Raw genomic sequence first — 57289 nt, 5'->3', positions numbered from 1 at the left:
GTCCTGATAAATTAACTGCCGCCACAATAGCGAAGGCCCCTCATCCTGTGGGGAAAAAGGCATGAACTGCCACCAGCAGGGAATGAAATGCATTAATGGCGGAACGAATGACATTGCAAAACATTCATTCCGCGAATTTCAGGAAAAAAGTTAGTGTGCGCTATCTCACAGAAATGCGCCATTACTGAGATTTAACAATAACCGCGTCGTTTCAAACGCGTAACAATATCGGTCAAAAGTTGGCGCTGACGCCCATCAAATAGAGCGTATTTTCCCCGGATGGGACATTGTCCGCCTGCGACAGCGTCGCCCATGCCGCAACATGGGATCCCAACCGCATATCGGCGCCCAGGGTGACATCACTCCAGCCGCCCTCTCTGGCGCGGGTCGTCGGCGACCAGGCATCGCTGGTAAGCGACTGGTTATAGCTCACCTGAGCCCAGGGATGCACGCCCCACAGCGACTGATAATCCATGCGCCAGCCGAGCGTGTTGACATACCCCGTCTCGACAGCGCTTCTCGTCACTGGCGCGGTGACGTCACTGCGCAGGCTGGCCACCGGCCCGGAGGTCATGCCATTTGCCAGCAGATAATTCCAGCCAACGCTCTGACCACGGCTGCTGTCCGGTGGCGCCAGCGCCTGGTTTAATGCCAGCCCGCCAGGCGTCTCTGAGGACTTCATCCGCTCAGCGAGAATATCTTCGTAACGTGGTTGGTGATCGCTATCCCATGTATAGCGTTCCGGCGTATTACTTTTTGTATCGATAGCGATATATTCCTGTTGCCAGGCATTCGCTCCAGAGACACACGTCATCCAGACGGATACGCTCGCCGGGAACAAGAAGCCCCGGAGGCCATTGCATTTCTTTATTATCATTAATGCGACTCCAGAAAAGAGCCGAATCGGCAATATTGCTGTGTTTTTTTTGGGGATACGATTTCCCTGTATTAACTATTATCTTTATCTTTCAGCCGTCAAGCCGGGGCGTCCACTTTTTTAGCGCAGAGGGAGAAATAGCTATGCAACGTTGCGGATGGGTGAGTCAGGATCCGTTATATATCGAATATCACGATACCGAATGGGGTGTGGCGCAAAAAGAGGGCCGCCAGCTGTTTGAAATGATCTGCCTGGAGGGCCAGCAGGCCGGTTTGTCATGGATCACGGTGTTAAAAAAACGGCAGAACTACCGTCAGGCTTTTCACCAGTTCGACCCGGTGCGCGTGGCAGCGATGGGGGAAGACGATGTCGAGCAGTTGCTGCAGAATGCCGGCATCATTCGCCATCGGGGAAAAATCCAGGCCATTATCGGCAACGCCCGCGCCTATCTGGCGATGGAAGAAAATGGCGAGTCGTTCACTGATTTTGTCTGGTCCTTCGTCAACAATGAGCCGCAGGTGACCTGCGCCGCGACGCTGGCGGAGATCCCCACCACGACGCCGGCCTCCGATGCGCTGTCGAAGGCATTGAAAAAACGCGGCTTTAAATTTGTCGGCTCGACAATCTGTTATTCCTTTATGCAGGCCTGTGGGCTGGTCAACGACCATATCACCGGCTGCTTCTGTCACCCTGGAGGTCAGGATGATCCGCAAGTGGGACACTAAAGATACCGCGCCGCTGCTGGCCCTGTGGCTGGACAGAACGATTCATGCCCATCCTTTTATCAGCGAAAGTTACTGGCGCGACAGCGTCGCGGTGGTACGGGATGTCTATCTTCCCGCCGCCAGCACCTGGGTCTGGGAACGCGATGGGGAATTAAAAGGCTTTGTTAGCGTGCTGGACTCCCGCTTCGTCGGCGCGCTGTTTGTCGCGCCGGACGCCATCCGCCAGGGCATTGGCCGGGCGCTGCTGGATGAAGTCAAACAGCACTACGCCTGGCTGAGTCTCGAGGTTTACCAGAAGAACGAATCGGCGGTCAGTTTCTACCATGCGCAGGGCTTCCGGATTGAAGACTGCGCATGGCAGGACGACACTCAGCACCCGACGTGGATTATGCGTTGGCCGGCGGATCAAATGCTGTAAGCGGCAGCGTCGGGCCGGTATATTTCTCCAGCCACGCCAGGGCGGTGTTCCCGGCACAGCCGTTGCCCAGCCGGGACGTCGGGATATCTTTGGTTAAGACATTCACCGCCCCGTTTTTGCAGATGCCCACCCGCGGATCCAGGTCGGGCCATGCCCCTTCATGCAGGCAAATCACCCCCGGGCGGATCCCCTCCGTCACCACCGCGCCGGCCAGCACCTGACCGCGGGCGTTCCACACCCGCACCAGATCGCCATCGGCAATCCCCCGGGCCCGGGCATCCTGCGGATGAATAGTCACCGGTTCGCGTCCGGCGACAGCATAGCGTTCGCGCAGCGTGGTGTGGTTCAGTTGACTGTGCAGACGGTGGGCCGGATGGGCCGACAGCAGCTGCAGCTGCCCCGCCTCAGCGTTGCCATGCCACTCGTCGGGCTCCAGCCACATCGGGTGCGGCGGGCAATCGGCGTAGCCAAAGGCGGCGATGGTCGGCGAGTGGATCTCAATTTTACCGCTCGCCGTTTTCAGCGGATTAGCCTGCGGATCGGCGCGGAAGGCGGCGAAGCGCGCAAAACGGGCATTCTCCGGCTCCTCTGGCATCTCAATCAGCTGGTTAGCCTGCCAGAATTCGGCAAACGGCGGCAGCGTCACCTGCTGGTGAGCCCCGCGCTGGGCGGCGATCTGATAGAAGGTCTCCAGCCACTGCAAATCACTCTTCCCTTCGGTGAAGCGCTCGCGGCCGCCCACCTCCCAGCGTTCGCTGAGGTCGGCAAAGACCGCGAAATCGTCGCGCGCTTCATCTCGCGGGGCGACCACCTGCTTCATCGGCACCAGATGCTGATTGCTGTAATCTCCAGTCATGGTCAGATCGTTGCGCTCAAACGAGGTGGTCGCCGGCAGGACGATATCGGCATGGCGCGCGGCGGCGGTCCAGAAGCATTCGGAGATGACGATCAGCTCCGGCTTCTGCCAGGCCTGAATCAGGCGGTTGGTGTCCTGATGATGAGTAAAGTTGGCCCCGCCGGCCCACCAGATAAAGCGAATATCGGGGAAGCGACGCGCCATGCCGTTGTGCTGATACTCTGCCCCCGGATTCTCCAGCGCCTCGACGATCCGCGCGACCGGGATCTTCTCCACCGCGTCCACGCCCCCGGCGACGCTTCCCTGCATCGAGCCCAGTACCGCCGCGCGGCGCGTCGGGTTGCCGCCGTTGGCGAAATGATAGGAAAGACCAAACCCGCCTCCCGGGGTGCCAATCTGCCCCAGCATGGCGGCCAAGGTGACCAGCATCCAGTGCTTCTGCTCGCCATACTGCTGGCGCTGCATGCCCCAGCCAGACATCAGCATGGTGGTATTTTCATGGAAAATTTTCGCCAGTTCACGGATCTTATCCGCTTTCACGCCGCAGATCGCCGCCGCCCAGTCAGCGGTTTTCGCTACGCCGTCGCTTTCGCCGGTCAGATAGCGGGCAAAAATATCGTAGCCGCTGGTGCAGCGGGTAAGAAACGCATCATCCTGCCAGCTATTCTCCACCAGCGTATGGGCGATCCCCAGCATCAGCGCGACATCGGTGCCCATATGCGGGGCGATCCATTCCATCGAATCGCCAAAGAAATCGACGGTTTCCGATCGCATCGGATCGATGCAGATCAGGCGCTTACCGCTCTGGCGCAGCCGGTCGAACCACGGGATCCCCTGCTCGTCGGAGGCGTTCCAGGCAATTTTCAGGGTGTTCAGCGGGTTGGCGCTCCACAGCACCACCACTTCGCTGTGCTCGAGCACCAGCGGCCAGCTGGTCTGCTGCTGATATACCTCATTCCCGCCCACGACGTAAGGCATGATCGCCTGCGCCGCGCCAGTGGAGTAATCGCCAAGATGGCCGGTATAGCCGCCCGCCAGGCTCATGTAGCGCTGCAGCAGGGTGGCCGCCTTATGCAGGACGCCGTTAGAGCGCCAGCCGTAGGAGCCGGCGAAAATCGACTGCGGACCGTAGCTTTCGCGGATCCGCCGATGCTGGGCGTCAATTAAATCCAGCGCCTGATCCCAGCTCACCCGCACGAATTCATCCTGACCGCGGACCCCCTGGGGCTTGTCCGGTGAAGCAAGGAAGCCTTTGCGCACCATCGGATAGCGCACGCGGGTTTTGCTGTGGACCTGATCGCGCACCGCCGTTTGCAGCGAGTTGGCAAACGGTGTCGCCAGCGCGCCGCGGGAAGAGAGGACGTTTTCACCGTCCGTTTCCACCAGCATCGGTCCCCAGTGGGCGGCGGTTAAGATGGTTTTGGTTGCAGATGAGGTTGGCAAGGGCGGCTCCTGGTCAGCGAATGCAGGTGTCATGACGGCGTGATGGGCAACCGTTCAATGTTATTTACAAAATGAGATGGTATCCGGGGAATTTTCTACGTAATCACGCGTCATAATCAACCGTCACGTTCGCTGTGACAAAGAATAAAAAGGATTAAGGACATTAAATGAAAAAACGCGTACTTATGATTGCGGCGCTGGTCAGCGGCACTCTGGCCATTTCTGGCTGCACCACCAACCCCTATACCGGTGAACGTGAAGCAGGTAAATCCGGTATTGGCGCAGGTATTGGCTCCTTAGTGGGCGCTGGCGTCGGCGCGCTCTCCTCTTCCAAACATGACCGCGGCAAAGGCGCGCTGATTGGCGCAGCGGCCGGCGCGGCGCTCGGCGGCGGCATTGGTTACTACATGGACGTGCAGGAAGCGAAGCTGCGCGACAAAATGCAGGGAACCGGGGTCAGCGTGACGCGAAATGGCGACAATATCGTGCTGAACATGCCGAATAACGTCACCTTCGACAGCAATAGCGCCAACCTGAAGCCGGCCGGCGCCAACACCCTGACCGGCGTGGCCATGGTGCTGAAAGAGTACGAGAAAACCGCTGTTAACGTCGTCGGCTACACCGACAGCACCGGCAGCAAGGATCTGAATATGCGTCTGTCGCAACAGCGTGCAGACAGCGTCGCCAGCGCGCTGATCACTCAGGGCGTGGCGGCCAATCGCATTCGCACCACCGGCATGGGGCCGGCGAATCCTATCGCCAGCAACAGCACGGCGGAAGGCAAAGCGCAGAACCGTCGCGTGGAAATTACCCTCAGCCCGCTACAGTAAGCGCATCCTCATGACGCCCGGCAGCCGCTCTGCCGGGCAAAATGCTTGATATCGCTATTTTTCGCGCTAAGGTGTTGGCAGATTTTCAGCAAAGGAAGCCACCATGGCGAAAGCGGCGCGTGCAACTATCAGCGATGTGGCGAAAGCCGCAAAGACCGGCAAAACCAGCATTTCACGTTATCTTAACGGCGAGAAGCATCTGCTTTCCGACGATCTGTTATCACGTATTGAAAAAGCCATTGCCGAACTCGACTACCGCCCCAGCCTGATGGCCCGCGGCCTCAAACACGGCCGAACCCGCCTTATTGGCCTGATCATCGCCGATATCACCAACCCCTACTCGGTCAATGTCATGAGCGGCATTGAAGCGGCCTGCCGGGAAAAAGGCTTCACCCTGCTGGTGTGTAATACCAATAACGAGCTGGATCAGGAACTGCACTACCTGGACCTGCTGCGCAGCTACCAGGTGGAAGGCATCGTGGTCAACGCAGTCGGTATGCGGGAGGATGGCCTGAACCGCCTGCAGCAGTCGGCCCTGCCGATGGTGCTGATTGACCGTAAAATCCCCGACTTCGCCTGCGATGTGGTCGGGCTTGATAACGCCCAGGCCGCCACCACCGCCACCGAACACCTGGTGGAGAAAGGGTTTGAGGCCATCCTGTTTCTCAGCGAACCGCTGGGCTCGGTGAATACCCGCCGCGAGCGTCTGAGCGCTTTTCGCGCTACCCTCACTCGTCACCACGGCGTGGTGGCTGAAAACGCCGAAGTGCAGCTCAACGACGGCGCGATGATGGACAACGTCCTGCGCCAGTTCCATGCTCGCCACCGCGGGATGCGCAAAGCGGTCATCTCCGCCAACGGCGCCCTGACGCTGCAGGTGGCCCGCGCTCTGAAGCGCGTCGGCCTGATCTGGGGGAGCGATATCGGCCTGCTGGGCTTCGACGAACTGGAGTGGGCGGAGCTGGCTGGCGTCGGTATTACCACCCTCAAACAGCCGACGTGGCAGATCGGCTACGCCGCGGTCGAACAGGTGATTCGGCGCATTGCCGGCACTAACGACCCCATCCGCGAGCGGGTCTTCTCCGGCGAGCTTATCGTCCGCGGATCAACCTCCCGTTAACGATCCTTCGTGATGCCGATCATAAATTAAACATCTCGCCCTTTCTTATGGAACCGATACCATCTAGCGTATTAAGGAGATTAAGCAACAAACGCCGGGAGTAAGAGCGCGATGGCCAGAAAAATTATTGTCGTTACCGCTGCGTATGGTAATGACCATGTTAAATCCTTAGGCGGCCAGGCCGCTGTCCTGCCGTTCATCGCCGACGCCGGTGCGGACGGTGTCGAAATCCGCCGCGAGCTGTGCAGCGCGGAAGAGCTCAACGCTCTGCCGTCGCTGGCGGCCACCATTGAGCGCCACGGCCTGCTGGCCTGCTACTCCGCGCCGCAGGCGCTGTTCGCCGATAACGGCGAGCTCAACCCGGAACTCCCGGCGCTGCTCGCGGAAGCGCAAACCCTTAACGCCCTGTGGCTAAAGCTCTCCCTTGGCCATTTCCTTCACAATCAGCAGTTGGATGAGCTGCGCGAGATCCTCCGCGATAGCGGCATGGCGTTGGTGGTAGAGAATGACCAGACCGACTGCGGCCAGCTGGCGCCGATGCAGCGCTTCAAAGCCGCCTGCCGGGTCCATCAGTTGCCGGTCACCTTAACGTTTGATATGGGCAACTGGCTGTGGGTCGGCGACTCGCCGGAAGAGGCGGCACGCCACCTTGCGCCGGCGGTCAGCTATATTCATGTGAAAGCGGCGGAGCCTCATCATGAGAAATTCCGCGCGGTACCGCCGGATCAGGCCGCCGATCGCTGGCTGGCCCTGCTCGATAATCTTCCTGCCGACGCGCCGCGTGGAATCGAGTTCCCGCTGACTGGCCATGACCTGACGGCCGTGACCCGCCGCTACGTCAACCTGTTACGCGAGGATTAAGCCGTGGAAAATTTAGATGTCATCACCATCGGCGAAGCCATGGCCATGTTTGTCGCCACCGAAACCGGCGATCTGGCCGAGGTGGAGCATTTCATGAAGCGTGTCGCCGGCGCCGAACTGAACGTTGCCACCGGCCTGGCGCGCCTGGGTCTGAAGGTCGGCTGGGTCAGCCGCGTCGGCAACGACAGCTTTGGCCGCTTCGTACTGCAATCGCTGGCGAAAGAGGGGATCGATAGCCACGCTGTCGCCATCGACAACCGCTTCGCTACCGGTTTCCAGATGAAATCGAAAGTCGAAAATGGAACCGATCCCATTGTGGAGTATTTCCGCAAAGGCTCTGCCGCCAGCCATCTGTCGCCGGACGATTTTCGCGCCGACTACTTCACCAGCGCCCGCCATCTGCACCTGAGCGGCGTGGCCGCCGCGCTCTCTGAAAGCTCATATGCGCTGCTGGAGCATGCGGCGAAGGTGATGAAAGCCGAGGGAAAAACCCTCTCTTTCGACCCTAATCTGCGCCCGGTGCTGTGGAAAAGCGAAGCCGAGATGGTGGAGAAACTCAACCGTCTCGCCTTCCAGGCTGACTGGGTTTTGCCAGGCTTAAAAGAGGGCGTGATTCTCACCGGCCAGCAGACCCCGGAAGGGATCGCCGATTTTTATCTCTCCCGCGGCGTCAAGGCGGTAGTCATTAAAACCGGCTGCGACGGCGCCTGGTTCAAGAGCGCCAGCGGCGAACAGGGAACGGTTGATGCCATTAAAGTCGAAAACGTCGTCGATACCGTCGGCGCCGGCGACGGCTTTGCCGTCGGGGTGATTAGCGCCCTGCTGGAAGGCAAAACCCTGCTTCAGGCGGTGAACCGTGGCAATAAAATCGGTTCGCTGGCGATTCAGGTCCAGGGCGACAGCGAGGGGCTCCCCACCCGCGATGCGCTGGGCGAATAACATTTATACGCAACAATAACAGCCGTCCTGTACCCTACCTGCAGCGCGGCACAGCAGCGTCCGTTTCGACGGACGGATGTCACCTCATTGACAGAGGCAAGCCTATGAATAGCTCAACAAATGCAACGAAACGCTGGTGGTACATCATGCCTATCGTGTTTATCACGTATAGCCTGGCGTACCTCGACCGTGCCAACTTCAGCTTCGCCTCCGCGGCAGGCATTACCGAAGACCTGGGCATCACCAAGGGGATCTCCTCCCTGCTGGGGGCCCTGTTCTTCCTCGGCTACTTCTTCTTCCAGATCCCCGGCGCTATCTATGCGGAGCGCCGCAGCGTTCGCAAACTGATCTTTATCTGCCTGATCCTCTGGGGCGGCTGCGCCTCGCTGACCGGTGTTGTGCATAATATCCCGGCGCTGGCGGCCATTCGCTTTATCCTCGGCGTCGTCGAAGCGGCGGTGATGCCGGCGATGCTGATCTATATCAGCAACTGGTTCACCAAATCAGAGCGCTCTCGCGCCAACACCTTCCTGATCCTCGGTAACCCGGTGACGGTCCTGTGGATGTCGGTGGTCTCCGGCTACCTGATCCAGGCCTTCGGCTGGCGGGAAATGTTCATCATCGAAGGGGTGCCGGCAGTGATCTGGGCCTTCTGCTGGTGGGTGCTGGTAAAAGACAAACCGTCGCAGGTTAACTGGCTGGCGGAGAATGAAAAAGCCGCGCTGCAGGAACAACTGGATCGTGAACAGCAGGGCATCAAAGCGGTGCGTAACTATGGCGAAGCCTTCCGCTCCCGCAACGTGATCCTGCTCTGCGCGCAGTACTTTGCCTGGAGTATCGGCGTGTACGGTTTTGTACTGTGGCTGCCGTCGATTATCCGCAGCGGCGGTGAAAATATGGGGATGGTGGAAGTGGGCTGGCTCTCTTCGGTTCCGTACCTGGCGGCCACTATCGCCATGATCGTGGTCTCCTGGGCCTCCGATAAAATGCAGAACCGTAAGCTGTTCGTCTGGCCGCTGCTGCTGATTGGCGGACTGGCCTTCATCGGCTCCTGGGCGGTCGGCGCCAACCACTTCTGGGTGTCTTATACCCTGCTGGTGGTGGCCGGTGCGGCAATGTATGCGCCTTACGGCCCCTTCTTCGCCATTATTCCGGAAATGCTGCCGCGTAACGTCGCCGGAGGCGCCATGGCGCTGATCAACAGTATGGGCGCTCTGGGCTCCTTCTGCGGCTCGTGGTTTGTCGGCTACCTGAACGGTGCCACCGGCAGCCCCGCAGCCTCCTATATTTTTATGGGGGTGGCGCTTTTCGCCTCAGTATTGCTGACTTTGATTGTTAAGCCTGCTAATAATCAAAGCATTCCGCTTGGCGCTCACCACGCCTGAACTATTTCTACTACGGAGATTCGCATGAAGCCGTCTGTCATTCTCTATAAAACGCTTCCCGACGACCTGCTACAGCGCCTGGAGGAGCACTTTTCCGTCACTCAGGTAAAAAACCTGCGGCCGGAGACCGTTTCGCAGCATGCAGAGGCCTTCGCCCAGGCTGAAGGCCTCCTGGGCTCCAGCGAAAAGGTTGACGCCGCGCTGCTGGAGAAGATGCCGAAGCTGCGTGCGACCTCTACCGTTTCCGTTGGCTATGACAACTTTGACGTCGAGGCGCTGAACGCTCGCCGGGTGCTGCTGATGCATACCCCGACCGTACTGACCGAGACCGTCGCCGATACGGTCATGGCGCTGGTGCTGAGCACCGCGCGCCGGGTAGTGGAAGTGGCGGAGCGCGTCAAAGCGGGCGAGTGGACGAAGAGCATTGGCCCGGACTGGTTCGGCTGCGACGTGCACCATAAAACCTTAGGTATCGTCGGCATGGGCCGCATCGGTATGGCGCTGGCGCAGCGCGCCCACTTCGGGTTCGGCATGCCGATCCTGTATAACGCGCGCCGCCAGCATCCGCAGGCGGAAGAGCGCTTCAACGCCCGCTATTGCGATCTCGATACCCTGCTGCAGGAAGCCGATTTCGTCTGCTTGATCCTGCCCCTGAGCGAAGAGACCCACCATCTGTTCGGTCAGGCGCAGTTTGCCAAAATGAAATCTTCCGCCATCTTCATTAACGCCGGACGTGGCCCGGTGGTGGACGAGCAGGCGCTGATCGCTGCTCTGCAGGCGGGTGAAATTCATGCTGCCGGCCTTGATGTCTTCGAACACGAACCGCTGGCAAAAGACTCGCCGCTGTTAACCCTACCAAACGTTGTCGCGCTGCCGCATATCGGCTCTGCCACCCATGAGACGCGCTACAACATGGCGGCCTGCGCGGTGGACAACCTGATCGATGCCCTGAACGGTAATGTAGAGAAAAACTGCGTTAATCCGCAGGTCAAATAAGCCATAAAAAAACCCGGGTAGCGGCGGCAATCGCCCTCCCCGGGTTCTTTTTGCATCTTATCCATCATCCTGCTCGTTCGCCGCAGCCAACGTCAGCCAGATGAGACATTAACGGGTGGCGTTCACCGCTGCCGTCCATGCCTGATTAAACGCCTGATGCTGCGCCGCCAGCGGCCCAATCAGCGCATTGTACTGGCTGGCCTGCTGCGAGGTGGGGAACTGAATGCCGTTGGCCACAAAGCTCACCTGGGTCCCCTGCTGAGCGACAAAATCCCCCACCTGAACCAGCTGCTGGGTAAAGATTTGCGCGGCCGGGATCAGCGGCTGCAGCGCGTCAGCTGGCGCGGTCACGACCTTGGCGTAAACCTGATCGAAGACCGGCTTAAGATCGTCAGCCTGCTTCAGAGCGCTATGCGCGGCATCGGCCTGCATTTTCGCATTCTGCAGCTGCTGGCTGAGCACGCCCAGCGCGCCGTTCGCCTGACGCAGCGGCTCACGCTGGGTCATATAGTCCTGCGGGACGCGGATAGCATTGACGCTGTCCACCACCGGGCGCAGACCAGCGTCCATCGCCTGGCTCACCTGCTGCGAGTAACCGTAGATCACCGCGTAGTCAGAGACAAAAGGCCCAAACTGTTTTTTCTGATCGGCGGTCAGCGTCGGCAGACGTTCACCGCTACGCATCGCCGTATTCTGCAGGAAGTCGATAAACGCTTTGCGCTGATCGCCTTCTTTATCAAAACACCCACTCAGGCTAACCACCATCAATAAGGCCGCCATAGCCGCAAACCAGCGAGAGCAGGACTTTCCTGTCGCCATTTTTTTACTCCTTTCAGCCAAAAAAAGCGCACAACGACACACACGTGCCAGACGCTGACAAGGATAGTCCAGCTCGGCCTCGCAGGATACCCTTTACTGCTAATCTTACGCAGGAAAAACGCCATTTCGCACGCCATCGTCGCGGTGTAGAACGTCTGTTATACACATCACAAATATAGTCATCACATTCTGCGAGCGAAGTTTATATAACCATCTGATTTTTATGGCACTAAAAAAGTTTCCGTACGACGTGGCGTCCTAAAACGGACGATAATCGCACGCTTTGGCGCGCGCCTGCATTGCCTGCCCCCCACTTCAATGATTTGATGAATGAGCGATTAACGGCGATACGTTCGATTATCGCACAAATCAAACTCAATGACGCGAGGACGACGATAAAAACAGACCTCTGTCCCTCGCTCAGTCTGCCAGGAAAGCCGTATGACTAAGACAACCATCGACATTCAGGCCTTTATCAACGAGCACCCCTTCACCCGCTACCAGTGGATGATCCTTGCGCTCTGCTTTATCACCGTCGCGATGGACGGATTCGACACCGCGATCATCGGATTTATCGCCTCCGACCTGGTACAGGAATGGGGCGTGGAAAAATCGGCGCTCGGCCCGGTGATGAGCGCCGCGCTGGTGGGCCTGGCGGTCGGCGCCTTAACCGCGGGGCCGCTGGCTGACCGCATCGGCCGCAAAAAAGTGCTGATTATGTCGATCGTGGTGTTCGGCGGATTCAGCCTGCTTACCGCCTTCGCCACCAGCCTTAATCAGCTGACGCTGCTGCGTTTCCTGACCGGTCTCGGGCTCGGCGCGGCGATGCCGAATGCGGCCACCCTGATGAGCGAATATGCGCCGGAGCGCCGTCGGGCGCTGCTGGTGAACCTGATGTTCGTCGGCTTTCCGATGGGATCATCGCTGGGTGGCTTTTTATCCGCCTGGATGATCCCGCACTATGGCTGGCAGAGTGTGCTGGTGCTGGGCGGCGTGATGCCCCTCCTGCTGGCCGTAGCGTTAATTTTTCTGCTGCCGGAGTCTGCCCGCTATCTGGTGGTGAAGCAGCAGCCGGCGCAGCGCATTGCCGCCATCCTGAAACGCATCGCGCCGCTGCCGGAGGCGGTGGAATTTGAGCTGCGCGAAGCAGGCCAGGTGAAAGAGAAATCGGCCATCGGCGTCATTTTCTCCCCACGCTACGCGGTGGGTACCGTGATGTTGTGCCTGACCTACTTTATGGGCCTGCTGATTTTCTACCTCCTGACCAGCTGGCTGCCGCTGCTGATCCGCGAAACCGGCGCCTCGATGAGTCAGGCCTCCATCATCACCGCCCTGTTCCCGCTGGGCGGCGGGATTGGCGTACTGATCCTTGGCGCCCTGATGGACAAGATCAATCCCAACAAGGTGGTGGCCGTCGGCTGGTTGCTGACCGGCGTTTGCGTCTGCCTGGTGGGTTTCTCCACCAGCAGCCTGGTGCTGATGGGGGTGATGGTGTTTATCGCCGGTAGTATTATGAATGGCGCGCAGTCGTCGATGCCCGCGCTGGCGGCAGGCTTCTACCCGACGCAGGGGCGCGCCACCGGCGTCGCCTGGATGCTGGGTATCGGCCGCTTCGGCGGGATCCTCGGCGCGTTCAGCGGCGCCTTCCTGATGCAGGCGCAGCTCTCCTTTGAAACCATCTTCACTCTGCTGGCCATCCCGGCGTTCCTGTCAGCCCTCGCGCTGCTGATCAAATACCGGGTCAGTAAATCCGCGCCGGCGACGAAAGACGACGCGAGAGGTCTGCAGAAAGCCTGATTGTTAAGCCGGCGGCCCGCGCCGGCTTTGCCGCTTTTTTCTTATCCGTTTACAAAAATTTTCGAAGCCATCTCATCGCGTTAGTAATCATTCTCTTAGGCTCCACTGCCGTTTGGCTGCCGGGGACGATTCGATAGCCTGTTGGCAAATAATCACGGACGTTACCATCCGCTGCACGATTTTCTGACTATTCTTAAAGAGCTTTATAAAAAATCTCTTCCGCTGTGTGATAAAAGGAGTTCTCAATGGAATATAAAGATCCCGTGTTTGAACTGCTGAGCAGCCTGGAACACATCGTATTTAAGGATGATAATCAGAAACTTACCTCAAACCGTAAGTCCACTGTGTTTAGTGAATTTGAGCAGCTGCGTAAAGGCACTGGACTTAAGATTGACGACTTTGCCAACGTCATGGGCGTGAGCGTCGCCATGGTAAGAGAGTGGGAGTCGAGACGGGTTAGACCGTCTCCCACCGAGCTGAAATTGATGCGCCTGATTCAGGCCAATCCACAGCTTTCACGACAGTTACTCGATTAATCCAGCGCGCAGCGGCATGGGTCAGTAAGGGGGCTTTTGCCGCTGCACCGTAAAAAAAAGTTTGCTATCAGGTGCTGAACGTGCGTTAATGCTCGCAGGTTTGATGTACAGACCACAGAGCAGTCGAATAGAGCAGTCCTTCTAAGGTTATCCAAAGATACCCCCGTAGTGAACTTTCCCTTTATCGCTTTAAATCTGTAGTCCAGACCGCTACGCCGCAAGGCTCACTTATTTTTTTAAAGGTAATTCACTATGTCCGGTAAAATGACTGGTATCGTAAAATGGTTCAACGCTGACAAAGGCTTCGGCTTCATCACTCCTGACGATGGCTCTAAAGACGTGTTCGTACACTTCTCTGCTATCCAGAACGATGGCTACAAATCCCTGGACGAAGGTCAGAAAGTTTCCTTCACCATCGAAAGCGGCGCTAAAGGCCCGGCAGCTGGCAACGTAACTTCTCTGTAAGTTCAAGCCGCTAAGAATCGAGAATCCCTGCCTGATGGCGGGGATTTTTTTTATCTGTCGCCAACAGCCGCCAGCATACGATGGCGGCTGTTGGGCATTCAGAGCAGGGAAAAGTGCCAGCCCGTCTCCCGCCACGCCAGGCTATGGGCCAGCTTCAGACCGTGTAAAAAAGCCTCATCATGTGACACCACCAGCATCGCGCCTGGAAACGCCGCCAGCGCGCTTTCAATAGCCTGTGTCGATGCTAAATCGAGATGGTTGGTCGGCTCATCCAGCAAAAGCAGCTGAGCGGGATCGCGTCGCCAGAGCACGCACGCCAGGGCCGCTTTCAGACGCTCGCCGCCGCTGAGCGTCGCCAGCGGCAGAGTGACCTTATCCGCGCCAAGCTGGAGCTGCGCCAGACGGGTGCGCAGAAGGCCCTCATCCAGCGGGGTATCGTCCAGGCTCAGGTGCGCCATGACCGATAACGACAGATCCAGCTGCGTCAGATGTTGATCCAGATAAGCCGCGCTCACCGACAGCCGGACATCGCCTGAGACGGCCTGCTCCAGCCCCAGCAGCGTTTTCAGCAAAGTGGTTTTGCCACAGCCGTTCGGTCCCTTTAGCGCAATACGCATCGGACCATCCATACGCCAGTCCAGCGGCGCAGCGGGTGAATGGGCGAGCTGCAATGCTTCCACCACCAGAACCTGCTTGCCGGCGGCCACTTCGCTACCCGGCAGGGTGAACATCACCGGATTGTCGTCTTCTACCCGCTCCCGTGCCTGCTGCACGGCGGCATTCAGACTGCTGTTCTGTTCACGATGCTGACGGCGCAGCGTTCCCGGGCGCTCTTTTGCCGCACCTTTGTACTTCACACGTTCAAACGAGGCGATATTTAGCGTATCAACGGTCCGCAGCGTCTGAGCCGAGCGCCGCTGGGCGGCGTCATGCTCCTTTTGCATTCGCGCGCGGGTGCGCCGTCGCTCGGTCACAGCATGCTCCAGCGCCGCGCGCGCAGCCTGCTGCTCCGCCATACGCTGGCGCTGATATTCATCATAGTTGCCGCCGTAGCTGTGCAGCGCCGTCGGCGTCAGCTCAATAATCCTCGGCATCCGCGTCAGTAACTCGCGGTCGTGGCTGGCGATCAGAGCCCCACCCTGCCAGCTTTCCAGTTGGTGATAGAGCCACTCCCGCCCCTGGCGGTCCAGATGGTTGGTGGGCTCATCCAGCAGCAGATAATCGGCGCCGGAGACAAAGGCGCCGCACAGCAGAGCCTTCATCCGCTCGCCGCCGCTGAGTGAAAAAGCGGGACGATCGGCAGAGAACGGCGGGAGATCGGCTTCACGGAAAGCTAAACTCAGGCGATCGGGGAGATCCCAGTGGCCATCCAATAGATCGAAATCGGCAGCCAGCACTTGACCCTGTTCAAGGCGAGACAAGGCATCAAATATCGGCGCATAGCCCAGCAGCGTAGCGAGGGTGGTCTCCGGCGTAAGCGTCGGCTGCTGCGCCCCCCAGGCAATAGAAGCCCCGCGCTCGATATAGCCTTCGGCGGGGGAATCCAGACCGGCCAGCAGACGTAGCAGACGCGTCTTACCGACGCCGTTACGGCCGACCAGGCCGCAAAGCGACGATTCCAGCGATAAATTCAGCGGACCAAAAAGCGTATCTCCCGTCGCAAACTGACAGGTGACCTGATGTAAAACAAAAGCGGGGATATGGGCGCAATGAGCCATAAGCACTCCTGAATGAAATCAATACTCCCCTACCCGCAACATCTGCGAGGTAAGGCGTGAAATTCATCAGTCGTGTTTGTTCATTTGTGGGGCGCGCTCCGGTGAGACGAGGAATTCGTCGGGACATAGGATAGCCACACTCCGGTATGCGTTGCAAGCCTGTTTTATTCAACGATCGTGTAAAAATAAAAAGGCCTCCTGATATCAGGAGGCAAATGATTTATTTGGTGAACAATGAAAGGGTGCATTGAGAATGCCTGACACTGCAAGCATGGTGGGGATAGATCCCCACCAGATGCTCTTACTGTTTAATATCACAGGCTAAGAATGCCACCAGCTCAATATTTCCCTGCCTGAGCTGTAATTCACATAGCGAATCACGAACCATCCAGGTCAATAATAAAATAGTGAAGCAAATCACTACTAAGCCAAACAACAGATACTTTTGCGGCATTCCTCGCCTCCAGTGTTGATTTTCAACAAGTAAGAGGCTACTCTTATGGTGTTCATGCATAGGGGAGCCTCACTTTGATTACTATCAGGTGGGGCTTTTCTCTGTCTGTCTCCCGCTGAATACCTGAGACACACAGTCTCAAGCACCCGCCGCCATTCTAGCGTAAATACCTCACGGAATTATGTTTATATATTCCTAAAACATTTCTTATCGATGAATGTAAATAATGAAGATATCAATAGCAGAATTATTAACGGTTCATCTATTTATATTTCACGTATAAAAAAACCTGCCCTGAGGCAGGTCTTTTATTATTACCGATACGCTTACTGCAGCAAAGAAATATCCGCGACCTGCAGGAACAGTTCACGCAGTTTGGACAGCAGCGTCAGACGGTTGATGCGAACATCTTTGTCTTCAGCGTTAACCATCACGTTCTCGAAGAATTCATCCACCGGCTCGCGCAGCGCAGCCAGCTCGATCAACGCATCCTGATAACGGCCTGCGGCGAAATACGGCTGCAGTTTGTCGCGCAGCACCACCAGATTGCCCGCCAGCTTGATTTCCGCCGCTTCTTTCAGCACTGAAGCGTGAACGATGTCGTTCAGCGTCTCGTCGGATTTCGCGAGGATGTTGGAGACACGTTTGTTTGCCGCCGCCAGCGCGGAGGACTCTTCCAGGGTACGGAAGTGCGATACGGCTTTCATGCGCGCATCAAAATCCGCCGGGCGGGTTGGACGACGCGCCAGTACCGCCTGGATCGTGTCGACGCCGTAACCTTCGTCCTGATACCAGGCGCGGAAGCGGCCCAGCATAAAGTCGATCACATCATCAACCACGTTGGCGTTGGTCAGCTTCTCACCGTACAGACGCACCGCTTCTTCGGTCAGCGTTTGCAGATCGAGATTCAGGTTCTTCTCAACGATGATACGCAGCACGCCCAGCGCGGCGCGGCGCAGCGCAAACGGGTCTTTATCGCCTTTCGGATGCTGCCCGATACCAAAGATACCCGCCAGGGTGTCCATCTTATCGGCAATCGCCACCGCGCAGGCAACCGGGTTAGACGGCAGCGCGTCGCCGGCAAAGCGTGGTTGATACTGCTCGTTCAGCGCTACGGCCACGTCTTCCGCTTCGCCGTCATGGCGCGCGTAGTGCATCCCCATCACGCCCTGGGTGTCGGTGAACTCGAAGACCATGTTGGTCATCAGGTCGCACTTGGACAGCAGGCCCGCGCGGGTCGCATGGTTCACATCAGCGCCAATCTGCCCGGCAATCCAGCCCGCCAGCGCCTGGATGCGATCGGTCTTGTCGCGCAGGGTCCCAAGTTGCTGTTGGAACAGCACGGTTTCCAGACGCGGCAGGTTATCTTCCAGACGTTTTTTACGGTCGGTGTTGAAGAAGAATTCAGCATCGGCCAGACGCGGACGAACCACCTTCTCGTTACCGGAGATGATCTGCTGCGGATCTTTGGACTCGATGTTGGCTACGAAGATAAAGTTCGGCAGCAGTTTGCCGGCGTTGTCGTAGACCGGGAAGTACTTCTGGTCGCCCTTCATGGTGTAAACCAGCGCTTCGGACGGCACCGCGAGGAATTTTTCTTCGAACTTCGCCGTCAGCACCACCGGCCATTCCACCAGCGAGGTGACTTCTTCCAGCAGGCTTTCGCTCAGATCGGCTTGACCGCCAATCTTACGCGCCGCTTCTTCCGCATCGGCTTTGATTTTGGCTTTACGCTGTTCGTAATCGGCGATGACTTTACCGCGCTCCAGCAGGATCTGCGGGTACTGGTCGGCATGATCGATAGTGAACTCCGGCTCACCCATAAAGCGATGCCCGCGAATCACGCGATCGGACGGAATACCGAGGATAGTAGCCGGGATCACTTTGTCACCCAGCAGCAAAGTCACCGTGTGAACCGGACGCACGAAGTGGACGTCAGACGCGCCCCAGCGCATCAGTTTCGGGATCGGCAGCTTCGCCAGCGAGCTGGCAATCATGTTCGGCAGCAGCGCTTCAGTGCTTTCGCCCTTTACATGGGCGCGATACAGCAGCCACTCGCCTTTGTCGGTGGTCAGACGTTCGGCCTGATCGACGGTGATACCGCAGCCGCGCGCCCAGCCTTCGGCCGCTTTGCTTGGCTTGCCTTCGGCATCGAACGCCTGGGCAATAGCCGGGCCGCGTTTTTCCACTTCGCGATCGGCTTGCGCCGCCGCCAGGTTGGCTACCTTCAGCGCCAGACGACGCGGGGCGGCAAACCATTCTACTTTACCGTGCGCGAGGCCAGCGTTATCCAGCTCCGCGGTCACGTTCGCAGCAAAAGATTCCGCCAGGCTGCGCAGCGCTTTTGGTGGCAGCTCTTCAGTGCCGATTTCCACCAGAAAAGTATTCTCAGACATGGCCGCCTCTTATTTATTCTTGTTGCACATCGGGAAGCCGAGCGCTTCACGGGAAGCGTAGTACGCTTCCGCCACTGCTTTAGTCAGGGTGCGAATGCGCAGAATATAGCGCTGACGCTCGGTGACGGAGATGGCTTTACGCGCATCCAGCAGGTTAAAGCTGTGAGCCGCTTTCAAAATACGCTCATAGGCCGGCAGCGGCAGCGGGGTCTCCAGCGCCAGCAGCTGCTGGGCCTCTTTCTCATACTGCTCAAAGCAGGAGAACAGGAAGTCGACGTCGGCGTATTCGAAGTTATAGGTGGACTGCTCCACTTCATTCTGGTGGAACACGTCGCCGTAAGTGGTTTTACCCAGTGGGCCATCGCTCCAGACCAGGTCATAAACGCTGTCCACGCCCTGGATGTACATCGCCAGACGCTCCAGACCGTAGGTGATCTCGCCGGTCACCGGCTTACACTCGAGGCCGCCCACCCGCTGGAAGTAGGTGAACTGCGTCACTTCCATGCCGTTGAGCCACACTTCCCAACCCAGACCCCAGGCGCCCAGCGTCGGGTTTTCCCAGTTGTCTTCGACAAAACGAATATCGTGAATGGTCGGGTCCATACCCAGCTCTTTCAGCGATCCGAGGTACAGCTCCTGAATGTTGTCCGGAGAGGGCTTAATCACCACCTGGAACTGATAGTAGTGCTGTAAACGGTTCGGGTTTTCGCCATAGCGGCCATCGGTTGGACGACGGGAAGGCTGCACGTAGGCGGTCGCCATTGGCTCCGGCCCTAACGCGCGCAGGCAGGTCATCGGGTGAGAGGTGCCGGCGCCGACTTCCATGTCCAGTGGTTGAACAATGGTGCAGCCCTGACGAGCCCAGTAATCCTGTAAGGTCAGGATCAGGCCCTGGAAGGTCCTGGTATCAAACTTTTGCATATGATTTCGTGCTGGATACGTGTGGATTTAAAGGAAGGAGTCAGTATACCCGCTGGCTGCGAGATATACAGTACGAAACGGCGTTGTTTCAGGAAAACGGACGAAATTTACGCCAGCCGGGGTCGATTCAGCGCATCGAAAGATGCATAAACTGGCCGTCCGGGTCAAAGGAACAGATGAAACGCTCATTCTTGCCGGTCCGCCCCGAAAGCTCATAGCTCGCCTGGAATTGTTCAAAATGGTTCACGTCAACGAGCTGCGTTTGCGTGTTGTAGCGAATAGCGGCCTGATCCTTGCAAAGCTGGGCCATATTGAGCGTCGTTTGCGGAGTAATGCGTGCGCGCTGCGCTTTTTGCGCCGGGGGAGAAATGGTCTCGCTGCAGCCCGCGAGGAGCAGCACCAGCATAATGGAAACAACACCTTTCACCACGTACTCCTCCACCGCCTTGTTAGCAAGTTGTTATCGTAAAGATTCAGTATTACAGGTATTTTGCGAATATCATAAAACCGCGACAAGTCTGTGACCGAAAACTCAGACTAATCTATTGCGACACCGGGACATAAGGCGGGTCAGACCTTATTTCGCCAGCAGACTTTGAGGGACTGATGCAAGAAAAGATACACTGGATCACCAACCTGCGCGGTATCGCCTGCATGATGGTGGTGATGATCCACAGTACCAGTTGGTATATCACTCATCCGCATGCCATCACCCTTATGGAATGGGACATCGCCAATCTGCTCAATTCCGCCTCCCGCGTCAGCGTGCCGCTGTTTTTTATGATCTCGGGATACCTGTTTTTTGGCGAGCGCAGCGCCCAGCCGCGCCATTTCTGGCGAATTGGTTTGTGCATTGCGTTCTATAGCGCGCTGTCTCTGCTGTATATCGCGCTGTTTACCCATATCAACGTCGAGCTATCGTTAAAGAATTTGCTGCAGAAGCCCGTCTTCTACCACCTGTGGTTTTTCTTTGCTATCGCCGTCATCTACCTGCTCTCGCCGCTGATTCAGGTTAAGTCCGTCAGTGGCAAAATGCTGCTGGTGCTGATGGCGATCCTCGGTATTCTGGCCAACCCCAATATGGTCAGCGTCAAAGCCGCCGGGATTGAGTGGCTGCCAGTCAACCTCTATATCAACGGCGATACCTTTTATTACGTGCTCTACGGCGTGCTGGGCAGAGCCATTGGCACCCTGGACACCAATAAAAAATGGCTGACCCCGTTCTGCGCCGCGCTGTTCATCGCCGCCGTGTGGGTTATCTCCCGCGGCACGCTGCATGAGCTGCGCTGGCGCGGAGACTTTGGCGACACCTGGTATCTCTACTGCGGGCCGGCGGTGTTCGTTTGCGCGGTCGCCCTGCTGACGCTGGCCAAAAACTGGCTTAACGCACGTCCCCTGCCCGGTATCGCCTGCATTGCGCGACATTCACTGGGGATCTACGGTTTCCATGCCCTGATAGTGCATGCGCTGCGCGCCAGCCATCTGGAGCTGTCCCGCTGGCCGCTGCTGGACATTGTGTGGATATTTAGCGCCGCCCTGCTCGGCAGCCTGCTGCTGTCAGGCCTGGTGCAGCGGATTGATAGCCGCCGGCTGGTCAGCTAACGGTCCGCCACCCGGAGGGGCCCGACTTACGACTCAGGCCCCTCTTCCGTCACGCTGAGAGGTTCCCGTAAGCGCGTCGGGTCCCAGGCATCACGCACGTTTTTCTGCACCGCAACAGCGCCAAACAGGCTCAAAAAGTACGCCAGCCCATAGAACCCTTTCTCGCTGAGCAGCAGAGTGGCATTCCACAGTCCGATAACCAGCAGACCTACAGCGATAACGAAGACCACCAGGCAGGTGGTGTAGTACAGCGCGGTGGTCGGAATGGCTTCATACTTATCGCGCACCGTCTTTTGATAAGATGCCGCGGCAAACAGCCCCAGTACCAGGACAGCAAAATAATAGCCTTTCTCATTCAACTGCATATCGGCATTCCACAGCCCCACCAGATAGGTGACGATGCCGCCGATCAGGGCAATCCAGGAGATCAAATGAAACGCCGGAGAATACGTCGCGTGCTTGTTTTCCATCACTTTTTACCTTTTACGCGCCTCGGAGCGGCGCTTATTCCGTTTTTTGCATCGCCCGGGCGACGCGGGTCCGTTCGGGGGTTGCCGATGCGCCATATAAGCAGACAAACCACGCCGCGATATAGACGGCTTTTTCATGCCAGTCTGCCGGCACATACCAGGCGCCAACCAGCAGCAGGCCGACCGATAGCAGCAGCACCAGCCGACATAAGGCAATAAAGCCGTCGTCCTGTTCCTGCCACTGGCTGGCGCGCTGATGGGCGAGGACGGCAAACATCCCCATCACCAGTACGCCGAGAAAATAACCTTTACCGCTAAACAACGGGCAGGTTCGCCAGATACCGAGCAGATAAACCAGCGATCCTGCTGCCATCATCACCCTGGCAATGTTGCGTTTTGTGTTCATCTCACCTCCCTGGTCGACAGGGGCTGATTATGACCGACTCCCCCGGCGATGCCGCAGGTTACGCACCGGAAAGCGGAGATTTCGGAATAAACAAATACGCTTTTTTGGATGGATGTAGCCGGGACATTCAGGGAGGGAATCCGCCCGGCGCTGCCGGACGGACTGAGGCTAAGACATCAGCGGTTTCAGCTGCTGATAAATCTGGCGGAAGGTTTCCCGCTGTGGCGCATAGTGGGCCACACGGCGATCGTCCGGGCGATGCGCTTGTTCAAGCGGCAGCGGCTTCAGCAGCCCGGCGCGGTCTGCCTCGTCGTGCACCGCCAGCTGCGCCAGCCGGGCCGCCCCCAGCGCCGGGCCGACATCGCCCCCGGTACGGTAATCGAGCTGCAGGCCGCTAATATCCGCCAGCATTTGCCGCCAGTAAGCGCTGCGCGCCCCGCCGCCGATAAGCGTGATGCTCTGCGGCTTGATGCCGCAGGCGTGTACCACGTCCATGCCATCCGCCAGCGCATAGCCCACGCCCTCCAGCACCGCCCGCGCCAGCTCTGCCGGCCCATGCTGATGCGTCAGGCCAAAAAAGACGCCCTTGGCCTGCGGGTTGTTGTGCGGCGTGCGTTCGCCCGACAGATAGGGCAGGAACCACACCGGACCGGCGCTTTCATCCGCCGTCTGCGCCGCCGCGATCAGCGCCGGCACGCTGGCCAGGCCGGTTAATTTCGCCGCCCAGTCCAGGCAGGAGGCCGCGCTGAGCATCACCGACATCAGATGCCAGCGGCCCGGCAGCGCATGGCAGAAGCTGTGCACCGCGCTTTCGGGTTTGCTGAGGAACCCTTCGCTGACGGCGAAGTAGACGCCTGAGGTGCCCAGCGACAGCATTGCCTGGCCGGCGTCGGCCATTCCGACCCCGACCGCGCCTGCGGCGTTGTCGCCGCCGCCGCCCACCACCAGCGCCTGCGGCATATTCCACGCCTGCGCCACCTCAGGTCGCAGTTGCCCGGTGACGTCGCTGCCTTCAAACAGCGCCGGCATCGCATCCCGACTGAGATCGCAGGCGGCGAGCATCTCATCGCTCCAGTCACGCCGGGCGACGTCCAGCCACATCGTACCGGCGGCGTCAGACATGTCGCTGGCAAGCTCGCCGGTCATGCGCAGGCGCAGATAGTCCTTCGGCAGCAGCACTTTATCGACCTGGTTGAACACCGCCGCCTCGTGGCGCTGCACCCAGAGTAACTTCGGCGCCGTAAAGCCCGGCATCATCAGGTTGCCGGTGATCTGCCGGGAAGCGCTGACTTTTTCCTCCAGCAGCTGGCACTCTTCGGCGCAGCGGCCGTCATTCCATAAAATGGCCGGACGCAGCACCTGTAACGATTTATCCAGCAACGTGGCGCCGTGCATCTGCCCGGCGATGCCCAGCGCCTTCACGTCGCGCAGGCTATGCTGCGCGCCCAGGGCTTTCATCGCCGTGTCTGTCGCCAGCCACCACTGTTCGGGATCTTGTTCCGACCACAGCGGATGCGGACGCGAGACGGTGAGTTTTTCGGTATGCGATGCCACTACCTCACCCTGCTCATTCAGCAGAATGGCTTTGACGCCCGATGTTCCCAGATCGATGCCGATATACATACTACCTCTCCTTAAACGCGCGCCACGGCTAAGCGTGGCGCGAACAGAGCATCCTGGTTGCGACGCCGGTCATGCCGGGCGCCGCCGCATGATTACTTATCAAACAGATAATGGTTGACCAGGTTTTCCAGTTGTTCCTGCTGGCCGCTGCGATGCTGCGGCGCCAGCTGATGCTGAGTGGCATACCGGGCAATGTCGCTGAGGGTCATCTGCCCGTTAAGGATCTGCTGCCCCAGCTCACCGTTCCAGCCGGCGTAGCGTCTGGCCACGCGTTTATCCAGCTCACCGTCCTCAATCATCCGCGCCGCAACTTTCAGCGACAGCGCCATGGTATCCATCGCGCCAATATGACCATAGAACAGGTCGTATTTGTCGGTGCTCTGCCGGCGCACTTTCGCATCAAAGTTGAGGCCGCCGGTGGTGAAGCCGCCCGCTTTAAGAATTTCATACATCACCAGCGCATTCTCTTCGACGCTGTTCGGGAACTGGTCGGTATCCCAGCCCAGCTGCGGATCGCCGCGGTTGGCGTCGACGGAGCCGAACAGCCCCAGCGCAATGGCCGTCGCAATTTCATGATGGAACGAATGGCCGGCGAGCGTGGCATGGTTAGCTTCAATATTCAGTTTAATCTCTTTTTCCAGACCAAACTGTTTGAGGAAGCCGTAAACGGTAGAGGCATCATAGTCATACTGATGCTTGGTCGGTTCCTGCGGTTTGGGCTCAATCAGCAGCGTGCCTTTAAAGCCAATTTTATGCTTATGCTCCACCACCAGTTGCATGAAGCGGCCAATCTGTTCACGCTCCTGACGCAGGTCGGTATTCAGCAGGGTTTCATAGCCCTCGCGACCGCCCCACAGCACATAGTTTTCGCCTCCCAACTGATGAGTGGCATTCATCGCGGTGACCACCTGGGTGGCCGCCCAGCTAAACACTTCCGGATCCGGGTTGGTGGCCGCGCCAGCGCCGTAGCGCGGGTTGGTAAAGCAGTTTGCGGTCCCCCACAGAAGCTTCACGCCGCTCTGCTGCTGTTTCTCTGCCAGCACCTCGACCATGCGGGCGAAGTTATTGCTGTACTCCTGCAGCGAGGCGCCTTCCGGCGAGACATCGACATCGTGGAAACAGTAGTAAGGCACGTTGAGTTTGTGGAAGAATTCAAACGCCACATCGGCTTTACGTTTGGCCATCTCCAGGGCGTCGCCAGGCTGCTGCCATGGACGGTCGAAGGAGCCCACGCCAAACATATCGGCGCCATTCCAGCAGAAGGTATGCCAGTAACAGGCCGCAAAACGCAGATGATCTTCCATCCGTTTGCCCAGCACCAGTTCATCCGGGTTGTAGTGACGGAAAGCCAGCGGGTTAGTGGATTTCGGGCCTTCGTAACGAACGCGATCGAGTTGATCGAAATAGGTCTGCATAGAGAACTCCATATTCAGAGATGCGGCGAATAACCAATCAGATACCCTAAATAATTCGAGTTGCAGGAAGGCGGCAAGAGCGTGAACCTCCAGGCGCTGGTACCAGCAAGAGGTCGGAGCAACGAATGTCACCAACCCACCTACAACTTGAAGTATGACGGGTTTAAGCCAATATAGAATTTCACTTTCCATCTCCTCAATTACGTTATTTCACACCGCCATTGAGAGAATCCACAAACGTGCGCCAGCTCGCAAAAAATAATATTCTTCCCTCTTCTCCGCGCCTTGTCGGGGAAGTCCAGTGCAATAATAAGTGTGTGCATGAATAAAATACGATCGCCGTCATAATTTGCACATTAAACGAAATTTCATAACGGCAAAATAAGAACCGGTAATTGCCAGCCCTGCTTTCCGCGTTAAGAATCTGTAACGTATCCGCAACCTCATGTATCAAACATTATTTTCCGTTCGTCTTACCTACCCTTACAAAAAAGGTATCATTATTATGAAGATAAAGAACCTTTGCCTTACACTTTGCGCCAGCTCCCTCCTGCTCGCCAGCATGGCGGGGATGGCGAAAGAAGTGAAGATTGGCATGGCCATCGACGATCTGCGTCTGGAGCGCTGGCAGAAAGACCGTGATATTTTCGTCAATAAAGCGGAATCCTTAGGCGCCAAAGTTTTTGTCCAGTCCGCCAACGGTAATGAAGAAACGCAGATGTCGCAAATTGAAAATATGATCAACCGCGGCGTCGATGTGTTAGTCATTATTCCTTATAACGGTCAGGTACTCAGCAACGTGATTAAAGAAGCCAAGCAGGAAGGTATTAAAGTCCTGGCCTATGACCGTATGATTAATAATGCTGATATTGATTTCTATATTTCTTTCGACAATGAAAAAGTCGGTGAAATGCAGGCGCAAAGTCTGGTCGACAAAGTGCCGCAGGGTAATTATTTCCTGATGGGCGGCTCGCCGGTGGATAATAACGCCAAACTGTTCCGCGCCGGGCAGATGAAGGTCCTCAAACCGTATGTGGATGAAGGCAAAATTAAGATTGTCGGCGATCAGTGGGTTGACGGCTGGCTGCCGGAGAACGCGCTGAAAATAATGGAAAACGCGCTGACGGCGAATAATAACAAGATCGATGCCGTGGTCGCCTCCAATGATGCCACCGCCGGCGGCGCCATCCAGGCCTTAACCGCCCAGGGGCTGGCCGGTAAAGTGGCGATCTCCGGTCAGGATGCTGACCTGGCGGGTGTGAAGCGCATTATTTCCGGTACCCAGACGATGACCGTCTATAAACCGATTACCACCCTGGCCACCAACGCCGCCGAAATCGCCGTTGAGCTGGGTAACGATAAGCAGCCGAAGGCCGATACCACGCTGAATAACGGCTTAAAAGACGTCCCTTCGCGCCTGTTAACGCCCATTGAGGTGAATAAAGAGAATATCGACGCCACGGTGATTAAAGACGGTTTCCATAAAAAGAGTGAACTGTAATGGCTGACGCCCCGCTCCGGGGCGTCATTTTCATCCCGCCGGATATCACTTTTGCGGAGTCTTTATGGCCTGGCTACTCGAAATGAAGAACATCACCAAAACCTTCGGCGCCGTTAAAGCCGTGGATAACGTCAGCCTGCGTCTTAACGCGGGTGAGGTGGTCTCGTTATGCGGTGAAAATGGGTCGGGGAAATCGACGCTGATGAAGGTGTTGTGCGGTATCTATCCGCACGGAAGCTATGAGGGCGAGATTATTTTTGCCGGCGAAACGCTGCAGGCAAACCATATTCGCGATACCGAACGCAAAGGCATCGCCATTATTCACCAGGAGCTGGCGCTGGTGAAACATCTCACCGTGCTGGAGAATATTTTCCTCGGCGCCGAGATCTCCCGCCACGGTCTGCTGGATTATGAAACCATGACGCTGCGCTGTCAGAAGCTGTTGGCGCAGGTCAATCTGCCCATTTCGCCCGACACCCGCGTCGGCGACCTCGGCCTTGGCCAGCAGCAGCTGGTGGAGATCGCCAAGGCGCTGAATAAACAGGTTCGTCTGCTGATCCTCGACGAACCGACCGCTTCCTTAACCGAACAAGAGACCGCGACGCTGCTGACGATCATTCGCGATCTGCAAAACCACGGTATCGCCTGCATTTATATTTCTCACAAGCTCAATGAGGTCAAAGCGATCTCCGACACGATCTGCGTGATCCGCGATGGCCAGCACATCGGCACCCGCGACGCCAGCGGCATGAGCGAAGACGATATCATCACCATGATGGTCGGCCGCGAGCTCACCGCGCTCTATCCCAGCGAGCCGCACGCCCACGGCGAGGAGATCCTGCGGGTCGAACATTTAACCGCCTGGCACCCGGTAAACCGCCATATTAAACGCGTCAATGACGTCTCGTTTTCCCTGCGTCGCGGGGAAATCCTCGGCATCGCCGGGTTGGTCGGCGCCGGACGTACCGAGGCGGTACAGTGCCTGTTCGGCGTCTGGCCGGGGCGCTGGCAAGGGGAGATCTTTATTGATGGCCAGCCGGTGAGCATTTCTAACTGCCAGCAGGCCATTGCCCACGGCATCGCCATGGTGCCGGAAGACCGCAAAAAAGACGGCATCGTGCCGGTGATGGCGGTGGGCAAAAACATTACCCTGGCGGCGCTCAACCAGTTCACCGGCGCGATGAGCAGCCTGGACGACGCCGCCGAGCAGCACTGCATTCAGCAGTCCATTCAGCGTTTGAAAATTAAAACCTCCTCGCCGGAACTGGCGATTGGCCGCCTGAGCGGCGGCAACCAGCAAAAGGCGATACTCGCGCGCTGTCTGCTGCTCAATCCGCGCATTCTGATCCTCGACGAACCCACCCGTGGCATCGATATCGGGGCGAAGTATGAAATTTATAAACTGATTAACCAGCTGGTGCAGCAGGGCATCGCGGTCATTGTCATTTCATCAGAACTGCCCGAGGTGCTCGGTCTCAGCGATCGGGTGCTGGTCATGCACGAAGGCAGACTAAAAGCCAATTTGGTTAATCAACATCTGACCCAGGAACAGGTGATGGAAGCCGCGCTGAGGAGCGAACGCCATGTCGAAGAACACGTCGTCTGAAATCAAACTCACCCCAACTGCCCCCGCCGCCTTGCCGGCGCTGAAGGGGCTGAATCTCCAGGTCTTTGTGATGATCGCCGCCATCGTCGTCATTATGCTGTTTTTCACCTGGGTTACCGATGGCGCCTACCTGAGCGCACGCAATATCTCCAACCTGCTGCGCCAGACGGCCATCACCGGCATCCTCGCCGTTGGCATGGTGTTTGTGATTATTTCGGCAGAAATCGACCTGTCCGTCGGCTCGATGATGGGGCTGCTGGGCGGCGCCGCGGCAATCTTTGACGTCTGGCTCGGCTGGCCGCTGCCGCTCACCATCCTGGTGACCCTGGTGATGGGCCTGCTGCTCGGGGCGTGGAACGGATGGTGGGTGGCCTATCGCAAGGTTCCCTCGTTTATCGTCACCCTCGCCGGGATGCTGGCGTTTCGCGGCATTCTGATCGGCATCACCAACGGGACCACCGTCTCGCCCACCAGCCCGGCGATGGCGCAGATCGGCCAAAGCTATCTGCCAGACGGTATTGGGTTTGGCATCGGCGTTGTCGGCATGGCGGCGTTTATCGTCTGGCAGTGGAGCGGGCGGATGCGCCGTCAGGCGTTAGGTCTGGCGACCTCGTCCTCCACCGCCGCCGTCGGCCGTCAGGCCATTACCGCGGTGATTGTGCTGGGCGCAATCTGGCTGCTCAATGACTATCGCGGCGTGCCCACCCCGGTGCTGATCCTCGCTGCCCTGCTGCTGGCAGGCCTGTTTATGGCCACCCGCACCGCCTTTGGTCGTCGCATCTATGCCATCGGCGGCAACCTGGAGGCGGCCCGCCTCTCAGGGATCAACGTCGAGCGAACCAAGCTGGCGGTGTTTGCCATTAACGGCCTGATGGTCGCCATTGCCGGGCTGATCCTCAGCTCGCGCCTCGGCGCCGGGTCGCCCTCGGCGGGCAATATCGCCGAACTGGACGCCATCGCCGCCTGCGTCATCGGCGGCACCAGCCTGGCGGGCGGCATCGGCAGCGTCGCCGGAGCGGTAATGGGGGCGTTTATTATGTCAGCCCTGGATAACGGCATGAGCATGATGGACGTCGCCACCTTCTGGCAATATATCGTTAAAGGCGCCATTTTGCTGCTGGCGGTGTGGATGGACTCCGCCACCAAGCGGCGCGCGTGAGGAGAGACTCTCTGAAGAATGTCTGAATTCTTTGCGCTACCGCCAAACTTCGCCACAAGGCGCTTGAAATATCTCGGGCATTAGCCGGTAGTGTATACCCAACATCATTCGGGTTGCAGACGACGCCCCCGGGCCGCGTGCCGGCGTACGTGGCCCGGGTGAGTGAGGAAGCCAGGCCATCGGCAACATCAAGAATGAAGGGGTATGACCGGGGTTAGAGCAGGAACATTATCTATGTTTGAAAAGCGTCACCGTATTACGCTGTTATTCAATGCCAACAAAGCTTATGACCGCCAGGTGGTTGAGGGCGTCGGCGAGTATCTGCAAGCCTCCCAGCTGGAGTGGGATATCTTTATTGAAGAGGATTTTCGGGCACGAATCGAAAACATCAAAGAGTGGTTGGGCGATGGCGTTATCGCCGACTATGACGATCCCGAAATTGAAAAGCTGCTGGCCGATGTCCACGTGCCCATCGTCGGCGTCGGCGGCTCTTATCATCAGCCAGAGCAGTACCCGCCGGTCCACTATATTGCCACGGACAACGCCGCGCTGGTGGAAAGCGCCTTTCTTCATTTGAAGGAAAAAGGGGTGCACCGCTTCGCGTTTTACGGACTCCCCACCTCCAGCGGTAAACGCTGGGCGGTAGAGCGCGAGTATGCCTTCTGCCAGCTGGTCGCGAAGGAGAAGTATCGCGGCGTGGTCTACCAGGGGCTGGAGACGGCGCCGGAAAACTGGCAGCACGCGCAAAACCGGCTCGCCGACTGGCTGCAAACCCTGCCGCCGCAAACCGGCATCATCGCCGTCACCGACGCCCGCGCCCGCCACGTCCTGCAGGCCTGCGAGCTGCTGCATATCCCGGTGCCGGAGAAACTGTGCGTTATTGGCATCGATAACGAGGAGCTGACCCGCTATCTCTCTCGCGTCGCCCTCTCCTCCGTCGCCCAGGGCACCCGCCAGATGGGTTATCAGGCGGCAAAATTACTCCACCGGCTGCTGAATAACGAGGTGCTCCCGCTGCAGCGCCAGCTGATCCCGCCGATGCGCGTCGTTGAGCGACGCTCCACCGACTACCGGTCATTGAACGATCCCTCCGTGATTCAGGCGATGCATTACATTCGCAACAATGCCTGCAAAGGCATCAAGGTGGAACAGGTGCTCGACGCCGTGGGCATCTCTCGCTCCAATCTGGAGAAACGCTTCAAAGAGGAAGTCGGGGAGACCATCCACACGGTGATCCACAGCGAGAAACTGGAAAAGGCGCGCAGCCTGCTGGTGTCCACCAGCCTGTCGATCAATGAGATTTCACAGATGTGCGGCTACCCATCGCTGCAATATTTTTATTCGGTGTTTAAGAAGGAGTACGACGTGACGCCGAAGGAGTACCGTGACCGGCACAGCGAGGTGATGCTGTAGGGCAAAAAAATGCCCGGCGACAAGGCCGGGCATCCGGATTACAGATGGGCGGCGATGAGCCGCTGATTGTCCTGATACATCGCGAAGAGATAGTTGTTGTAGCTCGACCCTTTGGTCGAATAACCCTTCAGCTTATGAATCATGGTACTGGCCGTCACTTCCTGATCCGCCTTGCGCAGCTGCAGGCGCGATTTGCGGAATGAAGAATAAGCCGGGTGGGTGTTCAGGTTGGTGACATAAGCCTGCACCGACTGCTCCACTGATTCGAACTGCGAGTAGCCTTTCATCGCCCCGCGGCAGCGACCAGCGCCGCACTTCATGCCAAACAGGTTGTTGTTCTCACGCGCCAGCTTGGAGGTACCCCAGCCACTTTCCGCCGCCGCCATGGTCGCTACCATGCTGTTCGGAATAATGTCGACACGCTCAAGCAGCGCGTTCCAGGGCACATGACGCGTATTGCCTGACCACTTCACCTTATAACGGGCAGCGATATCTTTCAGGCGCGCCTTCTCAGTCGGCGACCAGCGAGCATCGTACTGCTTGGAAACAAGCCAGTTACGATCCGCAGTAATCGCCTGATTCTGCTTGGTAATATAAGGCATGACCGTCCGGAGAAACGCTTTTTTCCTTGGTGTTCCGGAAGGGTATTTTCGCAAGTCAGGAAGTGAACTGCTCTTTACACTATTGCGAGAATACTCTTGTTTACTGCTTACCTTAGTACTACTGATCTTCTTAACCGTTGGGGCTTTATGACTCTTTGTTGCTGTGTGCGTTGTTGCCAACACACTACCTGAAAATACACAGGTTAGTAACATAAGTATGGCGGCCCCATATCGTCGTATGGGATTCGATATCATCAGGTCTCCTGGTCGGATATATGCATTCCAACACCTTGTTTTTCACAAAAAAACGATAGCTGAATCGCTAATAGTATCAAAAATACGCAATGAGAGCATCAACAGAAATAGTCCAATTCCGAATTGGTGTCATCTGAAATCGGTTTCTGCGCCGCATCGCCAGTGCGAAAATGCTAGCTTCGTCTCATTTTTAGCCTATTTTTTGAGCGGTGTCACTCACCCCTTTTCATCCTCCTGGTAAAACGCCGGCCAGGAGGAGTTCACCCGTGCGGCAACAAGGCACACTAGATAAAAACCGCTCACAGGATCCCGCAATGAAACTCGCTGCGCTTGCCACGTTATTCGTGCCTGGGATGGCCTTTGCCGCCTGGACTACTACCGACTTCCCTGCCTTTACCGAAGAAGGGACGGGCCGATTCATCAGCCAGAAAGTGGTTGAGAAGGGTACACGTCCTCTGCAGCTAAATTTTGACCAGCAGTGCTGGCAGCCTTCCGGCGGCATTAAGCTCAACCAGATGCTGTCCATGGAGCCCTGCCGTGGCACCCCGCCGCAATGGCGTATCTTCCGCCAGGGGTTGTATACCCTGGAGGTGGATACCCGCTCCGGCACACCGACAATGATGATTTCGCTGGAGGAAAAAGAGGCCAGCGCCGCGGCGCCGCAGATCCGTCAGTGTCCGAAGTGGGATGGAAAACCGCTGACCATCGACGTCAGCAAAACTTTCGCCGAGGGCAGCAAGGTCCGCGATTTCTACAGCGGCAATGTCGCGACCGTCAGCGGCGGCAAAATCACCCTGCAGCCCGCCTTCGGCAGCAATGGCCTGCTGCTGCTCGAGCGTGCCGAGACCGCCGCCCCGGCGCCGTTTGACTGGCACAACGCCACTGTCTACTTCGTCCTGACCGATCGCTTTGTAAACGGCAACCCGGCCAACGACAACAGCTATGGCCGTCATAAAGACGGCATGCAGGAGATCGGCACCTTCCACGGCGGCGACCTGCAGGGATTAACCAGCAAGCTGGATTATCTGCAGCAGATGGGGGTTAACGCCCTGTGGATCAGCTCCCCGCTTGAGCAGATCCACGGCTGGGTCGGCGGCGGCACGAAGGGCGATTTCCCGCACTACGCCTACCACGGCTACTACACCCAGGACTGGTCGAAACTGGACGCCAACATGGGGACCGAAGCGGATCTCCGCCGACTGGTGGATGAAGCGCATAAGCGCGGCATACGCATCCTGTTTGACGTGGTGATGAACCATACCGGTTACGCCACCCTGGCCGACATGCAGGAGTTCCAGTTCGGCGCCCTGTATCTGCAAGGCGATGAGCTGAAAAAAACCCTCGGCGAGCGCTGGACGGACTGGAAACCGGGCGCGGGCCAGACCTGGCACAGCTTTAACGACTATATCAACTTCAGCGACAAAGCCGGCTGGGAGAAATGGTGGGGCAAGAAGTGGATCCGCACCGATATCGGCGATTATGACAACCCAGGCTATGACGATCTCACCATGTCGCTGGCCTTCCTGCCGGACCTGAAAACCGAATCGAAGGAAGCCTCAGGCCTGCCGAACTTCTATAGCCATAAACCGGACACCGCAGCGAAAGCGATCCCGGGCTATACGCCGCGCGACTATCTGACACACTGGCTGAGCCAGTGGGTACGTGACTACGGCATCGATGGCTTCCGCGTCGATACCGCCAAACATGTGGAGATGGACGCCTGGCAGCAGTTAAAAACCCAGGCCACCGCCGCGCTGGCGGAGTGGAAGAAAGCCAATCCGGATAAAGCGCTGGATGCGGCGCCGTTCTGGATGACCGGCGAAGCCTGGGGACATGTAGTGATGCAGAGCGATTATTATCGCCACGGTTTTGATGCGATGATCAATTTCGACTACCAGGACCAGGCGGCGAAAGCGGCGACCTGTATGGCCAATATTGACCTCACCTGGCAGCAAATGGCGGACAAGCTGCAGAGCTTTAACGTCCTGAGCTACCTCTCCTCGCACGATACGCGGCTGTTCCGCGAAGGCGGCACCACCGCGGCGGAGCTACTGCTGCTGGCCCCTGGCGCCGTGCAGATTTTCTATGGCGACGAATCATCGCGCCCGTTCGGCCCCACCGGCTCGGACCCGCTGCAGGGTACCCGCTCGGAGATGAACTGGCAGGATGTCAACGGCAAGGCGGCCCGCAGCGTTACCCACTGGCAGAAGATCGGCCAGTTCCGCGCTCGCCATCCGGCAATCGGCATGGGCAAACAGACAACGCTGTCGATGTCGCGTGGTTACGGGTTCGTGCGTGAGAGCGGTGAAGACAAAGTGATGGTCATCTGGGCCGGACAGCAGCAGTAATCCACAGGTGGCTCTCCGCCCTGGCGGGGAGCCATTCAGAACAAAACGCTAACAAAATAGCAATTTACAGGATAAAGATAAAAAGCCGCCTCCTCCCGCCGATTTGCACCACGCCAGCGCTGGCGTTATGGTTAGCCACTTTCCAGAACCACCGATAGACTATTCGCGATGACATTTTCCCTTTTCGGCGACAAATTCACCCGTCATTCAGGCATCACCCGCTTGATGGAAGACCTTAATGACGGTCTGCGCACGCCGGGCGCTATTATGCTGGGCGGCGGCAACCCCGCTCAGATCCCGGAAATGAATGACTACTTCCAGCAGCTGCTGGCCGACATGCTGGATAATGGCAAAGCCCTTGATGCGCTTTGTAATTATGATGGTCCACAGGGCAAAAGCGAGCTGCTGGCTCTGCTGGCGAATATGCTGCGCGACGAGCTGGGCTGGGAGATCGAACCACAGAATATTGCGCTAACAAACGGCAGTCAGAGCGCATTTTTCTACTTATTTAATCTGTTTGCAGGCCGTCGGGCAGATGGCACCACGCGTAAGGTACTGTTCCCACTGACGCCAGAATATATTGGTTACGCCGATGCCGGTCTGGAAGAGGATCTGTTCGTTGCCACCCGGCCGAACATCGAACTGCTGCCGGAAGGCCAGTTCAAATACCACGTTGATTTTGAACATCTGCAGGTGACGGAAGAGACCGGGATGATCTGCGTCTCGCGCCCCACCAACCCGACCGGCAACGTCATCACTGATGAAGAGCTGATCAAACTGGATGCGCTGGCGAATCAGCACGGGGTCCCGCTGGTGATTGATAATGCCTACGGCGTGCCGTTCCCGGGCATTATCTTTAGCGATGCCCGACCGCTGTGGAATCCAAACATCGTGCTGTGTATGAGCCTGTCCAAACTGGGCCTGCCGGGCAGCCGCTGCGGGATTATCATCGCCAACGAGAAAATCATCACCGCCATCAGCAACATGAACGGCATTATCAGCCTCGCCCCTGGCGGCATTGGGCCAGCAATGATGTGCGAAATGATTAAACGACAGGATCTGCTGCGCCTGTCAGAGACGGTGATCAAGCCCTTCTATTACCAGCGGGTGCAGGAAACCATCGCCATTATTCGCCGTTATTTACCGGAGGAGCGCTGCCTGATCCACAAACCGGAGGGAGCCATTTTCCTCTGGCTGTGGTTTAAGGACCTGCCGGTCTCCACCGAGCTGCTGTATCAGCGGCTGAAAAAGCGCGGCGTGCTGATGGTGCCGGGGGATTACTTCTTCCCGGGTCTGGATAAGCCGTGGCCGCACACTCACCAGTGTATGCGCATGAACTATGTGCCAGACCCGCAAAAAATTGAGGCCGGGGTGAAAATTCTCGCCGAAGAGATTGAATTCGCCTGGCGCGAACAGGAAGCATAGCCTCTGACGCCACGGACGGTTAACGCCCGTCAGCGCCCCCACTCACGCCAGCGCCAGCCGCTGGCGTTTTTGCGCGCATAGCGCCTCCAGCTCCGCGGGAACCATCACCCGCAGCGCCTGCGTCGGGCAGGCGGCCACGCAGGCCGGTCCTTCAGCGCGGTGATGGCATAAATCGCATTTCAGCGCCTGCGCCTGCTCGTTCACTACCGTAACGGTCATCGCGCCGTACGGGCAGGCCACCATGCAACTTTTGCAGCCGATGCAGCGCCGCTGGTCGACCCACCAGACGTCATTGTCGCGCTGAATCGCCCCTTGCGGGCAAACGCTGGCGCAGGGCGCATCCTCGCATTGCCGGCACGCCGTCGCCGTCGATATGTCACCGCTTTTCACCACCCGGATACGCGGCGCGAAATGGTTCGTCGACAGGGCGGCGACATCCTGCGCCTGCTGGTGCGCCACCGCACAAGCCACTTCACAGGTACGACAGCCAATACACCGCTGGGCATTGGCAATAAGAAACTGGTTCATCCTCTGCTCCCTGGGGATAAAACCGCAGGGTGCCAGAATAGTCCCTGCCCGCGCTTTGATCCTGAATGGAATCAGCGCTGTTTTTTGTCAGATGGCCTGCAGGATGTGGTCATTTGCCTGACGCTTCACGCACCGTGAAACCCAGCTCACGCGAAATTGCTTCGGCGGTCTCACGCAGCGGTTTTAACAAGTTCTTTTCGCCAGCTCCCCTGCACGAAGTCCGCCGGGGAGCTGGCGTGAATGATTACAGAAACAACGCCTTATCGCGCAGGATATGATCGTTACCGCGACGGCGGGTGAAGCCAATCCGATCAAAATACTCCAGGATCTGAATCGCCAGCTTCCGCCCGACGTTTAAGGTATCGCGGAAATCCGCGGCGCAGGTTGATCCGCGCAGCTGATCCAGCTCGCGCACCCGCTGGGCGAATTGCACAATGCGATCGTTGCGGTAGTAACGATCCTTGACGATCGCGGTTATCATCCCCTGCTGCGCCGCCTGGCGCAGCACCGCGCGCATCAGCGACTCTTCGACATGGACTTCGCGCGCGAGATCGCGCACCCACCACGGATCGTCGCCGAACAGGGTTTCCACCTTCTGCCAGACCGCCTGCTGCTCGTCGGTAAACCCGGCTTTATGCTCCGGCAAATGCAGCCAGCCGTGATGGCTGTGGACTAAGCCACTCTCACGCATCTGCTCAATCAGCAGCAGCACCAGCGCTTCATCTTCCATCGGCAGCGCGATGCGGCGCAGGCGCTCCCGGCCAGGGCCCGGCTCGTCGCGATGCTGCTCATGGTAGCGCGCCAGGGCATCCAACAATTTTCGCTGCCAGCGGGCGGCAAGCGGCGCACTGAGCAGGCGCTGTCCGGCCTGCAGATAGTCCGGTCGCTGGATCAGGGCCGCCATTCCGGCTTCGCTGAGCTGCCGCGCCCAGGCGAAGCGCTCAAGCCGGACGGCATCCCGCTGCAGATGCAACTCCAGCGCCGGCGCATCGTCAGCGCCAACTGCCGCCAGGGCGTGCAGCCACTGCAGATACTCCGGTTTACGTTTGCCACGACGCGGGGGATCCAGCGTCACCACCCGTGCGCCGGCCAGCGTCATACGCGCAGAGATATCGCGGAGCACCAGCCGGTCGTTATCCGCCAGCCACAGCGGGGTATCCAGCACCAGCTCCGCCAGGTTGTCCTCGAGGAGCGACACCCGGCCGGTAATGTGGCTGGCAGCATGGTGAATATGCAGCGGTTGCCACTGGCTGAGCGGCGTATGGCACTGCAGCTCGACAATCACCCGTTCCGCAGGCTCCGGCGGCGGTGAGGACAACAGCCAGTCGCCGCGGTGCACTGCCTCTTTCTGTGCATCGCCGACAATATTCAGCGCAATGCGCTGCCCGGCGTGCGCCTGCTCAACCGCTTGATTCTGGGCATGCAGACCCCGCACGCGCATCGGCGTGTTGACGCCGGTGAGCCACAGAGTATCCCCGACCCGTACTTCACCGGAGAGCGCCGTCCCGGTGACCACCAGCCCTGCCCCTTTGACGGTAAAAGCGCGGTCCAGCGCCAGGCGAAACCGCTGCTGCTGCGGGCGGGGGCGCTCCGCAAGCTGCAGCAGATGGCTGCGCAGTTCGGCAATACCGATGTTTTCCGCCGCCGCGGTGGGAAAGAAAGCGACGGCGTCAAAGCCCAGCTCGCGCAGAGTCTGCTCGACCTCCGCCCGGACCTCCTCCACCCTGGTGGCCGCCACGCGGTCCGTTTTGGTGAGCGCCACGGTCAGCGTCGGCTTTCCGGTCAACTGCAGGATCGCCAGGTGTTCGCGGGTTTGCGCCATCACCCCGTCATCGCAGGCCACCACCAGCAGCGCATGGTCAATACCCCCCACCCCCGCCAGCATGTTGGACAAAAACTTTTCGTGTCCGGGAACGTCAATAAATCCCAGCACCCGCCCGTCCGGCTGCGGCCAGTAGGCATAGCCGAGATCGATCGTCATTCCCCGCGCTTTCTCTTCCGGCAGACGATCGGCATTTACGCCGGTTATCGCCTGCAGCAGCGTCGTTTTGCCGTGGTCAACATGTCCAGCGGTGGCAATAATCATCGTAACAACATCTCCATAAACCGGGTTTCATCTTCCAGACAGCGCAGGTCCAGCCAGAGCCGACCATCATCAATGCGGCCAATCACCGGACACGGCAGCGCGCGCCAGCGGGCAGCCAGCGCCTCCAGCCGGCTGCCGCGGCCGTCATGCGGGGTAAAGGTCAACGCCGCGCTGGGCAGGCGGTCAACGGGTAACGAACCGCTGCCAATCTGCGACTGGCAGGCTGCCACGCTGACGGCAAAGTCAGCATAGTGTGCCGCCAGGTCAGGCAGCAGGCGTTCAGCCAGCCGGCGGATCTCTTCCGCCGGACGGGTGAGCAAGCGCAGCGTCGGTAATCTCTCCGTCAGCACCTCCGGGTGCTGATAGAGGCGCAGCGTGGCTTCCAGCGCCGCGAGGGTCATTTTATCCGCGCGCAGGGCCCGCTTCAGCGGATGGCTTTGCAGCCGGGCAATCAGCGCGCGTTTGCCGACGATAATTCCGGCCTGCGGGCCGCCGAGCAGCTTGTCGCCAGAGAAACTGACCAGGCTCACCCCGGCGGCGATCATCTCCTGCGGCATCGGCTCCTTCGGCAGGCCATACTGGCTGAGATCCACCAGCGACCCGCTGCCCAGGTCGGCCACCACCGGGATGTCCAGTTCGCGGCCAATGGCCGCCAGCTCCGCTTCGTCGACGGCTTTAGTAAAGCCTTCAATGCTGTAGTTGCTGGTGTGAACCTTCATCAGCAGCGCGGTATTGTCATTCACCGCCTGACGATAGTCTTTGGCATGGGTGCGGTTGGTGGTACCCACTTCGTGCAGCTGACAACCCGCCTGACGCATCACATCAGGAATGCGAAATGCGCCGCCGATCTCCACCAGTTCGCCGCGGGAAACCACCACTTCGCGGCCGCTGGCGGTGGCCGCCAGCATCAGCAGAACGGCCGCCGCGTTGTTGTTCACGATACAGGCATCTTCCGCGCCGGTGATCTGGCACAGCAGATCGGCAATGGCGCGATCGCGATGGCCGCGCCCGGCGTCGTCGAGATCATATTCGAGCGTCACCGGCGCGCGCATCGCGCTGGCAACCGCCTCCACAGCCGACTCCGCCTGGATGGCGCGCCCCAGATTGGTATGCAATACCGTACCGGTGAGATTAAACACCGGACGCAGGGCGCTCCGCTGGCCGGCGGTGAGCCGCTGCTCACAGGCGTGCAGCCAGTCATGGCTCCAGTCAGGGAGCGTCTGCCGTTGGCTAATCTGTTCCCGCGCCTCATCCAGCATCTGGCGCAGCTGCGCCACCACCTGCGAATGGCCGTGCTGCGCCAGCAGGGGAGAAAAAGCGGGGTCGCGTAGTAAGCGGTCAATGGCCGGAAGCCGGGTATAAAGCGCACGAATATCGGTAGTCATGAATGGGCCTGGCGGTAAGTTATTTTCCCCCCTCCCGACGGGAGAGGGAGTCAACAATCAGCGGCGATTGTAACGCCTCCTTGCGCAAACTGTTACCTGCCTGGGTCAAGTCCGCGGCGGTTCGGTACGCGCAAAGCTGGCGCGCTGGAACAACGCATCCACCAGCTTCACCAGTTGCGGCCGGGTGGCGCACCAGCCGGGCGCGACCCGGCGAAAGTTCAGATAAGCAATGGCGCAGGCCGTTGAAATGGTCGCCAGATTAACCTCGTCGCCGCGCAGCGTTCCGTCTGCCGCGCAGGCTTCCAGCCGGTCGAGGCCGCGAGCCACTTTCTCCCGCTGGCGGAGCAGCTCTTGCTCTGACTGTTGCGCGCCCGGGCGAGCCTTTTCACGCACCAGCGCCTGGGCGGCCTCCATCACCCCATCCGCAAGCGCCTCTAGCTGACGCATCCTGAGAGCGGCTCTGGGGTCGGCGGGGATCATCGGCGGCGCCACGCCCAGCAGCTCCAGATACTGGGCGATGACCGGGGAGTCAAACCAGCACTCACCGTCGTCCGTCACCAGCGCCGGTACCTTGCCCAGCGGGTTATAGCGCGCCACACCGTTGCTTTCGCTGTAGGGGGATTCGTTGACAAACTCAAAAGGGATGCGCTTTTCCAGCAGGATCACGGAGATTTTGCGCACAAAGGGACTGGTGTAGCTGCCGATCAGTTTCATAACCTGCTCCTTATCGCCAACAAATTATCGCCAACAAAGATATGAGTATGGCTCAGGGCAGGACAAAAGGCAGGTGAGCGTCCCGCTCAACCTGCCGCCGATCGCATTAATGATCGAGATAGAGGTAGTGCATCCAGCTGGTCATCCGCAGCAGCACTTTACGCATCACCGAGACGTGGGCGAAATGGTCGGAGTAGACCGCCACCTGCGCGTAGATACCATCAGGCAGCGCATCAATTTCGGCATTGGGGTCGAGCTCGATGGTCGCCAGCACGCCATCGCTGCCCGGCGTCACGGTCAGCGACTGTAACGCCCCTTGCGCCTGATAACTTCCTCCCGGCACCACCGGTAAAATACTCACCAGTTTGCCGTGGAACACCTGCCCGGGCAGGGCGTTAAACACCGCTTCCGCGTCGTCGCCTTTCTCCAGCCTTAACAGGGAATTTTGCCGAAACTGGGCGACGATCAGCCGTTTTTGCTCGGGGATAAACACCATCACCGGACGCAGCGGCAGCGAGGCGGCATAGGTCCCCGGACGGATCAGCACCTGGGTGATATACCCATCGCTTGGCGCCCGCACGGTGGTCTGATCGAGATTATATTTCGCCTCCGCCAGCTGGGCGCGCAGGCTGGCCACTTGCGACTGCTCGCCGTTGATCATGCTGTCCAGCTGGCTCTGGATCTGCGCCTGCTCCGCCACCGACGCCTTGACCAGCGCGTCCTGGGCAAGGTAATTCTGCCTGGCGTTATCGATGTCGCTTTCCGAGAACGGGTTCACCCGCGCCTGGCTCCCTTTCAGGTAGCGCTGATAGTCCTTGTATAAGCGATCGCGTTCCGCCGACACGCGGGTGGTGTTGGCCTGGGCTTCAGAGAGCTGCGCTTTGAGGGTGTTAATACTGTGCAGCGCCGTCACCAGGTCGGCCTGCAGACGGTCGACCCGCGCCTGATAGCGCGCCGGGTCAATAGTAAAAAGCACCTCACCCTTTTTGACGCGCTGATTCGCTTTGTCGGTGACGCTGTTAACCACTCCGGTAACCTGCGGCGTAATAGGAATAGATATCACCGCCTTTTGCGCCAGAAAGGTGTAAGGGTGGTTATAGTTCATTAATAAAATAAGCGCGCTAACAATAAATACGCCCCCCAGCGCCGCGGTAGGTACCGTCCATTTATTTACCGGTATTTTGAAGATTTTAAATATCGACCAGGCGATGGCCACGTAGGTCAAAATTATCAACAGATCCATAGATTATTTCTCCGCCGCAGAGGTGGACTGCGGCCGCTGGATGGCCGCCACCTGGTGTTCAAGGTCGCTCAGTCGTTGGCGAAGCTGTTGTATATCGGTCTCTTTTTCAGGTTCGTCAGGGGCCGTATTCGCCTTATGCTGCATGCCCCAGCCGCGCTCAGGCTGGTACAACGTGGCCCAAATCCATAAAAACGGCCAGATGACGTGGAGAGTAAAAAGACTGACCCATCCGGCGACATGAATAGCATCGGAATGAGGGTGGTTGCGTTTTTTGGCGATCAAATAAGGAATATCGTGAATAATGATAATCCCATAAAAAATGACCAGAAAAACGAAGATCAGAACGCCCAGCGCAAAATAATTGAGAAACATAATTCCCTCGGCTTTACGCTAATAATTTATATGAATTTTATTCACGACCCACTGACATTCGGGCCGCTATTTTGAGCATAATTCACGCCTTTCATTTTTGCCATCCGGCGTAAAAAAGTTATTCGGCAGTTAAGGTTGCTTAGTTACAGAGCCATCTCGCCCTGGCCGCAAAACCGGGCCGAGATCACAGCGGCAAAAATCCACCGTGAAATTCTTTGTGATCAAAATCACAAACAAACAACAAAACCACGAAACAAAATTGTGACAAATATCACACAAAAAGGCAGATCAGCGGCTAAAAAGGCGCTGTGTTGTTTTTTTACACAGGAATTATGTGATCAGCATCACTACAAAAAGCGCTTTGCCCCCTATATTCATGTGATCCGTATCACACAAAAGGGCGCTGGCTGGACAGCTAAACGATTCAGTGCCAGATTTCGCACTATCAATCAGGGCCCGGCTACCTCTGCCGCCACATTAACAACAAACCTCGGGCTTTAAGCCTGCGCGATACGCAAAACAGAAGAAGGGGTGTTTTATGTCATCCGATATCAAGATCAAGGTGCAAAGCTTTGGTCGTTTCCTCAGCAATATGGTGATGCCGAATATCGGCGCGTTTATCGCGTGGGGTATCATCACCGCGCTTTTCATTCCGACAGGGTGGTTGCCAAACGAAACGCTGGCGAAGCTGGTCGGTCCGATGATCACCTACCTGCTGCCGCTGCTGATCGGTTACACCGGCGGTAAATTAGTCGGCGGCGAACGTGGTGGCGTGGTCGGGGCGATCACCACCATGGGCGTTATCGTCGGCGCGGATATGCCGATGTTCCTCGGCTCAATGATTGCCGGCCCGCTGGGCGGCTACTGCATCAAGAAGTTCGATAACTGGGTAGACGGTAAGATCAAATCCGGTTTTGAAATGCTGGTGAATAACTTCTCCGCTGGCATCATCGGGATGATCCTCGCCATTCTGGCCTTCCTCGGCATTGGCCCGGCGGTTGAAGTTCTGTCGAAAATTCTGGCGGCTGGCGTTAACTTTATGGTGGCGCACGACATGCTGCCGCTGGCGTCTATCTTCGTGGAACCGGCAAAAATCCTGTTCCTCAATAACGCCATTAACCACGGTATCTTCTCGCCGCTGGGTATTCAGCAGTCCCACGAGCTGGGTAAATCTATCTTCTTCCTGATTGAAGCTAACCCGGGTCCGGGGATGGGCGTTCTGCTGGCGTACATGTTCTTTGGTCGCGGCAGCGCAAAACAGTCAGCAGGCGGGGCGGCTATCATCCACTTCCTGGGGGGTATCCATGAAATCTACTTCCCGTACGTGCTGATGAACCCACGTCTGATCCTGGCCGTTATCCTCGGCGGGATGACCGGTGTCTTCACCCTGACCATCCTCAATGGCGGTCTGGTCTCTCCGGCTTCCCCTGGCTCTATCCTGGCGGTGCTGGCGATGACGCCGAAAGGCGCCTACTTCGCTAACATCGCCGCGATTATCGCAGCGATGGCGGTCTCCTTCGTGGTCTCTGCGGTTCTGCTGAAGACCAGCAAGGTAAAAGAAGAAGACGATATCGAAGCCGCAACGCGTCGTATGCATGACATGAAAGCGGAATCCAAAGGCGCCAGCCCGCTGGCGGCCGGTAATGTCACCAACGACCTGAGCCATGTGCGTAAAATCATCGTCGCCTGCGACGCCGGGATGGGTTCCAGCGCCATGGGCGCCGGGGTACTGCGCAAGAAAGTGCAGGATGCCGGACTGAGTAACATCTCGGTTACCAACAGCGCGATCAATAACCTGCCGCCGGATGTTGACCTGGTGATCACTCACCGTGACCTGACCGAGCGGGCGATGCGCCAGGTACCACAGGCGCAGCATATTTCGCTGACCAACTTCCTCGACAGCGGTCTGTACACCAGCCTGACTGAGCGTCTGGTCGCGGCCCAGCGCCACATCGAGAATGAAGTGAAAGTTACCGATAGCCTGAAAGACAGCTTTGATGATGGCGACAAAAACCTGTTCCAGTTGGGTGCGGATAACATCTTCCTCGGGCGCAAAGCAGCCACCAAAGAAGAAGCCATTCGCTTCGCCGGCGAGCAGCTGGTGAAAGGCGGCTACGTCGAGCCGGAATATGTGCAGGCGATGCTGGACCGCGAAAAACTGACCTCGACCTATCTCGGCGAGTCCATCGCGGTACCGCACGGCACCATCGAAGCGAAAGACCGTGTGCTGAAAACCGGCGTCGTCTTCTGCCAGTACCCGGAAGGCGTGCGCTTTGGGGAAGATGAAGACGATGTCGCCCGTCTGGTCATCGGCATCGCGGCCCGCAACAACGAGCATATTCAGGTTATCACCAGCCTGACTAACGCCCTGGATGACGAAACCGTGATTGAGCGCCTGGCGAAAACCACCAGCGTCGACGAAGTTCTGGCACTGTTGAATAAATAACCAAAGCGGTCCATTCCCTCTCCCTTTGGGAGAGGGTTTGGGTGAGGGGCAAAGCCTCACCCCAGCCCTCTCAGGTAAAAACATTAATTGAAGGTTAATACTATGAAAGCATTACATTTTGGCGCAGGTAATATCGGACGTGGCTTTATCGGTAAATTGCTGGCCGACGCGGGCATTGAACTGACGTTCGCCGATGTCAATCAGACCGTACTTGATGCCCTGAATGCCCGTCATAGCTATCAGGTTCACGTCGTCGGTGAGAATGAGCAGGTGGATACTGTCTCCGGCGTCAATGCCGTCAGCAGCATCGGCGATGAGGTTGTGGACCTGATCGCTGAGGTGGATCTGGTCACCACCGCCGTCGGTCCCGTCGTACTCGAGCGCATCGCCCCGGCCATCGCCAAAGGGCTGGCGAAGCGCAAAGCGCAGGGCAGCGAACGTCCGCTGAACATTATCGCCTGCGAAAATATGGTGCGCGGCACCACGCAGTTAAAAGGCCACGTGTTTAACGCGCTGGCGGAAGAAGATAAAGCGTGGGTTGAAGCCCATATCGGCTTTGTCGACTCAGCCGTTGACCGTATTGTGCCGCCATCGGCTTCCGCCACCCATGACCCGCTGGAAGTCACCGTGGAAACCTTCAGCGAGTGGATTGTCGATAAGACGCAGTTCAAGGGCGCGCTGCCGACTATCCCGGGAATGGAATTAACTGATAACCTGATGGCATTTGTCGAACGCAAGCTCTTCACCTTGAACACCGGGCATGCTATAACCGCCTACCTCGGAAAACTGGCGGGCCACCAGACGATTCGCGACGCGATCCTCGACGAGAAAATTCGTGCCGTCGTGCAGGGCGCGATGGAAGAGAGCGGTGCGGTGCTGATCAAACGTTACGCCTTTGACCCGCAGAAACACGCGGCTTATATCCAGAAAATTCTTGGACGTTTCGAGAACCCGTACCTGAAAGACGATGTTGAGCGCGTTGGCCGTCAGCCGCTGCGCAAACTGAGCGCTGGCGACCGTTTAATTAAGCCGCTGCTGGGTACCCTGGAATACGGTCTGCCGCACCGCAACCTGGTGAAAGGGATTGCAGCGGCGATGCATTTCCGTAGCGAAGACGATCCGCAGGCGCAGGAGTTGGCAGCCCTGATCGCCGACAAGGGGCCGCAGGCCGCGCTGGCGCAGATTTCCGGCCTGGATGCCGCAAGTGATGTCGTCGCGGAGGCCGTTAACGACTACAACGCGGAAAAATGATGCACAACCTGGCGCGACCAACGTCGCGCCCATTACGACTCCTGTCAGATATGCAGGCAATGATGGAAGAAACACAAGCATTTGAAAACCGTGTGCTTGAGCGTCTGAATGCTGGCAAAACCGTACGAAGCTTTCTGATCGCCACCGTCGAACTGTTAACGGAAGCGGTCAATATTCTGGTGCTTCAGGTGTTCCGTAAAGACGACTACGCGGTGAAATACGCCGTCGAGCCCTTGCTGGAGGGCAGCGGGCCGCTCGGCGATCTCTCTGTACGCCTGAAGCTGATTTATGGCCTTGGGGTGATAAGTCGTGCCGAATATGAAGACGCCGAACTGCTGATGGCCCTGCGCGAAGAGCTTAACCACGACGGCAATGAGTACAGCTTTACCGACGACGAAATTATCGGTCCGTTCGGCGAGCTGCACTGCGTCGCCGCCCTGCCGCCAACGCCGCAGTTTGATGACAGCGATGCCGAACTGCTGGCAATGCAGAAGCTGCGTTACCAGCAGATGGTGCGCTCAACAATGGTGTTGTCCCTGACTGAGCTGATTTCGCGAATCAGCTTAAAAAAAGCCTTCCAGAAATCAACGCTCTGACTCCGGCTCCGTCTGGTCGCAGGTCGGCCGGTAAAGCTGACGATAATATTCCAGACGCTGCAGAAACAACGCTTCCTTATCCTGGGGAATATCTCGCGGTATATGCTGCAGACGCGGAGATTTTTTCAAATACTCCATAAACGCCTGACTGGAAGCCATAAAATCAACCGCTTTATCGATTAAACGTGGTACGCCGTCGCCGATCTTTGCCATCACGTCCTCCTTTTGGGAATAATCTGATTAAGCATTAGCCAAATCACCGGCGCGGGTTAAGGAAAACGTGCTTATCTGCCGACGGGCTTCACAGAAATGAAATTAGAACGGGTATTAGGCGGAATATTAATAAAATTCAAATTATTAGCGAGCGCTGGTATAGCATTCTGCGGGCGATAAACGGCGAATTTTTGATAAATAACTATCAACAATGGCGGTCACGGCACATACTATAGGCGAATGAAGCCCCTTTATTAACAGATTAAGTCACCATGAAAGAAGTCGAAAAAAATGAAATCAAGCGCCTGAGCGACCGTCTCGACGCCATCCGCCATCAGCAGGCCGAGCTGTCGCTGGTGGAAGCCGCCGACAAATACGCCGAGCTGGAAAAAGAAAAAGCCACCCTGGAAGCGGAGATTGAACGTCTGCGTTCCGTCCAGAGCCAGAAGCTGAGCAAAGAGGCGCAGAAACTAATGAGCCTGCCGTTCCGCCGCGCGATCACCAAAAAAGAGCAGGCCGATATGGGCAAGCTGAAGAAAAGCGTTCGCGGTCTGGTGGTCGTCCATCCGATGACCGCCCTGGGCCGGGAAATGGGTCTGAAAGAGATGACCGGTTTCGCCCGCAGCGAATTCTGATCCCCTGCCCTCTCCGCCCGGAGAGGGTCATTCTGTCTTCACTTCCCACATTTTTACCCTCAGCCAGGTCGATTGGTCCAACCAATAATTTCATCTACCCCCCAGCAGTTCACAAATCCTTCAAAATACATCACAAACACGTTGCTTAAGAGCAACATCTGATTAACCATTCGTTGTCATCAACCCTGATACCCTTAATTGGCCGGGCCAATTTTACCTACGATGGGATCGGCAATGAGCGCAGACTCAGCCCTCCTCTCCTGGCGGCCCGATGGAGACCCTGCATGAATCTCTGGCAACAAAACTACGATCCCGCCGGTAATATCTGGTTATCCAGTCTTATCGCATCGCTACCGATTCTGTTTTTCTTTTTTGCGCTGATTAAGCTCAAACTGAAAGGCTACCTCGCAGCCACCTGGACCGTCGCTATTGCGCTGGCCGTCGCCTTGCTGTTCTATAAAATGCCGGTGGACCGCGCCTTAGCCTCGGTGGTCTACGGCTTCTTCTACGGCCTGTGGCCTATCGCGTGGATTATTATCGCCGCGGTCTTCGTCTATAAAATCTCGGTGAAGACCGGGCAGTTCGACATCATCCGCTCATCGATTCTGTCGATTACGCCGGACCAGCGCCTGCAGATGCTGATCGTCGGCTTCTCGTTCGGCGCCTTTCTCGAAGGGGCGGCGGGTTTCGGCGCGCCGGTGGCGATTACCGCCGCGCTGCTGGTCGGCCTTGGGTTTAACCCGCTGTATGCGGCTGGCCTGTGCCTGATCGTCAACACCGCGCCGGTAGCCTTCGGCGCGATGGGCATCCCGATCCTGGTCGCTGGCCAGGTGACCGGTATCGACAGCTTTGCTATCGGCCAGATGGTGGGCCGTCAGCTGCCGTTCCTGACCATTATCGTCCTGTTCTGGATCATGGCCATCATGGATGGCTGGCGCGGCATCAAAGAGACCTGGCCGGCGGTGATGGTGGCAGGCGGTTCGTTCGCTATTGCCCAGTACCTCAGCTCTAACTTCCTTGGCCCGGAGCTGCCGGACATCATCTCGTCGCTGGTCTCCCTGGTCTGTCTGACCCTGTTCCTCAAACGCTGGCAGCCGGTACGCATCTTCCGCTTCGGCGATATCGGCGCCTCGCAGGTGGATATGACGCTGGCCCGCACCCGCTACACGGCGGGACAAGTGATCCGCGCCTGGTCGCCGTTCCTGTTCCTGACCGCCACCGTGACCCTGTGGAGCGTACCGCCGTTTAAAGCGCTGTTCGCACCGGGCGGCGCAATGTATGACTTCGTCATCAATATTTCGGTGCCGTTCCTCGACAAAATGGTTGCCCGTATGCCGCCGGTGGTTAGCGCCGCGACGCCATACGCCGCGGTGTATAAATTCGACTGGCTGTCGGCAACCGGCACCGCCATTCTGTTCGCCGCCCTGCTGTCCATCGTCTGGCTGCGCATGAAGCCAAAAGACGCGCTGACCACCTTCGCCGGGACGCTGAAGGATCTGGCGCTGCCGATCTACTCTATCGGCATGGTGCTGGCGTTCGCCTTTATCTCCAACTACTCCGGGCTGTCGTCGACCCTGGCCCTGGCGCTGGCGCATACCGGCCACGCGTTTACCTTCTTCTCGCCGTTCCTTGGCTGGCTGGGGGTATTCCTGACCGGTTCGGACACCTCGTCTAACGCCCTGTTCGCCGCACTGCAGGCAACGGCCGCGCAGCAGATTGGCGTCTCCGATATTCTGCTGGTCGCGGCCAACACCACCGGCGGTGTCACCGGCAAGATGATTTCCCCGCAGTCGATCGCCATCGCCTGCGCCGCGGTAGGCCTGGTGGGTAAAGAGTCGGATCTGTTCCGCTTTACCGTCAAACACAGCCTGATCTTCACCTGCATGGTGGGCCTGATCACCACGCTGCAGGCCTACGTTTTAACCTGGATGATCCCGTGATAGTGATGCCTAAACGCCTGGCCGACGACGTGGCGCGTCGCGTCCGGGCGCTGATTGAAGAACAACAGCTGGAGGCGGGCATGCGACTGCCCGCTGAACGCCAGCTCGCCGCCCAGCTCGGCGTCTCGCGCAATTCCCTGCGCGAAGCGCTGGCGATGCTGGTCAATGAAGGCGTGCTGCTGAGCCGTCGCGGCGGCGGCACCTTCGTCCGCTGGCAGCATGAACCGTGGTCGGAGCAAAACATCGTCCAGCCGCTGAAGACGCTGCTGGCCGATGACCCGGACTACAGCTTCGACATCCTCGAAGCCCGCCACGCCATCGAGGCCAGCACCGCGTGGCACGCGGCGATGCGGGCCACCGACGCCGATAAAGAAAAAATTCGTCTGTGCTTTGAAGCGACCCAGAGTGAAGACCCGGATATCGCCTCGCAGGCGGATGTCCGCTTCCATCTGGCCATCGCCGAAGCCTCGCATAACGTGGTGCTCCTGCAAACCATGCGCGGTTTTTTCGACCTGCTGCACTCCTCCGTTAAGCAGAGCCGCCAGCGCATGTATCTGGTGCCGCCGGTGTTTGCCCGCCTGACTGAACAGCACCAGGCCGTTATGGAGGCTATTGTTGCCGGTGACGCCGAGGCGGCGCGGCAGGCGATGATGGGCCACTTAGGTTTTGTCCACGCCACGATTAAACGTTTTGATGAAGACCAGGCCCGCCAGGCGCGAATTACCCGCCTGCCCGGTGACCACAATGAAAATTCCAGGGAGAACTCGTGATGATTATTTCCGCCGCCAGCGACTATCGCGCCGCCGCACAGCGTATCCTGCCGCCGTTTCTGTTCCACTATATCGACGGCGGCGCCTACGCCGAACATACCCTGCGCCGTAACGTCGAGGACCTGTCCGATGTGGCCTTGCGCCAGCGTATTTTGCGCAATATGTCGGATCTGAGTCTCGAGACCACTCTGTTCAATGAGAAGCTGGCGATGCCGACGGCGCTGGCGCCGGTCGGGCTGTGCGGCATGTACGCTCGCCGCGGCGAAGTGCAGGCCGCCGGCGCGGCGGACGACAAAGGCATTCCGTTCACCCTCTCTACCGTTTCCGTTTGCCCGATTGAAGAGGTCGCCCCGACCATCAAACGCCCGATGTGGTTCCAGTTATACGTCCTGCGCGACCGCGGCTTTATGCGCAATGCGCTGGAGCGCGCCAAGGCCGCCGGCTGCTCGACGCTGGTCTTTACCGTCGATATGCCGACCCCTGGCGCCCGCTACCGCGACGCCCATTCCGGCATGAGCGGCCCGAACGCCGCCCTGCGCCGCTACTGGCAGGCGGTGACTCATCCGCAGTGGGCGTGGGACGTCGGCCTTAACGGTCGCCCGCACGATCTGGGCAATATCTCCGCCTATCTCGGCCAACCGACCGGTCTGGAGGATTACATCGGCTGGCTGGCGAATAACTTCGATCCGTCGATTTCATGGAAAGACCTCGAGTGGATCCGCGATTTCTGGGACGGTCCGATGGTGATCAAAGGGATCCTCGATCCGGAGGACGCCCGCGACGCGGTGCGCTTCGGCGCTGACGGCATTGTGGTCTCTAACCACGGCGGCCGCCAGCTCGATGGCGTGCTCTCCTCGGCCCGCGCCCTGCCGGCAATTGCCGACGCGGTGAAAGGCGACATCACTATTCTCGCCGACAGCGGCATCCGCAACGGGCTCGACGTGGTGCGGATGATCGCCCTGGGCGCCGACAGCGTGCTACTGGGCCGCGCTTACCTGTACGCCCTGGCGACCCACGGTAAGCAGGGCGTGGCGAATCTGCTGAACCTGATCGAAAAAGAAATGAAAGTGGCGATGACCCTGACCGGGGCGAAAACCATCCGTGAAATCAGCCGTGATTCGCTGGTGCAGAACGCCGAAGCGCTGCAGACCTTCGATGCGCTGAAGCAGGGCAACGCCGCGTAGGCGGCGTCATTCTCTCCCCTCACCCTAACCCTCTCCCTCAGGGAGAGGGTCGGACCTTTACCCGCGCCCTCCGGTCCACCGACCGGCGCCGGTTTTCCCCCTCTCCCTCAGGGAGAGGGTCGGGGTGAGGGTTCGCCAAATATCTGCTATTCTGCCCCCCGCAATTAAGGGGGCAGTATGCTGAACATCGTGTTATTCGAACCAGAGATCCCGCCGAACACCGGGAATATTATCCGCCTGTGCGCCAACACGGGCTTCAGTCTGCATATCATTGAGCCGATGGGCTTTACCTGGGACGATAAACGCCTGAGACGCGCCGGACTGGACTATCACGAGTTCACTGCCGTGCAGCGCCATGCGGATTACGCGGCGTTTCTCGCCAGCGCGCAGCCACAGCGGTTGTTCGCCCTGACCACCAAAGGCACGCCGGCGCACAGCGCAGTGAGCTATCAGGATGGCGATTTCTTGATGTTTGGCCCGGAAACCCGCGGTCTGCCGGCCAGCATCCTCGATGCCCTGCCGCCAGAGCAGAAAATCCGTATTCCGATGATGCCGGACAGCCGCAGCATGAACCTGTCCAACGCGGTGTCGGTGGTGGTGTATGAAGCCTGGCGCCAGCTGGGGTATCCGGGCGCCGTGTTGCGCAGCTAACCTGAGCCATTCCCGGATGGCGGCGCACCGCGCCTTATCCGGGCTACATATCTGAGCTTAACAGCGGCAAATGGCAATACATCAAATCCCGTCGCCGTACTCGAAGGTGTGGTGGATGCCGTTGAAATGCTGATCCATGTCCATCGCCGGCTTGTCGCTCTCCGGCTTGCCAACGATGCGCGCCGGTACGCCCGCCGCGGTGGTGTGCGGCGGAACCGGCTGCAATACCACCGAACCGGCGCCAATCTTCGCCCCACGTCCCACTTCGATATTACCGAGGATCTTCGCCCCGGCGCCAATCATCACGCCTTCGCGAATTTTCGGGTGACGGTCGCCGCTGGTTTTACCGGTACCGCCGAGGGTGACCGACTGCAGGATAGAGACGTCATCTTCAATCACCGCCGTTTCGCCGACCACAATGCCGGTGGCGTGGTCGAGCATGATCCCGCGGCCGATTTTCGCCGCCGGGTGGATATCCACCTGGAAGGAGACGGAGACCTGATTTTGCAGGAAAATCGCCAGCGCACGTCGGCCCTGAGTCCACAGCCAGTGGCCGATACGGTAGGCCTGCAGCGCATGGAAACCCTTCAGGTAGAGCAGCGGCGTGGAGTATTTATCCACCGCCGGGTCGCGCGTGCGCACCGCCTGAATATCGCAGGCGGCGGAGGCGATCATTTCCGGATCGGCGGCATAGGCCTCTTCCACCACTTCGCGAATGGCGATCGCTGGCATAATCGGCGAGGCCAGCTTGTTGGCCAGCATATAGCTCAGCGCACTGCCCAGATTTTCATGCTTGAGTAGCGTAGCGTGGTAAAAACTGGCGAGCATCGGCTCACAGTCAGCCAGAGCCCGGGCTTCGGCTTTAATATTATTCCAGACGATATCCAGTTCTTCACACGGCATTGCATACTCCAGACGATATGATAATGACCTGCCAGTTCTGCGCTGGCAGGGTCATTCAGGTGACAAAGGAAAGCTAATTGCTGCTGCGCTCGTCCTTGCGGGCGCGACCCAATAAGGTCAATGCTGCCTCGCGCGCAATTTTTCCGCAATACAATACCTGATAAATTTCCTCGGTTATTGGCATTTCGACACCTAAACGCTGTGCCAAAACGCGAACTTCCTTGGTATTGCGGTAGCCTTCGACCACCTGGCCAATCTTGTCCTGGGCGCTCTGCACGTCCATACCCTGGCCGAGCATCATGCCGAAGCGACGGTTACGGGACTGGTTGTCGGTGCAGGTGAGCACCAGGTCACCGAGACCGGCCATGCCCATAAAGGTTTCCGGATCGGCGCCCAGCGCCGCGCCGAGACGGGACATTTCCACCAGCCCACGGGTAATCAGCGCCGTACGCGCATTGGCGCCGAAGCCGATGCCATCCGACATACCGGCCCCGATGGCAATGACGTTTTTCACCGCGCCGCCGAGCTGCACGCCGATAAAGTCCGGATTGATGTAGACGCGGAAACTTTTGCCGCAGTGCAGCAGGTGCTGCAGATCCTCGGCAAACTGCGGATCCGTCGCTGCCAGCGAAATCGCCGTCGGCAGACCGGCGGCCAGCTCTTTGGCGAAGGTTGGCCCCGAGATCACCGCCAGCGGGATATCATCGCCCAGCGCTTCACGCGCCACGTCCTGCAGCAGGCGGCCGGTTTCAGCCTCGAGGCCTTTGGTCGCCCACACCAGACGTGCGTCGGGACGCATCAGCGGTTTAATCTGACGTAATACCTGGCCGAACACATGGCTTGGCACCACGACAAGGATGTCGCGGCTGGCGGCCAGCGCGGTGGCCAGGTCGCTCTCAAGATGCAGCGTATCCGGGAAAGGCACATCGGGAAGGAACGCGGCGTTGCAGCGATCGTGTTGCAGCGTCGCGATATGTTTCGGGTCATGGCCCCAGAGCACAACGTGGTGGCCATTTCTTGCCAGGGTGATGGCAAGAGCGGTGCCGTAAGAGCCGGCACCGATCACAGTCATTGCAGCATTAAGTGCGTTCATCAGGCATCCTGATGTTGTTCAGCACCTTCGCCAGCCTGCTGCTGCAGATAGTTCATAAACAGCGCGTCGAAGTTCACTGGCGCAAGGTTAAGTTGCGGGAAGGTGCCGCGGGAAACCAGGCTGGTGATGCACTCACGCGCGTACGGGAACAGAATGTTCGGGCAGTATGCGCCGAGGCAGTGCGCCATCTGGGTGCCTTCGATGCCGTCGATGGAGAAAATACCGCCCTGCTGTACTTCACAGAGGAACGCGGTTTCTTCGCCCAGCGCGGCGGTCACGGTCACACGCAGCACCACTTCATAAACGCCTTCAGCCAGCTGGGTGGAGGCGGTATCCAGATCAAGTTTAACTTCCGGCTGCCAGTCTTTCTGGAAAACTTGCGGCGCGTTCGGCGCTTCAAAAGAGATATCTTTGGTATAGATACGCTGGATCTGGAAGGTCATTTCGGTGCTGTTTTGTTCTGACATAGTAAAACCCTTTCGTGTTGTCCTTAAATACGCGCTTCCGCCAGGGAAAGCGCGCAAAAATTAGCGCAAGAGGGGATCAAGTCCACCACGTGAATCAAGCGCATACAAGTCGTCACAGCCGCCAATGTGCTGCGCATCAATAAAAATCTGCGGAACCGTCGTCCGTCCGCTGCGCTGGATCATCTCCTCACGCTTCGCGGCATCGCCATCGATCGGCAACTCATGGAACGTTACGCCTTTGCTGTTCAACAGCGCTTTCGCGCGTACGCAGAACGGGCAGGTCGCTTTGGTGTAGATCTCAATATTGGCCATGACTTTACTCCTGTTTTTACCCTGGGGTTTTACGCCGCAGCCTGAGCTTCCCCTCACGTCAGGCATGAAGGGGAAAGCGCAGCGGCATTACCACGCGAGGTAAGTTATTTGCCGCGTACCAGAGGAAGGTTTTCGCCGCTCCAGCCTGCGATGCCCTCTTTCAGTACAAAGACTTTTTCAAACCCGGCTTTGTTCAGCGCGCTGGCTGGCTCTTGCGCCTGCATGCCGGAACCGTCTACCACAATAATGGGTTGCGATTTGTGTTTTTCCAACTCGCCGACGTTATTGGCTTTGATATCGGCAGGCAGCAGGTTGATGGCGCCGGCAATATGGCCTTTACGGAAATCGTCACGCTGACGCAGGTCGACCACCACCGCATCTTCTTTATTGATAAGACGCGTCGCTTCACCACGGGTGATGACTTTAACTTTCGACATCAACCCTTTAAAGGTGGTGAAGAGTACCGCACCCAGCAGCGCGATCCAAGCGATGCTCAGGACCGGGTGACGGCCGATGAATTGCATAATTTCTTGCATGGGGGGTTACAACTCCCGACTAAGTGATAAAAAACCAGGGAAGGAGTATACCTGTGCATTGCGGCAAATACAGCCAGTGAGCGCGATGTAATGTATTTTCTGCGGGCGGTCACGAAAAAAAAGCCGCCTTCATCATCGCCTCTGACGCCGCCCCTTCCCTTTCTTTGATCTTTCACGGGGATTTAAACGATTCAGCTGTAGTAAAATTACGCAAAATTTCTGTCTTTGAGCATGAGGTTGTCGCAATGTCGGTTTCTAAAAAACCTATGGTACTGGTGATTCTGGATGGCTACGGCTATCGCGAAGACCAACAGGATAACGCCATTTACAGCGCTAAAACGCCGGTAATGGACGCCCTGTGGGCCAAACGTCCGCATACCCTGATCGATGCATCTGGCCTGGAAGTCGGCCTGCCGGACCGTCAGATGGGGAACTCCGAAGTAGGCCACGTCAACCTGGGCGCCGGTCGTATCGTCTACCAGGACCTGACCCGTCTCGATGTTGAAATTAAAGAACGCACCTTCTTCGCCAACCCGGTACTCACCGCCGCGGTCGACAAAGCGGTTGCCGCCGGTAAAGCGGTCCACATCATGGGCCTGATGTCTCCGGGCGGCGTCCACAGCCACGAAGATCACATCATGGCGATGGTGGAGCTGGCAGCAGAGCGCGGCGCTGAGAAAATCTATCTGCACGCCTTCCTTGATGGCCGTGATACGCCGCCGCGCAGCGCGGAAAAAACGCTGGCGACATTCGAAGCCAAATTTGCCGCGCTGGGCAAAGGCCGCATCGCGTCTATTATTGGCCGCTACTATGCCATGGATCGCGATAACCGCTGGGATCGCGTGGAACAAGCTTATGATCTGATGACCCTGGCGAAAGGCGAATTCCAGGCCGATACCGCCGTCGCGGGTCTGCAGGCCGCCTACGCCCGTGACGAAAACGACGAATTCGTCAAAGCCACCGTTATCCGCGCCGCCGGCCAGGCCGATGCCGCGATGGAAGACGGCGACGCGCTGATCTTCATGAACTTCCGTGCTGACCGCGCGCGTGAAATCACCCGCGCCTTCGTCAACGCCGACTTCGACGGCTTCGCGCGTAAGAAAGTGGTTAACCTCGACTTCGTGATGCTCACCGAATACGCCGCCGACATCAAAGTCGCCTGCGCTTATCCGCCCGCCTCACTGGCTAACACCTTCGGCGAGTGGATGGCGAAGCACGATAAAACCCAGCTGCGCATCTCCGAAACCGAGAAATACGCTCACGTCACCTTCTTCTTCAACGGCGGCGTAGAAGAGCCGTTTAAAGGCGAAGAGCGTATTCTGATTAACTCACCAAAAGTGGCAACCTACGATCTGCAGCCAGAAATGAGCTCCGCCGAGCTGACCGAGAAACTGGTCGCCGCCATCAAAGGTGGCAAATACGACACCATCATCTGTAACTACCCGAACGGCGATATGGTTGGCCATACCGGGGTGATGGAAGCGGCAGTGAAGGCGGTTGAAGCGCTGGATCACTGCATCGACCAGGTGACTCAGGCAGTGGAATCCGTTGGCGGCCAGTTGCTGATCACCGCCGACCACGGCAACGCCGAGCAGATGCGCGACCCGGCCACCGGTCAGGCGCACACCGCCCATACCAACCTGCCGGTTCCGCTGATCTACGTCGGTAACAAAGCGGTCAAAGCGGTCAATGGCGGTAAACTTTCCGACATCGCCCCGACCATGCTGTCGCTGATGGGAATGGAAATCCCGCAAGAGATGACTGGCAAGCCGCTGTTCATCGTGGAATAATCCTTCCCCATGAGGGGAAAGGCGACGTATTCAACTACATGGATCGCAACGGCAGTTCGATCCGTCCTTTACGCCAGCGCGCTCAGCGCTGGCGTATTGCTGTGCGCGTCATCTGCGCACGCCGACGATCGCGATCAGCTAAAGTCCATCCAGGCCGACATCGCCGCCAGGCAGCGGGCGATTAAGCAACAGCAGCAGCAGCGCGCAAGCCTGCTCGCCCAGCTCAAAGCGCAGGAAGAGGCGATCGCCGCCGCGGCCCGCAAACTGCGTGAAACCCAGGACAGCCTGAACCAGCTCAATAAGCAGATTGACGAGATGAACGCTTCTCTCGCGAAGCTGGAGCGTCAGCGCGCGTCTCAGGAGCGTAACCTCGCTGCGCAGCTTGACGCCGCGTTCCGCCAGGGGCCGCATACCGGCATCCAGATGGTGCTGAGCGGTGAAGAGGGCCAGCGCAATCAGCGGATGCAGGTCTACTTCAGCTATTTCAACCAGGCCCGTCAGGAGACTATCGCGGAGCTGAAGAAAACGCGCGAAGAGATGGCGGTGCAAAAGTCGATGCTCGAAGAGAAGCAGAGCCAGCAGCAGACGCTGGTCTACGAGCAAAAAGCCCAGCAGGCGAAGCTGGAGCAGGCGCGTAACGAACGGAAAAAGACCCTTTCCGGTCTGGAGTCCGCCATTCAGCAGGGTCAGCAACAGTTAAGTGAATTGCGGGCTAACGAATCGCGCCTACGCGGTCGTATCGCCCAGGCGGAGGCTGCCGCCAAAGCCCGAGCCGATCGGGAAGCTCGCGATG

General features: G+C 58.2%; 53 protein-coding genes and 1 pseudogene (1 of these 54 only partly in view). 28 read left to right on the top strand and 26 right to left on the bottom strand.

From position 1 onward, the window contains the following. Nucleotides 1-232: 232 nt before the first annotated feature. Entirely contained in the window at nt 233-814 is a 582-nt protein-coding gene (locus tag HMPREF3142_RS10645) for an autotransporter outer membrane beta-barrel domain-containing protein (RefSeq protein ID WP_165790303.1), read from the bottom strand. A 206-nt stretch (nt 815-1020) separates the two neighbouring features. Here HMPREF3142_RS10645 and tag point away from each other — a divergent pair, with 206 nt between their 5' ends. Together tag and HMPREF3142_RS10635 are read left to right on the top strand one after the other, a co-directional pair. Beyond that, on the top strand, nt 1021-1602 hold the full coding sequence (gene tag, locus HMPREF3142_RS10640; RefSeq protein ID WP_008806894.1) for a DNA-3-methyladenine glycosylase I: 582 nt from the start codon (nt 1021-1023) through the stop codon (nt 1600-1602). Next, complete coding sequence (locus HMPREF3142_RS10635) at nt 1580-2020, top strand: N-acetyltransferase (protein WP_070612059.1); 441 nt, start codon at nt 1580-1582, stop codon at nt 2018-2020. Before tag ends, HMPREF3142_RS10635 begins: the two co-directional genes overlap by 23 nt. Here HMPREF3142_RS10635 and HMPREF3142_RS10630 read toward each other — a convergent pair. Beyond that, nucleotides 1989-4319 (bottom strand): molybdopterin guanine dinucleotide-containing S/N-oxide reductase, encoded by a 2331-nt coding sequence (locus HMPREF3142_RS10630; protein ID WP_008806892.1) that lies wholly within the window; start codon nt 4317-4319, stop codon nt 1989-1991. The genes HMPREF3142_RS10635 and HMPREF3142_RS10630 overlap by 32 nt on opposite strands. Before the next feature lie 167 nt (nt 4320-4486). On the opposite strand from HMPREF3142_RS10630, the gene HMPREF3142_RS10625 reads away from it, so the two are divergent. The 6 genes from HMPREF3142_RS10625 to ghrB all read left to right on the top strand — a co-directional run bounded on the left by HMPREF3142_RS10625 (nt 4487) and on the right by ghrB (nt 10450). Continuing rightward, nucleotides 4487-5149 (top strand): OmpA family lipoprotein, encoded by a 663-nt coding sequence (locus HMPREF3142_RS10625; protein ID WP_002921917.1) that lies wholly within the window; start codon nt 4487-4489, stop codon nt 5147-5149. Nucleotides 5150-5252: 103 nt separating this feature from the next. Then, nucleotides 5253-6269, top strand: coding sequence for a LacI family DNA-binding transcriptional regulator (locus HMPREF3142_RS10620; protein ID WP_008806891.1), 1017 nt, complete (start codon nt 5253-5255; stop codon nt 6267-6269). A 111-nt stretch (nt 6270-6380) separates the two neighbouring features. Further along, nucleotides 6381-7130, top strand: coding sequence for a sugar phosphate isomerase/epimerase family protein (locus HMPREF3142_RS10615; protein WP_008806890.1), 750 nt, complete (start codon nt 6381-6383; stop codon nt 7128-7130). 3 nt (nt 7131-7133) lie between these two features. Beyond that, entirely contained in the window at nt 7134-8069 is a 936-nt protein-coding gene (locus HMPREF3142_RS10610) for a sugar kinase (protein WP_008806889.1), read from the top strand. A gap of 104 nt (nt 8070-8173) precedes the next feature. Beyond that, nucleotides 8174-9454 (top strand): MFS transporter, encoded by a 1281-nt coding sequence (locus tag HMPREF3142_RS10605; protein WP_048268308.1) that lies wholly within the window; start codon nt 8174-8176, stop codon nt 9452-9454. 24 nt (nt 9455-9478) lie between these two features. After that, nucleotides 9479-10450, top strand: a complete 972-nt coding sequence (ghrB, locus tag HMPREF3142_RS10600; RefSeq protein WP_008806887.1) for a glyoxylate/hydroxypyruvate reductase GhrB — start codon at nt 9479-9481, stop codon at nt 10448-10450. A 108-nt stretch (nt 10451-10558) separates the two neighbouring features. Here the strand turns inward: ghrB and HMPREF3142_RS10595 are convergent, their stop codons facing one another. After that, on the bottom strand, nt 10559-11269 hold the full coding sequence (locus HMPREF3142_RS10595) for a DUF3053 domain-containing protein (protein WP_012540337.1): 711 nt from the start codon (nt 11267-11269) through the stop codon (nt 10559-10561). Nucleotides 11270-11710: 441 nt separating this feature from the next. On the opposite strand from HMPREF3142_RS10595, the gene HMPREF3142_RS10590 reads away from it, so the two are divergent. The 3 genes from HMPREF3142_RS10590 to cspA all read left to right on the top strand — a co-directional run bounded on the left by HMPREF3142_RS10590 (nt 11711) and on the right by cspA (nt 14067). Further along, nucleotides 11711-13066 (top strand): MFS transporter, encoded by a 1356-nt coding sequence (locus tag HMPREF3142_RS10590; RefSeq protein WP_008806885.1) that lies wholly within the window; start codon nt 11711-11713, stop codon nt 13064-13066. Nucleotides 13067-13311: 245 nt separating this feature from the next. Continuing rightward, the gene (locus HMPREF3142_RS10585; RefSeq protein ID WP_002921931.1) at nt 13312-13602 is read left to right on the top strand and encodes an HTH-type transcriptional regulator; all 291 of its coding nucleotides are present in this window, start codon (nt 13312-13314) and stop codon (nt 13600-13602) included. Between the two features lie 252 nt (nt 13603-13854). Next, nucleotides 13855-14067, top strand: coding sequence for a transcription antiterminator/RNA stability regulator CspE (gene cspA / locus HMPREF3142_RS10580; RefSeq protein ID WP_000014594.1), 213 nt, complete (start codon nt 13855-13857; stop codon nt 14065-14067). Between the two features lie 98 nt (nt 14068-14165). Here the strand turns inward: cspA and HMPREF3142_RS10575 are convergent, their stop codons facing one another. The 5 genes from HMPREF3142_RS10575 to HMPREF3142_RS10555 form a co-directional block, all read right to left on the bottom strand. Next, nucleotides 14166-15785, bottom strand: a complete 1620-nt coding sequence (locus HMPREF3142_RS10575; RefSeq protein ID WP_070612058.1) for an ATP-binding cassette domain-containing protein — start codon at nt 15783-15785, stop codon at nt 14166-14168. 301 nt (nt 15786-16086) lie between these two features. Beyond that, nucleotides 16087-16239, bottom strand: coding sequence for a type I toxin-antitoxin system toxin HokA (hokA, locus tag HMPREF3142_RS10570; protein ID WP_012967075.1), 153 nt, complete (start codon nt 16237-16239; stop codon nt 16087-16089). A 326-nt stretch (nt 16240-16565) separates the two neighbouring features. Further along, complete coding sequence (gene glyS / locus HMPREF3142_RS10565; RefSeq protein ID WP_012967074.1) at nt 16566-18635, bottom strand: glycine--tRNA ligase subunit beta; 2070 nt, start codon at nt 18633-18635, stop codon at nt 16566-16568. Nucleotides 18636-18644: 9 nt separating this feature from the next. Beyond that, on the bottom strand, nt 18645-19556 hold the full coding sequence (gene glyQ, locus HMPREF3142_RS10560) for a glycine--tRNA ligase subunit alpha (protein WP_070612057.1): 912 nt from the start codon (nt 19554-19556) through the stop codon (nt 18645-18647). Nucleotides 19557-19683: 127 nt separating this feature from the next. Continuing rightward, nucleotides 19684-19983 (bottom strand): YsaB family lipoprotein, encoded by a 300-nt coding sequence (locus HMPREF3142_RS10555; RefSeq protein ID WP_077598881.1) that lies wholly within the window; start codon nt 19981-19983, stop codon nt 19684-19686. A 179-nt stretch (nt 19984-20162) separates the two neighbouring features. Between HMPREF3142_RS10555 and HMPREF3142_RS10550 the strand changes: the two genes are divergently transcribed. After that, entirely contained in the window at nt 20163-21158 is a 996-nt protein-coding gene (locus tag HMPREF3142_RS10550) for an acyltransferase (RefSeq protein WP_012540332.1), read from the top strand. A gap of 26 nt (nt 21159-21184) precedes the next feature. Here HMPREF3142_RS10550 and yiaA read toward each other — a convergent pair whose 3' ends face one another. The 4 genes from yiaA to xylA all read right to left on the bottom strand — a co-directional run bounded on the left by yiaA (nt 21185) and on the right by xylA (nt 25072). Continuing rightward, a complete protein-coding gene (yiaA, locus tag HMPREF3142_RS10545; RefSeq protein ID WP_008806879.1) occupies nt 21185-21631 on the bottom strand; it encodes an inner membrane protein YiaA in 447 nt (148 codons plus the stop codon). Nucleotides 21632-21662: 31 nt separating this feature from the next. Then, nucleotides 21663-22034, bottom strand: coding sequence for an inner membrane protein YiaB (yiaB, locus tag HMPREF3142_RS10540; protein WP_008806878.1), 372 nt, complete (start codon nt 22032-22034; stop codon nt 21663-21665). Nucleotides 22035-22202: 168 nt separating this feature from the next. Beyond that, nucleotides 22203-23657, bottom strand: a complete 1455-nt coding sequence (gene xylB / locus HMPREF3142_RS10535) for a xylulokinase (protein WP_023317356.1) — start codon at nt 23655-23657, stop codon at nt 22203-22205. Between the two features lie 92 nt (nt 23658-23749). Further along, nucleotides 23750-25072, bottom strand: a complete 1323-nt coding sequence (xylA, locus tag HMPREF3142_RS10530) for a xylose isomerase (RefSeq protein ID WP_039102633.1) — start codon at nt 25070-25072, stop codon at nt 23750-23752. Nucleotides 25073-25577: 505 nt separating this feature from the next. On the opposite strand from xylA, the gene xylF reads away from it, so the two are divergent. From xylF to xylR, 4 genes are all read left to right on the top strand, one after another. Then, nucleotides 25578-26573, top strand: coding sequence for a D-xylose ABC transporter substrate-binding protein (gene xylF / locus HMPREF3142_RS10525; RefSeq protein WP_004210164.1), 996 nt, complete (start codon nt 25578-25580; stop codon nt 26571-26573). Between the two features lie 64 nt (nt 26574-26637). Beyond that, on the top strand, nt 26638-28179 hold the full coding sequence (locus tag HMPREF3142_RS10520) for a xylose ABC transporter ATP-binding protein (RefSeq protein WP_012540329.1): 1542 nt from the start codon (nt 26638-26640) through the stop codon (nt 28177-28179). Beyond that, complete coding sequence (gene xylH, locus HMPREF3142_RS10515; protein WP_070612056.1) at nt 28157-29338, top strand: xylose ABC transporter permease XylH; 1182 nt, start codon at nt 28157-28159, stop codon at nt 29336-29338. Before HMPREF3142_RS10520 ends, xylH begins: the two co-directional genes overlap by 23 nt. Before the next feature lie 234 nt (nt 29339-29572). After that, nucleotides 29573-30751 (top strand): D-xylose utilization transcriptional activator XylR, encoded by a 1179-nt coding sequence (gene xylR / locus HMPREF3142_RS10510; protein ID WP_008806872.1) that lies wholly within the window; start codon nt 29573-29575, stop codon nt 30749-30751. Between the two features lie 38 nt (nt 30752-30789). Here xylR and HMPREF3142_RS10505 read toward each other — a convergent pair whose 3' ends face one another. Then, nucleotides 30790-31608, bottom strand: coding sequence for a protein bax (locus tag HMPREF3142_RS10505; RefSeq protein WP_008806871.1), 819 nt, complete (start codon nt 31606-31608; stop codon nt 30790-30792). 314 nt (nt 31609-31922) lie between these two features. Between HMPREF3142_RS10505 and HMPREF3142_RS10500 the strand changes: the two genes are divergently transcribed. Together HMPREF3142_RS10500 and avtA are read left to right on the top strand one after the other, a co-directional pair. Continuing rightward, nucleotides 31923-33956, top strand: coding sequence for an alpha-amylase (locus HMPREF3142_RS10500; RefSeq protein WP_070612055.1), 2034 nt, complete (start codon nt 31923-31925; stop codon nt 33954-33956). 168 nt (nt 33957-34124) lie between these two features. Next, nucleotides 34125-35381 carry a valine--pyruvate transaminase gene (gene avtA, locus HMPREF3142_RS10495; RefSeq protein ID WP_049157236.1) on the top strand — a complete coding sequence of 419 codons (1257 nt, stop codon included), beginning with the start codon at nt 34125-34127 and terminating at the stop codon, nt 35379-35381. Nucleotides 35382-35423: 42 nt separating this feature from the next. Here avtA and HMPREF3142_RS10490 read toward each other — a convergent pair whose 3' ends face one another. The 7 genes and pseudogenes from HMPREF3142_RS10490 to HMPREF3142_RS10465 form a co-directional block, all read right to left on the bottom strand. After that, nucleotides 35424-35909: a 4Fe-4S dicluster domain-containing protein gene (locus tag HMPREF3142_RS10490; protein WP_008806868.1), complete on the bottom strand. Its 486-nt coding sequence runs from the start codon at nt 35907-35909 to the stop codon at nt 35424-35426. Nucleotides 35910-36018: 109 nt separating this feature from the next. Further along, nucleotides 36019-36111 (bottom strand): annotated as a pseudogene (locus HMPREF3142_RS27735) (IclR family transcriptional regulator); the annotation flags it as partial. 42 nt (nt 36112-36153) lie between these two features. Next, nucleotides 36154-37995, bottom strand: a complete 1842-nt coding sequence (selB, locus tag HMPREF3142_RS10485; protein ID WP_049157242.1) for a selenocysteine-specific translation elongation factor — start codon at nt 37993-37995, stop codon at nt 36154-36156. Continuing rightward, entirely contained in the window at nt 37992-39380 is a 1389-nt protein-coding gene (selA, locus tag HMPREF3142_RS10480; protein WP_008806866.1) for an L-seryl-tRNA(Sec) selenium transferase, read from the bottom strand. The genes selB and selA overlap by 4 nt, the downstream gene beginning before the upstream one ends. Nucleotides 39381-39485: 105 nt before the next feature. Continuing rightward, nucleotides 39486-40094, bottom strand: a complete 609-nt coding sequence (locus HMPREF3142_RS10475) for a glutathione S-transferase (protein ID WP_004145238.1) — start codon at nt 40092-40094, stop codon at nt 39486-39488. Between the two features lie 106 nt (nt 40095-40200). Then, a complete protein-coding gene (locus HMPREF3142_RS10470) occupies nt 40201-41337 on the bottom strand; it encodes an HlyD family secretion protein (protein ID WP_009484617.1) in 1137 nt (378 codons plus the stop codon). Nucleotides 41338-41340: 3 nt separating this feature from the next. Further along, entirely contained in the window at nt 41341-41709 is a 369-nt protein-coding gene (locus tag HMPREF3142_RS10465) for a DUF3302 domain-containing protein (protein ID WP_004152044.1), read from the bottom strand. Between the two features lie 538 nt (nt 41710-42247). Here HMPREF3142_RS10465 and mtlA point away from each other — a divergent pair. From mtlA to mtlR, 3 genes are all read left to right on the top strand, one after another. Beyond that, complete coding sequence (gene mtlA / locus HMPREF3142_RS10460; protein ID WP_004173919.1) at nt 42248-44155, top strand: PTS mannitol transporter subunit IICBA; 1908 nt, start codon at nt 42248-42250, stop codon at nt 44153-44155. A gap of 102 nt (nt 44156-44257) precedes the next feature. Then, nucleotides 44258-45406, top strand: a complete 1149-nt coding sequence (mtlD, locus tag HMPREF3142_RS10455; RefSeq protein WP_008806863.1) for a mannitol-1-phosphate 5-dehydrogenase — start codon at nt 44258-44260, stop codon at nt 45404-45406. Then, a complete protein-coding gene (mtlR, locus tag HMPREF3142_RS10450) occupies nt 45406-46002 on the top strand; it encodes a mannitol operon repressor MtlR (RefSeq protein WP_002922401.1) in 597 nt (198 codons plus the stop codon). Before mtlD ends, mtlR begins: the two co-directional genes overlap by 1 nt. On the opposite strand, the gene HMPREF3142_RS10445 is transcribed toward mtlR, so the two are convergent. Next, complete coding sequence (locus HMPREF3142_RS10445) at nt 45991-46215, bottom strand: hypothetical protein (protein WP_012540317.1); 225 nt, start codon at nt 46213-46215, stop codon at nt 45991-45993. The two genes, mtlR and HMPREF3142_RS10445, sit on opposite strands and share 12 nt — an antisense overlap. A gap of 272 nt (nt 46216-46487) precedes the next feature. On the opposite strand from HMPREF3142_RS10445, the gene HMPREF3142_RS10440 reads away from it, so the two are divergent. The 5 genes from HMPREF3142_RS10440 (at nt 46488) to trmL (ending at nt 51395) form a co-directional block, all read left to right on the top strand. Further along, nucleotides 46488-46850, top strand: a complete 363-nt coding sequence (locus HMPREF3142_RS10440) for a YibL family ribosome-associated protein (protein WP_008806861.1) — start codon at nt 46488-46490, stop codon at nt 46848-46850. A gap of 284 nt (nt 46851-47134) precedes the next feature. Beyond that, nucleotides 47135-48790 carry an L-lactate permease gene (gene lldP, locus HMPREF3142_RS10435; protein ID WP_008806860.1) on the top strand — a complete coding sequence of 552 codons (1656 nt, stop codon included), beginning with the start codon at nt 47135-47137 and terminating at the stop codon, nt 48788-48790. Next, nucleotides 48787-49560 (top strand): transcriptional regulator LldR, encoded by a 774-nt coding sequence (gene lldR, locus HMPREF3142_RS10430; RefSeq protein WP_008806859.1) that lies wholly within the window; start codon nt 48787-48789, stop codon nt 49558-49560. The genes lldP and lldR overlap by 4 nt, the downstream gene beginning before the upstream one ends. Further along, on the top strand, nt 49560-50744 hold the full coding sequence (gene lldD, locus HMPREF3142_RS10425) for an FMN-dependent L-lactate dehydrogenase LldD (protein WP_016161950.1): 1185 nt from the start codon (nt 49560-49562) through the stop codon (nt 50742-50744). Before lldR ends, lldD begins: the two co-directional genes overlap by 1 nt. Nucleotides 50745-50921: 177 nt before the next feature. Then, entirely contained in the window at nt 50922-51395 is a 474-nt protein-coding gene (gene trmL, locus HMPREF3142_RS10420) for a tRNA (uridine(34)/cytosine(34)/5-carboxymethylaminomethyluridine(34)-2'-O)-methyltransferase TrmL (protein ID WP_004205043.1), read from the top strand. 81 nt (nt 51396-51476) lie between these two features. Here the strand turns inward: trmL and cysE are convergent, their stop codons facing one another. From cysE to HMPREF3142_RS10395, 5 genes are all read right to left on the bottom strand, one after another. Further along, nucleotides 51477-52298 (bottom strand): serine O-acetyltransferase, encoded by an 822-nt coding sequence (cysE, locus tag HMPREF3142_RS10415; RefSeq protein WP_002922426.1) that lies wholly within the window; start codon nt 52296-52298, stop codon nt 51477-51479. 73 nt (nt 52299-52371) lie between these two features. Further along, on the bottom strand, nt 52372-53391 hold the full coding sequence (gene gpsA / locus HMPREF3142_RS10410) for an NAD(P)H-dependent glycerol-3-phosphate dehydrogenase (protein ID WP_008806857.1): 1020 nt from the start codon (nt 53389-53391) through the stop codon (nt 52372-52374). After that, nucleotides 53391-53858: a protein-export chaperone SecB gene (gene secB, locus HMPREF3142_RS10405; protein ID WP_002922428.1), complete on the bottom strand. Its 468-nt coding sequence runs from the start codon at nt 53856-53858 to the stop codon at nt 53391-53393. The genes gpsA and secB overlap by 1 nt, the downstream gene beginning before the upstream one ends. Nucleotides 53859-53918: 60 nt before the next feature. Further along, nucleotides 53919-54170, bottom strand: coding sequence for a glutaredoxin 3 (grxC, locus tag HMPREF3142_RS10400; protein ID WP_008806856.1), 252 nt, complete (start codon nt 54168-54170; stop codon nt 53919-53921). 104 nt (nt 54171-54274) lie between these two features. Further along, nucleotides 54275-54706 (bottom strand): rhodanese-like domain-containing protein, encoded by a 432-nt coding sequence (locus tag HMPREF3142_RS10395; protein WP_008806855.1) that lies wholly within the window; start codon nt 54704-54706, stop codon nt 54275-54277. A 245-nt stretch (nt 54707-54951) separates the two neighbouring features. Here HMPREF3142_RS10395 and gpmM point away from each other — a divergent pair, with 245 nt between their 5' ends. Both gpmM and envC read left to right on the top strand, forming a co-directional pair. Further along, entirely contained in the window at nt 54952-56496 is a 1545-nt protein-coding gene (gene gpmM, locus HMPREF3142_RS10390; protein ID WP_008806854.1) for a 2,3-bisphosphoglycerate-independent phosphoglycerate mutase, read from the top strand. A 9-nt stretch (nt 56497-56505) separates the two neighbouring features. Continuing rightward, on the top strand, nt 56506-57289 hold the 5' portion of the coding sequence (gene envC, locus HMPREF3142_RS10385) for a murein hydrolase activator EnvC (protein WP_008806853.1). Its footprint extends 488 nt past the window's final position; 784 of the gene's 1272 nt are visible here — the first part of the coding sequence; its start codon is at nt 56506-56508; the stop codon falls past the right edge of the window.

Origin of the sequence: Klebsiella sp. HMSC16C06 (genome assembly GCF_001808325.1) — a bacterium.
GTDB classification, from domain to species: domain Bacteria; phylum Pseudomonadota; class Gammaproteobacteria; order Enterobacterales; family Enterobacteriaceae; genus Klebsiella; species Klebsiella variicola.
This window is presented reverse-complemented; position numbering and strand designations above follow the sequence as displayed.

Bases quoted from the DNA above. Each gene is read 5' to 3' on its own strand.
- HMPREF3142_RS10645 (WP_165790303.1), bottom strand. From the start codon at position 814: ATGACGTGTGTCTCTGGAGCGAATGCCTGGCAACAGGAATATATCGCT.
- tag (WP_008806894.1), top strand. From the start codon at position 1,021: ATGCAACGTTGCGGATGGGTGAGTCAGGATCCGTTATATATCGAATAT.
- HMPREF3142_RS10635 (WP_070612059.1), top strand. From the start codon at position 1,580: ATGATCCGCAAGTGGGACACTAAAGATACCGCGCCGCTGCTGGCCCTG.
- HMPREF3142_RS10625 (WP_002921917.1), top strand. From the start codon at position 4,487: ATGAAAAAACGCGTACTTATGATTGCGGCGCTGGTCAGCGGCACTCTG.
- HMPREF3142_RS10620 (WP_008806891.1), top strand. From the start codon at position 5,253: ATGGCGAAAGCGGCGCGTGCAACTATCAGCGATGTGGCGAAAGCCGCA.
- HMPREF3142_RS10615 (WP_008806890.1), top strand. From the start codon at position 6,381: ATGGCCAGAAAAATTATTGTCGTTACCGCTGCGTATGGTAATGACCAT.
- HMPREF3142_RS10605 (WP_048268308.1), top strand. From the start codon at position 8,174: ATGAATAGCTCAACAAATGCAACGAAACGCTGGTGGTACATCATGCCT.
- ghrB (WP_008806887.1), top strand. From the start codon at position 9,479: ATGAAGCCGTCTGTCATTCTCTATAAAACGCTTCCCGACGACCTGCTA.
- HMPREF3142_RS10595 (WP_012540337.1), bottom strand. From the start codon at position 11,269: ATGGCGACAGGAAAGTCCTGCTCTCGCTGGTTTGCGGCTATGGCGGCC.
- HMPREF3142_RS10590 (WP_008806885.1), top strand. From the start codon at position 11,711: ATGACTAAGACAACCATCGACATTCAGGCCTTTATCAACGAGCACCCC.
- HMPREF3142_RS10585 (WP_002921931.1), top strand. From the start codon at position 13,312: ATGGAATATAAAGATCCCGTGTTTGAACTGCTGAGCAGCCTGGAACAC.
- cspA (WP_000014594.1), top strand. From the start codon at position 13,855: ATGTCCGGTAAAATGACTGGTATCGTAAAATGGTTCAACGCTGACAAA.
- HMPREF3142_RS10575 (WP_070612058.1), bottom strand. From the start codon at position 15,785: ATGGCTCATTGCGCCCATATCCCCGCTTTTGTTTTACATCAGGTCACC.
- hokA (WP_012967075.1), bottom strand. From the start codon at position 16,239: ATGCCGCAAAAGTATCTGTTGTTTGGCTTAGTAGTGATTTGCTTCACT.
- glyS (WP_012967074.1), bottom strand. From the start codon at position 18,635: ATGTCTGAGAATACTTTTCTGGTGGAAATCGGCACTGAAGAGCTGCCA.
- glyQ (WP_070612057.1), bottom strand. From the start codon at position 19,556: ATGCAAAAGTTTGATACCAGGACCTTCCAGGGCCTGATCCTGACCTTA.
- HMPREF3142_RS10550 (WP_012540332.1), top strand. From the start codon at position 20,163: ATGCAAGAAAAGATACACTGGATCACCAACCTGCGCGGTATCGCCTGC.
- yiaB (WP_008806878.1), bottom strand. From the start codon at position 22,034: ATGAACACAAAACGCAACATTGCCAGGGTGATGATGGCAGCAGGATCG.
- xylB (WP_023317356.1), bottom strand. From the start codon at position 23,657: ATGTATATCGGCATCGATCTGGGAACATCGGGCGTCAAAGCCATTCTG.
- xylA (WP_039102633.1), bottom strand. From the start codon at position 25,072: ATGCAGACCTATTTCGATCAACTCGATCGCGTTCGTTACGAAGGCCCG.
- xylF (WP_004210164.1), top strand. From the start codon at position 25,578: ATGAAGATAAAGAACCTTTGCCTTACACTTTGCGCCAGCTCCCTCCTG.
- HMPREF3142_RS10520 (WP_012540329.1), top strand. From the start codon at position 26,638: ATGGCCTGGCTACTCGAAATGAAGAACATCACCAAAACCTTCGGCGCC.
- xylH (WP_070612056.1), top strand. From the start codon at position 28,157: ATGTCGAAGAACACGTCGTCTGAAATCAAACTCACCCCAACTGCCCCC.
- xylR (WP_008806872.1), top strand. From the start codon at position 29,573: ATGTTTGAAAAGCGTCACCGTATTACGCTGTTATTCAATGCCAACAAA.
- HMPREF3142_RS10505 (WP_008806871.1), bottom strand. From the start codon at position 31,608: ATGATATCGAATCCCATACGACGATATGGGGCCGCCATACTTATGTTA.
- HMPREF3142_RS10500 (WP_070612055.1), top strand. From the start codon at position 31,923: ATGAAACTCGCTGCGCTTGCCACGTTATTCGTGCCTGGGATGGCCTTT.
- avtA (WP_049157236.1), top strand. From the start codon at position 34,125: ATGACATTTTCCCTTTTCGGCGACAAATTCACCCGTCATTCAGGCATC.
- HMPREF3142_RS10490 (WP_008806868.1), bottom strand. From the start codon at position 35,909: ATGAACCAGTTTCTTATTGCCAATGCCCAGCGGTGTATTGGCTGTCGT.
- selB (WP_049157242.1), bottom strand. From the start codon at position 37,995: ATGATTATTGCCACCGCTGGACATGTTGACCACGGCAAAACGACGCTG.
- selA (WP_008806866.1), bottom strand. From the start codon at position 39,380: ATGACTACCGATATTCGTGCGCTTTATACCCGGCTTCCGGCCATTGAC.
- HMPREF3142_RS10475 (WP_004145238.1), bottom strand. From the start codon at position 40,094: ATGAAACTGATCGGCAGCTACACCAGTCCCTTTGTGCGCAAAATCTCC.
- HMPREF3142_RS10470 (WP_009484617.1), bottom strand. From the start codon at position 41,337: ATGGATCTGTTGATAATTTTGACCTACGTGGCCATCGCCTGGTCGATA.
- HMPREF3142_RS10465 (WP_004152044.1), bottom strand. From the start codon at position 41,709: ATGTTTCTCAATTATTTTGCGCTGGGCGTTCTGATCTTCGTTTTTCTG.
- mtlA (WP_004173919.1), top strand. From the start codon at position 42,248: ATGTCATCCGATATCAAGATCAAGGTGCAAAGCTTTGGTCGTTTCCTC.
- mtlD (WP_008806863.1), top strand. From the start codon at position 44,258: ATGAAAGCATTACATTTTGGCGCAGGTAATATCGGACGTGGCTTTATC.
- mtlR (WP_002922401.1), top strand. From the start codon at position 45,406: ATGCACAACCTGGCGCGACCAACGTCGCGCCCATTACGACTCCTGTCA.
- HMPREF3142_RS10445 (WP_012540317.1), bottom strand. From the start codon at position 46,215: ATGGCAAAGATCGGCGACGGCGTACCACGTTTAATCGATAAAGCGGTT.
- HMPREF3142_RS10440 (WP_008806861.1), top strand. From the start codon at position 46,488: ATGAAAGAAGTCGAAAAAAATGAAATCAAGCGCCTGAGCGACCGTCTC.
- lldP (WP_008806860.1), top strand. From the start codon at position 47,135: ATGAATCTCTGGCAACAAAACTACGATCCCGCCGGTAATATCTGGTTA.
- lldD (WP_016161950.1), top strand. From the start codon at position 49,560: ATGATTATTTCCGCCGCCAGCGACTATCGCGCCGCCGCACAGCGTATC.
- trmL (WP_004205043.1), top strand. From the start codon at position 50,922: ATGCTGAACATCGTGTTATTCGAACCAGAGATCCCGCCGAACACCGGG.
- cysE (WP_002922426.1), bottom strand. From the start codon at position 52,298: ATGCCGTGTGAAGAACTGGATATCGTCTGGAATAATATTAAAGCCGAA.
- gpsA (WP_008806857.1), bottom strand. From the start codon at position 53,391: ATGAACGCACTTAATGCTGCAATGACTGTGATCGGTGCCGGCTCTTAC.
- secB (WP_002922428.1), bottom strand. From the start codon at position 53,858: ATGTCAGAACAAAACAGCACCGAAATGACCTTCCAGATCCAGCGTATC.
- grxC (WP_008806856.1), bottom strand. From the start codon at position 54,170: ATGGCCAATATTGAGATCTACACCAAAGCGACCTGCCCGTTCTGCGTA.
- HMPREF3142_RS10395 (WP_008806855.1), bottom strand. From the start codon at position 54,706: ATGCAAGAAATTATGCAATTCATCGGCCGTCACCCGGTCCTGAGCATC.
- gpmM (WP_008806854.1), top strand. From the start codon at position 54,952: ATGTCGGTTTCTAAAAAACCTATGGTACTGGTGATTCTGGATGGCTAC.